Origin of the sequence: Brachybacterium phenoliresistens, from assembly GCF_039530785.1 — a bacterium.
Lineage (GTDB): Bacteria > Actinomycetota > Actinomycetes > Actinomycetales > Dermabacteraceae > Brachybacterium > Brachybacterium phenoliresistens.
Genome location: NZ_BAAAOW010000015.1, coordinates 1 through 57161, shown reverse-complemented (window position 1 = coordinate 57161; position 57161 = coordinate 1). Strand labels below are relative to the sequence as shown.

General features: G+C 73.2%; 49 protein-coding genes and 1 tRNA gene. 23 read left to right on the top strand and 27 right to left on the bottom strand.

The features are described 5' to 3' along the window. The first annotated feature begins 929 nt into the window (after positions 1–929). The gene (locus ABD234_RS18865) at positions 930–1394 is read left to right on the top strand and encodes a DUF4188 domain-containing protein (protein WP_425546815.1); all 465 of its coding nucleotides are present in this window, start codon (positions 930–932) and stop codon (positions 1392–1394) included. Here the strand turns inward: ABD234_RS18865 and ABD234_RS18860 are convergent. The 6 genes from ABD234_RS18860 to ABD234_RS18835 form a co-directional block, all read right to left on the bottom strand. Further along, positions 1381–2526, bottom strand: a complete 1146-nt coding sequence (locus ABD234_RS18860) for an FAD-dependent oxidoreductase (RefSeq protein ID WP_344359564.1) — start codon at positions 2524–2526, stop codon at positions 1381–1383. The genes ABD234_RS18865 and ABD234_RS18860 overlap by 14 nt on opposite strands. 10 nt (positions 2527–2536) lie before the next feature. Further along, positions 2537–3175: a response regulator transcription factor gene (locus ABD234_RS18855; protein WP_344359562.1), complete on the bottom strand. Its 639-nt coding sequence runs from the start codon at positions 3173–3175 to the stop codon at positions 2537–2539. Beyond that, a complete protein-coding gene (locus tag ABD234_RS18850; RefSeq protein WP_344359560.1) occupies positions 3172–4398 on the bottom strand; it encodes a sensor histidine kinase in 1227 nt (408 codons plus the stop codon). Before ABD234_RS18850 ends, ABD234_RS18855 begins: the two co-directional genes overlap by 4 nt. Continuing rightward, positions 4395–5525: a hypothetical protein gene (locus ABD234_RS18845; protein ID WP_344359557.1), complete on the bottom strand. Its 1131-nt coding sequence runs from the start codon at positions 5523–5525 to the stop codon at positions 4395–4397. Before ABD234_RS18845 ends, ABD234_RS18850 begins: the two co-directional genes overlap by 4 nt. 79 nt (positions 5526–5604) lie before the next feature. After that, entirely contained in the window at positions 5605–7185 is a 1581-nt protein-coding gene (locus ABD234_RS18840; RefSeq protein ID WP_038373970.1) for an AbgT family transporter, read from the bottom strand. 41 nt (positions 7186–7226) lie between these two features. Next, complete coding sequence (locus ABD234_RS18835) at positions 7227–8606, bottom strand: M20 family metallopeptidase (protein WP_344359552.1); 1380 nt, start codon at positions 8604–8606, stop codon at positions 7227–7229. A 149-nt stretch (positions 8607–8755) separates the two neighbouring features. Here ABD234_RS18835 and ABD234_RS18830 point away from each other — a divergent pair, with 149 nt between their 5' ends. Beyond that, positions 8756–10405, top strand: coding sequence for a sodium-dependent transporter (locus ABD234_RS18830; RefSeq protein ID WP_344359550.1), 1650 nt, complete (start codon positions 8756–8758; stop codon positions 10403–10405). Positions 10406–10434: 29 nt separating this feature from the next. Beyond that, a complete protein-coding gene (locus tag ABD234_RS18825) occupies positions 10435–10542 on the top strand; it encodes a methionine/alanine import family NSS transporter small subunit (RefSeq protein ID WP_084148624.1) in 108 nt (35 codons plus the stop codon). Here the strand turns inward: ABD234_RS18825 and ABD234_RS18820 are convergent. The 4 genes from ABD234_RS18820 to ABD234_RS18805 are packed head-to-tail and all read right to left on the bottom strand — an operon-like array spanning position 10508 to position 15757. Next, entirely contained in the window at positions 10508–11356 is an 849-nt protein-coding gene (locus ABD234_RS18820; RefSeq protein WP_344359546.1) for an energy-coupling factor transporter transmembrane component T family protein, read from the bottom strand. The two genes, ABD234_RS18825 and ABD234_RS18820, sit on opposite strands and share 35 nt — an antisense overlap. Then, complete coding sequence (locus ABD234_RS18815) at positions 11353–13152, bottom strand: ABC transporter ATP-binding protein (RefSeq protein ID WP_344359543.1); 1800 nt, start codon at positions 13150–13152, stop codon at positions 11353–11355. The genes ABD234_RS18820 and ABD234_RS18815 overlap by 4 nt, the downstream gene beginning before the upstream one ends. After that, positions 13149–14120: a DUF8171 family membrane protein gene (locus ABD234_RS18810; RefSeq protein WP_344359540.1), complete on the bottom strand. Its 972-nt coding sequence runs from the start codon at positions 14118–14120 to the stop codon at positions 13149–13151. The genes ABD234_RS18815 and ABD234_RS18810 overlap by 4 nt, the downstream gene beginning before the upstream one ends. A gap of 26 nt (positions 14121–14146) precedes the next feature. Further along, entirely contained in the window at positions 14147–15757 is a 1611-nt protein-coding gene (locus ABD234_RS18805; RefSeq protein WP_344359538.1) for an HAD-IIIA family hydrolase, read from the bottom strand. 133 nt (positions 15758–15890) lie between these two features. On the opposite strand from ABD234_RS18805, the gene ABD234_RS18800 reads away from it, so the two are divergent. The 5 genes from ABD234_RS18800 to ABD234_RS18780 all read left to right on the top strand — a co-directional run bounded on the left by ABD234_RS18800 (position 15891) and on the right by ABD234_RS18780 (position 20359). Beyond that, positions 15891–16913: a substrate-binding domain-containing protein gene (locus ABD234_RS18800; protein ID WP_038373966.1), complete on the top strand. Its 1023-nt coding sequence runs from the start codon at positions 15891–15893 to the stop codon at positions 16911–16913. Positions 16914–16990: 77 nt separating this feature from the next. Further along, a tRNA-Ser gene (locus ABD234_RS18795) sits at positions 16991–17078 on the top strand. A 142-nt stretch (positions 17079–17220) separates the two neighbouring features. After that, positions 17221–18075, top strand: coding sequence for a phosphoribosyltransferase family protein (locus ABD234_RS18790; RefSeq protein ID WP_344359534.1), 855 nt, complete (start codon positions 17221–17223; stop codon positions 18073–18075). Next, a complete protein-coding gene (locus tag ABD234_RS18785; protein ID WP_344359531.1) occupies positions 18072–19646 on the top strand; it encodes a nicotinate phosphoribosyltransferase in 1575 nt (524 codons plus the stop codon). Before ABD234_RS18790 ends, ABD234_RS18785 begins: the two co-directional genes overlap by 4 nt. A 56-nt stretch (positions 19647–19702) precedes the next feature. After that, on the top strand, positions 19703–20359 hold the full coding sequence (locus ABD234_RS18780) for an NUDIX hydrolase (protein WP_344359529.1): 657 nt from the start codon (positions 19703–19705) through the stop codon (positions 20357–20359). A 37-nt stretch (positions 20360–20396) separates the two neighbouring features. Here ABD234_RS18780 and ABD234_RS18775 read toward each other — a convergent pair whose 3' ends face one another. Together ABD234_RS18775 and ABD234_RS18770 are read right to left on the bottom strand one after the other, a co-directional pair. Next, a complete protein-coding gene (locus ABD234_RS18775; RefSeq protein WP_344359527.1) occupies positions 20397–21530 on the bottom strand; it encodes an Rv2578c family radical SAM protein in 1134 nt (377 codons plus the stop codon). Positions 21531–21629: 99 nt separating this feature from the next. After that, entirely contained in the window at positions 21630–22271 is a 642-nt protein-coding gene (locus ABD234_RS18770; protein WP_344359524.1) for an NAD(P)-dependent oxidoreductase, read from the bottom strand. 132 nt (positions 22272–22403) lie between these two features. Here ABD234_RS18770 and ABD234_RS18765 point away from each other — a divergent pair, with 132 nt between their 5' ends. The 5 genes from ABD234_RS18765 to ABD234_RS18745 all read left to right on the top strand — a co-directional run bounded on the left by ABD234_RS18765 (position 22404) and on the right by ABD234_RS18745 (position 26998). Continuing rightward, the gene (locus ABD234_RS18765; RefSeq protein ID WP_156954173.1) at positions 22404–22763 is read left to right on the top strand and encodes a winged helix-turn-helix transcriptional regulator; all 360 of its coding nucleotides are present in this window, start codon (positions 22404–22406) and stop codon (positions 22761–22763) included. 104 nt (positions 22764–22867) lie between these two features. Next, positions 22868–23983, top strand: coding sequence for a hypothetical protein (locus ABD234_RS18760; RefSeq protein WP_344359519.1), 1116 nt, complete (start codon positions 22868–22870; stop codon positions 23981–23983). Beyond that, positions 23983–24957: a hypothetical protein gene (locus ABD234_RS18755; RefSeq protein ID WP_344359516.1), complete on the top strand. Its 975-nt coding sequence runs from the start codon at positions 23983–23985 to the stop codon at positions 24955–24957. Before ABD234_RS18760 ends, ABD234_RS18755 begins: the two co-directional genes overlap by 1 nt. 152 nt (positions 24958–25109) lie before the next feature. Continuing rightward, positions 25110–26264 carry an LLM class flavin-dependent oxidoreductase gene (locus ABD234_RS18750; RefSeq protein ID WP_344359513.1) on the top strand — a complete coding sequence of 385 codons (1155 nt, stop codon included), beginning with the start codon at positions 25110–25112 and terminating at the stop codon, positions 26262–26264. A 47-nt stretch (positions 26265–26311) separates the two neighbouring features. Further along, on the top strand, positions 26312–26998 hold the full coding sequence (locus tag ABD234_RS18745) for a CE1759 family FMN reductase (RefSeq protein ID WP_344359509.1): 687 nt from the start codon (positions 26312–26314) through the stop codon (positions 26996–26998). Positions 26999–27023: 25 nt separating this feature from the next. On the opposite strand, the gene ABD234_RS18740 is transcribed toward ABD234_RS18745, so the two are convergent. The 5 genes from ABD234_RS18740 to ABD234_RS18720 all read right to left on the bottom strand — a co-directional run bounded on the left by ABD234_RS18740 (position 27024) and on the right by ABD234_RS18720 (position 35071). Continuing rightward, entirely contained in the window at positions 27024–28511 is a 1488-nt protein-coding gene (locus tag ABD234_RS18740; protein WP_344359506.1) for a sulfatase family protein, read from the bottom strand. A 74-nt stretch (positions 28512–28585) separates the two neighbouring features. Further along, positions 28586–30913, bottom strand: a complete 2328-nt coding sequence (locus ABD234_RS18735) for an ABC transporter ATP-binding protein (protein ID WP_344359503.1) — start codon at positions 30911–30913, stop codon at positions 28586–28588. Continuing rightward, positions 30888–32066, bottom strand: coding sequence for an ABC transporter permease (locus tag ABD234_RS18730; RefSeq protein ID WP_051487085.1), 1179 nt, complete (start codon positions 32064–32066; stop codon positions 30888–30890). Before ABD234_RS18730 ends, ABD234_RS18735 begins: the two co-directional genes overlap by 26 nt. Positions 32067–32082: 16 nt before the next feature. Beyond that, positions 32083–33075, bottom strand: coding sequence for an ABC transporter permease (locus ABD234_RS18725; RefSeq protein ID WP_344359499.1), 993 nt, complete (start codon positions 33073–33075; stop codon positions 32083–32085). A 7-nt stretch (positions 33076–33082) separates the two neighbouring features. Next, on the bottom strand, positions 33083–35071 hold the full coding sequence (locus ABD234_RS18720; protein ID WP_051487073.1) for an ABC transporter substrate-binding protein: 1989 nt from the start codon (positions 35069–35071) through the stop codon (positions 33083–33085). Positions 35072–35311: 240 nt separating this feature from the next. Between ABD234_RS18720 and ABD234_RS18715 the strand changes: the two genes are divergently transcribed. The 7 genes from ABD234_RS18715 (at position 35312) to ABD234_RS18685 (ending at position 43068) form a co-directional block, all read left to right on the top strand. Continuing rightward, a complete protein-coding gene (locus tag ABD234_RS18715; RefSeq protein WP_038373958.1) occupies positions 35312–36436 on the top strand; it encodes a substrate-binding domain-containing protein in 1125 nt (374 codons plus the stop codon). Positions 36437–36502: 66 nt separating this feature from the next. Next, positions 36503–37249 carry a siderophore-interacting protein gene (locus tag ABD234_RS18710; protein WP_051487072.1) on the top strand — a complete coding sequence of 249 codons (747 nt, stop codon included), beginning with the start codon at positions 36503–36505 and terminating at the stop codon, positions 37247–37249. Positions 37250–37405: 156 nt separating this feature from the next. Continuing rightward, the gene (locus ABD234_RS18705; RefSeq protein WP_344359494.1) at positions 37406–39361 is read left to right on the top strand and encodes a glycoside hydrolase family 3 protein; all 1956 of its coding nucleotides are present in this window, start codon (positions 37406–37408) and stop codon (positions 39359–39361) included. A gap of 80 nt (positions 39362–39441) precedes the next feature. Continuing rightward, entirely contained in the window at positions 39442–40206 is a 765-nt protein-coding gene (locus ABD234_RS18700) for a sugar phosphate isomerase/epimerase family protein (protein WP_038373956.1), read from the top strand. Positions 40207–40326: 120 nt separating this feature from the next. Then, positions 40327–41454 carry a LacI family DNA-binding transcriptional regulator gene (locus tag ABD234_RS18695; protein ID WP_038373955.1) on the top strand — a complete coding sequence of 376 codons (1128 nt, stop codon included), beginning with the start codon at positions 40327–40329 and terminating at the stop codon, positions 41452–41454. A 214-nt stretch (positions 41455–41668) separates the two neighbouring features. Further along, positions 41669–42625: a hypothetical protein gene (locus tag ABD234_RS18690; protein ID WP_344359490.1), complete on the top strand. Its 957-nt coding sequence runs from the start codon at positions 41669–41671 to the stop codon at positions 42623–42625. Continuing rightward, positions 42622–43068 (top strand): GntR family transcriptional regulator, encoded by a 447-nt coding sequence (locus tag ABD234_RS18685; protein ID WP_344359487.1) that lies wholly within the window; start codon positions 42622–42624, stop codon positions 43066–43068. The genes ABD234_RS18690 and ABD234_RS18685 overlap by 4 nt, the downstream gene beginning before the upstream one ends. Positions 43069–43072: 4 nt before the next feature. Here the strand turns inward: ABD234_RS18685 and ABD234_RS18680 are convergent, their stop codons facing one another. From ABD234_RS18680 to ABD234_RS18670, 3 genes are read right to left on the bottom strand one after another with little or no spacing between them, the layout of a single operon-like run. Next, a complete protein-coding gene (locus ABD234_RS18680; RefSeq protein ID WP_344359484.1) occupies positions 43073–43909 on the bottom strand; it encodes a sugar phosphate isomerase/epimerase family protein in 837 nt (278 codons plus the stop codon). Further along, on the bottom strand, positions 43906–45132 hold the full coding sequence (locus tag ABD234_RS18675; RefSeq protein ID WP_344359481.1) for a DUF993 family protein: 1227 nt from the start codon (positions 45130–45132) through the stop codon (positions 43906–43908). The genes ABD234_RS18680 and ABD234_RS18675 overlap by 4 nt, the downstream gene beginning before the upstream one ends. 5 nt (positions 45133–45137) lie before the next feature. Then, positions 45138–46289, bottom strand: coding sequence for a Gfo/Idh/MocA family protein (locus tag ABD234_RS18670; protein WP_344359478.1), 1152 nt, complete (start codon positions 46287–46289; stop codon positions 45138–45140). 185 nt (positions 46290–46474) lie between these two features. Here ABD234_RS18670 and ABD234_RS18665 point away from each other — a divergent pair, with 185 nt between their 5' ends. Together ABD234_RS18665 and ABD234_RS18660 are read left to right on the top strand one after the other, a co-directional pair. Next, positions 46475–47179: a DUF998 domain-containing protein gene (locus ABD234_RS18665; protein ID WP_344359475.1), complete on the top strand. Its 705-nt coding sequence runs from the start codon at positions 46475–46477 to the stop codon at positions 47177–47179. 157 nt (positions 47180–47336) lie between these two features. Beyond that, entirely contained in the window at positions 47337–49328 is a 1992-nt protein-coding gene (locus ABD234_RS18660) for a glycoside hydrolase family 43 protein (protein ID WP_344359471.1), read from the top strand. Between the two features lie 77 nt (positions 49329–49405). On the opposite strand, the gene ABD234_RS18655 is transcribed toward ABD234_RS18660, so the two are convergent. From ABD234_RS18655 to ABD234_RS18625, 7 genes are all read right to left on the bottom strand, one after another. Beyond that, positions 49406–51223, bottom strand: coding sequence for an ABC transporter substrate-binding protein (locus tag ABD234_RS18655; RefSeq protein ID WP_038373949.1), 1818 nt, complete (start codon positions 51221–51223; stop codon positions 49406–49408). Continuing rightward, complete coding sequence (locus ABD234_RS18650) at positions 51220–51468, bottom strand: hypothetical protein (RefSeq protein WP_038373948.1); 249 nt, start codon at positions 51466–51468, stop codon at positions 51220–51222. Before ABD234_RS18650 ends, ABD234_RS18655 begins: the two co-directional genes overlap by 4 nt. Then, positions 51468–52628 (bottom strand): ABC transporter ATP-binding protein, encoded by a 1161-nt coding sequence (locus tag ABD234_RS18645; protein ID WP_084148619.1) that lies wholly within the window; start codon positions 52626–52628, stop codon positions 51468–51470. Before ABD234_RS18645 ends, ABD234_RS18650 begins: the two co-directional genes overlap by 1 nt. After that, positions 52621–53676: an ABC transporter ATP-binding protein gene (locus tag ABD234_RS18640; RefSeq protein WP_038373947.1), complete on the bottom strand. Its 1056-nt coding sequence runs from the start codon at positions 53674–53676 to the stop codon at positions 52621–52623. Before ABD234_RS18640 ends, ABD234_RS18645 begins: the two co-directional genes overlap by 8 nt. Further along, positions 53676–54593 (bottom strand): ABC transporter permease, encoded by a 918-nt coding sequence (locus tag ABD234_RS18635; protein WP_084148618.1) that lies wholly within the window; start codon positions 54591–54593, stop codon positions 53676–53678. The genes ABD234_RS18640 and ABD234_RS18635 overlap by 1 nt, the downstream gene beginning before the upstream one ends. Beyond that, positions 54590–55693 (bottom strand): ABC transporter permease, encoded by a 1104-nt coding sequence (locus ABD234_RS18630; RefSeq protein WP_038373946.1) that lies wholly within the window; start codon positions 55691–55693, stop codon positions 54590–54592. The genes ABD234_RS18635 and ABD234_RS18630 overlap by 4 nt, the downstream gene beginning before the upstream one ends. Before the next feature lie 408 nt (positions 55694–56101). Beyond that, positions 56102–56875: a sugar phosphate isomerase/epimerase family protein gene (locus ABD234_RS18625; RefSeq protein WP_038373945.1), complete on the bottom strand. Its 774-nt coding sequence runs from the start codon at positions 56873–56875 to the stop codon at positions 56102–56104. Positions 56876–56928: 53 nt separating this feature from the next. Between ABD234_RS18625 and ABD234_RS18620 the strand changes: the two genes are divergently transcribed. Then, positions 56929–57161, top strand: a 233-nt coding sequence (locus ABD234_RS18620; protein ID WP_344359458.1) for a hypothetical protein, incomplete at its 3' end; no start/stop codon positions are given.

Below are 57161 nucleotides of genomic sequence, written 5' to 3'. Positions count from 1 at the left end.
ACACCGCCACCGCCACCGCCGACAGCACCGGCTCCTGCCCCACCCCCGCACGCCCCGGCAGCGCCTCCCGCGACACCGCCCGGCGCACCGGGCCCCGCACCATCGCCGCCGGCACCCGCGCCACGAAATCCCCCACACTCGTCGGCGCCGCAGCAGCCCCACGCCGCTCACCCCGGGTCCTGCTCCCCGCATCCGCCCCCGAAGCCGCAGCGGACCGCGCACGACCCCGAGCATCAGCACCGGAACCCGAGCCCGGGCCCAAACCGGGACCGGGGCCGCGACGCGAGCCAGGGCCGGGACGCGAGCCGGGGCCCGGCCCGGATGCCCCAGAGACCTGATCCTGCGACACGCCGACCACCCCCTCCCCGGACTCGCCGACAGCCCCACCGCCGTCGCTTTCGATTGCCTGTTCGAAACCCAACCTACACCCCGAAGCCGCATTACTGAAGGGTCGCCACAACATCTGTGGAAAAAGATGCCCCGCTCCTCCTCCCCCACACCGCTCGACACTCGACCACTACTCCCACCTGGTCCACCACGAGTCCGTCACCTCCGCCACGAGATTCCGCGCGCCGCACATCATTCCTCCCCACGGCGCCGTTATCCACAATTTCATAAAAGGTCTTGACAGCACCGCCAGCAGCGGTCGAAAACCATTCTGACGCGGTCGCCGCAGACCTCTTGACGCCGGGAGCCCTCCCGCCGCACACTTAGAAAGTCGCACTTTCCAGTCGCCGGGCCCGAGGAGCCATGCCATGCCCAGTTCGACGTCCCGCATTCTGTCCCCCCGTCCCGGCCGCCGGCGGTCTCGCACATCGGCCGACCCGACGGCCCGCCGTCCGCAGCGCCTCCGGGAGCCCCAGCGCCCCCACCGGCCGCCGACGCTCACCCACGCCCCGGGCGGGGACCTCGTCGTCTTCCACATCGGCATGACCATCCGCGCGCGGCATCGGCCCGACCTCTGGGGGCCGGTGCTCCTGGCGATGCCGCCGATGATCGCCGAGCTCAGCCGCAACCGGGACGCCGCCGCCCGCGGCGAGGTCGAGGACCTCGGCTTCCTGCACGCCGAGACGCTGATCGGGAAGGACGGCCCGTGGGTCGTGCAGTACTGGCGCAGCGTGGAGCAGCTCTATGCCTATGCGACCGATCCGGACCACGCGCATCTGCCGGCGTGGAAGCGGTTCAACGCCGCCGCACGGAAGCATCCCGGGGCCGTCGGGGTATGGCACGAGACCTACGTCGTGCCCGCCTCCGGGATCGAGTCGGTCTACGTGGGCGGGGCCGCGGTGGGCCTGGCCCGCGCCGTGGGGACCGTTCCGGTGGCCGCCCGCGGGAAGGCAGCTCGGGAGCGGCTGGCCTCGGCCGGCGGTCCGGCCGGCGTCACGCCGCGATGAACCGCCTGGTCAGCAGGCGGGCGATGCCCGGGACGCCGAGAGCCCGGCGCCCGAGCTGCTGCATGCGCAGCTGAGCTGCGGTGGCGGGGATGAACGCGGAGGCGCTGCGCCGGCCCGAGCTCTGCGCCCGCTCGACGACCGGCCGGAACCGGCGCTCGTACTCCGCGAGAACCGCGCCGATGTGCGGTCCGCTCGCCCGCAGGGAGCGGCCCAGCGCCTCGGCGCCGGCGATCGCGAGCGAGGCGCCCTGTCCGGCGAGGAGGGAGACGGCATGGGCCGCGTCGCCGGCGAGGACGAGGCGGCCCGTGCTCCACCGCGGTGCGGCGCTCTGGGCGACCAGGTCGTCGTAGAAGGTCTCGGGGCACAGCGGCAGCACCGCGTCGATCAGCGGGTGCAGCCCCTGGTAGGTGCGCTGCAGACGGTCCCGGTCGGGCACCGGGCGCGAGACGTCGCGGCGATCGGTCCGCTCGGCGAGGAACAGCGCGATGCGCCGCGCATCACAGGCATACAGCCCGCCGATGCGGCCGACGGTGTCGGTCATCAGCGCCCAGTCGCCCAGCTCCGCGGCGAGCCGCGGCGCCTCCAGCAGGAAGCTCGCGGCGCGGAAGCCCATCGGGATCACCGCGGCGTGCTGCGGGGCCACGGCGGCGCGCACCGCCGAGCGGACGCCGTCGCAGCCGACGACGAGGTCGGCGCCGAGGACCCCGCCGTCCGCGAGGACGACCTCCGCGTGGTCTCCTCCGGCGTCCCGCACCGCGTCGACGCGCGCGCCGTACCGGATCCGGGCGCCGCCCGGGAGGCAGGACAGCAGGGCCTGCTCGATCTCCGGCCGGAGGATCGAGAAGCAGCGGCCGCCGGCGGCCTCCACCAGGGGCGCGGCGTCGAGGCGCCCGGTGGGGGTGCCATCGGCCGCCTCGTACCGCACGCCCCGCAGCAGGCGGCCGCGGGAGCGCAGCGCGGGCAGCACCCCGATCCTCTCCGCCGCGTCGAAGCCGGGCCCGAACAGGTCGATCATGGAGCCGCCGCCGCGCGGGCCCGGCGCGGCCTCCAGCACCGTGACGCGGTGATGCGCGGCGAGCTCGTGGGCGACGGCGAGGCCGCTCACGCCCGCTCCGACGACGAGGATCTCCATCGGCCCCTCCTCAGGGCTCCACGAGACCGGACCGATAGGCGATGACGGCGGCCTGCGTGCGGTCGCGGGCGCCGAGCTTGCGGAGGATCGCCGCCACGTGGGTGCGGATCGTCTCGACGCCCAGCTGCAGGCGGTCCGCGATCTCGGCATTGCTGAGCCCCTCGGCGAGCAGGGCGAGGACCTCCGACTCGCGGGCGGTGAGCTCCGGCCCGTCGGGGCGGGCACGCTGCGGTCGGGGGCGCAGCAGGGCGCGGACGTGCTCGGGCAGCAGCAGGCTGTCGCTGGAGGCGACGGTGCGCACGGCCTGCACGATCTCCTCCGCGCGGGCGCGCTTGAGCAGGAAGCCCGCGGCGCCGGCCGCGAGCGCCTCCTGCACGTACTGGTCGTGCTCGAAGGTGGTCACCACCAGCACCCGCGGCCGATGCGGCAGGCGCAGCGCGAGCTCCGTCGCGCGGATCCCGTCGACCCCCGGCATGCGCACGTCCATGCAGATGACATCGGGCTCCTCGCGGCGGGCCGCGGCGAGGGCCTCGGCGCCGTCGGCGGCCTCCCCGACGACCTCGATGCCGTCCTCGGAGTCGAGGATCATGCGCAGGCCCTGGCGCACCAGCGGCTCGTCATCGGCCAGCAGCACTCGGATCGAGGTCATGGCTCCTCCTGGAGGATCGGGAGACGGACGCGGGCCCTCCAGCGGCCGGCCTCGGCACCGGCCTCGAGCTCGCCGCCGAAGAGGGCGCAGCGCTCGGACAGGCCCGGCAGGCCGTGGCCGCCGCGGCGGGGCACCCGGTCCGCGGCGGCGGGGCCCGCATCGGCCGCATCGGCCGCATCGGCGAGAGGGTTGCTGACCTCGAGATGCAGCACGGATCCGACGGGGCCGAGGCGCAGCTCCACGGGGCCGGGGCCGCCGTGGCGGTGGGCGTTGGCCAGCAGCTCGGCGAGGATCCGCACCAGGTGCTCGCCCTGCACGGCCGGGAGGTCGGGCGGGACGTCGACCTGGGCGTGCAGGTCCATGCCGGCGCGGCGATGCTCGGCCAGGACCGCCTCGAGGCGGCGGCGGTGCTGGCCGGAGGGCTCTGCGCCGCCGGACGGGGCGTCCTCGCGGAGGGCGGCGAGCATGCCGTCCAGCTCCTCGAGGGCACGGCGGGCGGTGTCCTCGATGCGGGCCAGGGCCTCCTCCGCGGAGGCGGGGTCCCGCGTGATGACGTGCCGGCCCGCGGCGGCCTGCAGGGAGACGACGGTGAGCGCATGGCCGATGCCGTCGTGCAGGTCCCGGGCGATGCGGGTGCGGGCGGCCTCCTGCGCGCTGCGCGCCAGGGCCAGGGCCAGGCGGTCCTGCGCGGTGGGGCCCAGCAGCACCGGGGCCAGGCGGGCGGCGAGCGCGCCGAGCGGCCACCAGATGACCAGGACGAGCACCGCCAGGAGCCCCGCCCCGATCCCCGCCGCGGCCCGGCCCAGCGGATCGGCGGGCAGCGGGAGGAAGGAGCCGGCGCCTCCGCGCAGGACGTCCACGATCACGACGGTCGAGGCGGGCAGCGCCATCGTCAGGCCGGCGGCGAGGACCGCCCCGGACAGCAGGTGCACCTGCACGAAGGCGATGCCGCGCAGCCGGTGGGCGGGGCTCGGCCGGGCGGGCACGACGAGGTCCTCCTCGACGCCGAGCATGGTGCGGGCGGCGGCGACCTCGATCTCCCGCACGCCCGGGACCAGGCCCACCAGCCCGCCCAGCAGCGCGCTGCCCAGCACCATCGGGGCGAAGCCGCGCACCCGCAGCTCCGGAGGGACGAACAGCGCGACGAGCAGGGCGGCGGCGGTGCAGATGGCCGCTCCGGCCATCAGCCACGCCACGCGCCCTCCCGGCCGGCTGCCTCTCATCCCGCCATCCTCGCCGATGCGGCGGGCACGGGGCGAGAGCCGGCCGATGCGGCGCGGCGGTGGGCGACGTAGCCGGCGACCGCGAGGGCCAGGGACGGGCCCCAGATCCAGCAGGGGAAGACCAGGGCGAGGGCGAGGCCGCGCATCGGGCCGATCCCGGTGCCGACGCCGGACAGCACCACCGGCACGGCGGCGAAGCACAGCAGCGCGGCGACCGTGAATCCGGGGATCGCGGCGAGCGCCACGGGCACGGGGCGCCCGCCCACCGCGGGGAACCAGCGGGGGAAGACCTCGCCCCAGGGGCGGATCAGGCCGATGGTCAGCAGCGTTCCCAGCCAGCATCCGCCGGACAGGGCGAGGCCCCACACCCGGGTGGCGGGATCGGCGGTGGCCATCTCCCCGCCGAACAGCGGCCACGGGGTCAGCCAGGTGAGCCGCGCGAGGGCGTAGGGCAGGGGGCCGCAGGCGGCGACGATCGTCCAGAGGCGACGGTGACGCCGCAGGGCCTCGCCGATCCGGCCGGCCGCCGCGGTGCCCGCGAGGGCCAGCAGGCCGATCCCGGTCCAGATCGCGCCGGTGCCCACGAACAGCGCCGTCGAGGCCAGCGGCACCAGCTCCCGGGCGAGGGCCGGGAGCAGGACGGCGGCCAGGTGGCCGAGCACCGCGCGGCCGGCGACGAGCCCGACGACGATCGCGGCGAGCACGGGGACCCCGACCGCCCAGCGGGCCGTGCCGCCGCGGCGGATCAGCGCCGCGGCCGATGCCACGACCAGCACGGGCACGGTGAAGGCGACCATGTAGCCGGTGTGCGAGAGGGTCGCCATGGAGCCGAAGGCGAGGCCGGGCACCACGATGGCGAGGGCGGCGCCGCCCAGCAGGAGCCCGCGCGGGGCGGTGCCGCGGGCCCGGGCGGCGGCGGCCGCGGCGAGGCAGAGCAGGGCGGCGAGCAGCTGCGCGCCGTGCATCGGCCCCGCCCCCAGCAGGGCGACCAGCGGGGGCGGGGTGGCCATGGTGGCCAGGGGCGAGGTGCCCGGGGCGAGCAGCCAGATCAGGGCGGTGAGGGCGCCGAGGGTCCCGGCGAGGATCGCGGCGAGCAGGAGGCGGTTCAGGGGCGGTGAGATGTCCATGCCTCGAGCCTGCGGCGCGGCGCGGCCGGTGCCCTCCCCCGCGCGGGGGAACCGCCTCCCCCGCGGGACGCGGCGCGGATCAGCCCAGGCGGATGTCGTTGCCGGGGCCCAGCGGCAGGTCGACGAAGAAGAACACCGCGAGGATCACCGTCCACACCAGCCAGAAGGGCACCACGAAGGGCAGCATGCGGGCGAACAGGGTGCCCAGGCCGGCCGCGGGCTCGTACCGGCGCAGCATGCCCAGCAGCACCACCATGTACGGGTTCATCGGCGTGATGATCTGGGTCGCGGAGTCCCCGACGCGGAAGGCCGCCTGGGTGAAGGCCGGCTCGTAGCCCAGCAGCGCGAACAGGGGCACGAACACCGCGGCCATGATCGTCCACATGCCCGAGCCGGAGATGATGAACAGGTTCAGGCCGCTGGCCAGCAGGATGAACCCGAGGATCGCCCCGAATCCGGTCAGGCCGATGGCCTCGAGGCCCGCCGCGCCGGTCACCGCGATCCACGAGCCGATGCCGGACCAGTTGAACAGGGCGATGAAGTTGCCCAGGACGAAGGCCAGCACGAGGAACGGGAGCATCTCGCGGATCGCCGCCGTCATCATCTCCACCGCGTCGCGGGTCGAGCGCAGGGTGCCGACCACGGCCCCGTACACCGCCCCGAGCACGACGAAGTAGGAGAACACCAGGAACACGATCGAGCTCAGCAGCGGGGACCGGGGCAGGAAGCCGCCCTCCTCGTTGCGCCACGGCGACTCCGGCAGCAGCGCGGCGACGAGGACCAGCGCGGTGAGCGCGACCCCGGCGAGGACGGCGGCGAGCAGTCCCTTCCGCTCGGCGGGGTCGAGGGCGGCGCGCATCTGCCGGGCCGATCCGGAGCTCGCGGCGGGGTCGCCCTCGTCCGCGGTCTCCTCCCGGGGCACGCCCTGGCGGATCAGCCGCGGCTCGATCACCCGGTCGATGATGACGCCGGCGAGGACACCCAGCACGAGCGAGGAGGCGATGTTGAAGAACCAGTTCGAGACGGGGTTCACGGCCGTCGCCCCGAGCCCGGAGAAGGTCTCGATGGCCGAGGTGGTGATCCCCGCGAAGAGCGCGTCGAGGCTGGTGGGGAAGATGTTCGTGGAGTACCCGGCGCCGGCGGCCGCGAAGCCGCCCAGCAGTCCGGCCACCGGGTGGCGGCCGGCGGCCTGGAACACCAGCGCCGCCAGCGGGGGCACCACCACGAAGGCGGAGTCCGCCATGATCGAGGAGATCACGCCGACGCAGCCCACCACGTAGGGCAGCAGCCAGCCCGGGGATCTGCCGAACAGGAAGCGGATCCCCGCGGCGAGCAGTCCCGAGTGCTGGGCGATCCCGATGCCCAGCAGGATCGGCATCACGGTGATCAGCGGCGGGAACCCCATGTAGTTCTCGCCGAGGCTCGTGGTGAGCCAGGCCATCCCCTCCCCGGTGAACAGCCCCTTGATGACGGTGGGCTCCTCGGAGCCCGGCACCTCGACGGACACGCCCGCGACGGCCATGGCGGTCGAGACGATGCCGGTGATCAGGAACAGGATGAGGAACAGCATGAACGGCTCGGGCAGCTTGTTGCCCGCCCGTTCGATGCCGCTGAGGAGGCGGTCGGTCAGGCCGTGCGGGGCGGCGGGTGCAGTGCTCACGGGGACTCCCGGGGGACGGTGGGGCGGGCGGGGCGAGGAGGTCAGTCGAAGTAGGAGGGCACGTCGATGGCGCCGCCGGCCTCGGCGAACTCGGCGGCGACGGCCTCGAGGAGGGCGGGGTCGTGCAGGGCGTCCAGGACGGTCGCGGCCAGGCCGTAGGCGCCGTCGGCCGCGGCCTCGCGGGCGGCGTCGGAGACGGCGGCGGCCGCGAACTCCCGGGTGTGCAGGGCCATGTCCCCGGGGGCGATCCGGATGACGGGGTGGATGCCGGGGATCCGGAAGGACACGTTGCCGAAGTCGGTGGAGGCGGCGAGGGTCTCGGAGACCACGCCGCGGGGCAGCGGGTCGCGGCCGCGGCGGCGCTGGGCCAGCACCCAGCGCCCGGTGAGGGCCTCGTTGGTGCGCACCGGCAGGGACGGCGGCTGCTCGTCCCAGGCGATGGTGACGCCGCAGCCGGCCATCAGGGCCGCGCCGCGCGCGACGTCCTCGACCCGCCGGGAGAGGTCCCGCAGGGTCGAGGGGGCCAGGGAGCGGACGTACAGGTCCAGCCGGGCCTCGTCGGGGATCACGCTCGCGCGGTCCCCGCCCTCGCGGATCACGGCGTGCACGCGGTCCGACGGCGGGGTCTGCTGCCGCATGAGGCCGATGCCCTGGTACATGAGGCTCGCCGCGTCCAGCGCGTTGCGGCCCATGAAGGGCTGGGCGGAGGCGTGGGCGGTGTGGCCGTGGAAGGTGACGGTGAGGGTGCGACGGCCCAGCCAGGCCTGGTCGGCGAGGTCGTGGCCGTAGGGGTGGGCCATCACGGCGGCGTCCAGGCCGTCGAAGGCGCCCTGGCGCGCCATGTGCTCCTTGCCGGTGTGGCCCTCCTCCGCCGGGGTCCCGAGGAAGACGACGGTGCCGGGCACCGCCGAGGGGTCCTCGCGGGCGAGCTCGGCCAGGGCCAGGAAGGCTCCCAGGCCCATCACGGCGATGACGTTGTGGCCGCAGCCGTGGCCGACCACCGGCAGGGCGTCGTACTCGGAGAGGATCGCGAGGGTGGGGCCGTCGCCCGCACCGCGGATCTCGGCGCGGACGGCCGTCTCCAGGCCGTGGACGCCGAGCCGGGCGGGGATGCCGTGGGCCTCGAGGACGTCGGCGATCGCGCGGGCCGAGCGGTGCTCCTGGAAGGCCGTCTCCGGGTGGGCGGCGAGGTCGAGCATGAGGGCGACCATCTCGGCGTGGTCGGCCTCGACCCGGGCCTCGAGGCGCTCGTGCAGCGCCTCTGCGGCCCCGGCGAAGTCCGAGCCGGGGTGGACGGCGGTGCGCCGGGCGAGGGCGGTCGCGGCGGCCAGCTCGTCGAGATAGGCGGTGGAGATGGGCGCGTGCTCGGAGGCGGGACGCGCGGCGGCGGGCGGGGCGGGGGACGCGGTGGCATCGGGCATGGATCGAGGCTAGCGCGGCACCGTCCCCCGCCCCGTGAACCCCGCGAGGTCCGTCCTGCGGACCAGAATGTGTCCGAGGGATGAACCGGCCGCCATCTGGGGACATAATCCTGGGACCCCGCATGTCCACGTCCCGGAAGGTCTCCCCCATGAGCGAGAGCTCCCCCGCAGCCCCCGGCGGGAGGAAGAGCGCGAACCGCGGCGCCTTCTCCGGCCGCTCCGCCTTCATCTTCGCCGCCATCGGCTCCGCCGTGGGCCTCGGCAACATCTGGCGCTTCCCCGCGGTCGCCTACGACAACGGCGGCGGCGCGTTCATCCTGCCCTACCTCGTCGCGCTGCTCACCGCCGGCGTCCCGCTCCTCTTCCTCGACTACGCGATCGGCCACCGCTGGCGCGGCTCGGCCCCGCTGGCCTGGCGCCGCTTCCGCCGCTGGGCCGAGTTCATCGGCTGGTGGCAGGTGCTGATCTGCGTGATCATCGCGGTCTACTACGCGCTGATCATCGCGTGGGCGATGAACTACACGGTCTTCTCCGTCGACACGCGCTGGGGCGACGACCCGGCCGCGTTCTTCGGCAGCTTCACCCAGGCCCTCGGCGGCGGGGACGTCACCATCGCCTTCGACTACGTGGGCCCGGTGCTGCTGACCGTGGCCCTGGTGTGGATCGCGACGCTCGTGGTGATGACCCTCGGCGTGCAGAACGGCGTGGCCCGCACGGCGATGATCTTCATCCCCCTGCTCGTGGTCATGTTCATCATCCTGGTGGTCCGGGCGATGCTGCTGCCCGGCGCCTTCACGGGCCTGGACGCCTTCTTCCGCCCCAACTGGGCCGCGCTGCTGAACCCCGGGGTGTGGGTCGCCGCCTACGGGCAGATCTTCTTCTCCCTCTCGGTGGCCTTCGGCATCATGCTCACCTACGCCTCCTACCTGAAGAAGAAGACGGACCTCACCGGCTCCGGCCTGGTCGTCGGCTTCTCCAACTCCGCCTTCGAGCTGCTCGCGGGCATCGGCGTGTTCTCGGCGCTGGGATTCATGGCCCAGGCCCAGGGCGTCGAGGTCAAGGACGTCGTCGACGCCGGCATCGGCCTGGCGTTCATCGCCTTCCCCGCGATCATCGGCGAGGCGCCCGGCGGCGCGCTGATCGGCGTGCTGTTCTTCGGCTCGCTGGTGCTGGCGGGCTTCACCTCGCTGATCTCGATCGTCGAGGTCGTGGTGGCCGCCTTCCAGGACAAGTTCGGGCTCTCCCGCGTGGCGGCGACCCTCGGCGTCGGCATCCCGCTCGCGCTCGTGTCCACCATCCTGTTCCCCACCACCATGGGCCTGGGGCTGCTGGACACCCTGGACAACTGGGTCAACCAGTACGGGATCGTCGGGGCGGCGCTGGTGTCCACTATCGCGGTCACCTACGTGGCCCGCGGCCTGCCCACCCTGCGCGACCATCTCAACGCCAAGGGCAGCTTCCCCATCGGCCGCTGGTGGTACCTGTGCGTGGGCCTGATCGCCCCGCTGGTGCTGGGGATCTCCCTCGCGCTGACCACGAAGGACCTGCTCACCGCCGAGACGACCTACTCGGACTACCCGGCGTGGTTCGTGTTCGTCTTCGGCTGGCTGATGGCGATGGGGCTGCTGGGCGTCGGCATCGTGCTCTCGCTGCTGCCCTGGCCCTCCCGCTCCCACCTGCAGCAGCTGGACTCCGACGGCGACGAGGTCGCCCCGGAGGCCCAGCCGGGCCGCAGCCTGGACGCCGAGCCCGCGCAGCACGTCACCGCCGGCACCCCGCACGCCCTGCGCTCGTCCTGACCGGCCCGACCCACCCGAAGGAGGACACCATGTCCGCACCCGCCATCGTCATGATGCTCGTCGCCGTCGCCACCGTGTGGGGCGGCCTGGCCGCCGCGATCGTCAACCTGCTGCGCCACCCGGAGGAGCTGGACTGACGCCCAGCAGGCCCGGGATCGCGTAGCACGCCGCGATCGCCAGGGCCGATGCCGCGACCACGAGCACGTCGAGCGCCGTGATCCGCAGGTGCGCCAGGCGCAGCCGGCGCCCCTGCGGATTCGCGGCCGCATAGGTGAAGCCGCGGGTCTCGAGCGCCTCCACCGTGGTGCGCACCGTCCCGGCGACGTTGAGCATGATCGGCGAGAAGGCCGTCACCGCGAGCGTGCACCACTGCAGGATCACCCGCCAGCCCAGGATCCCGGGCCGCGGCGGCGGGGCGTGGCGCAGGCGCTGGCCCTCGAACACGGTCACGTACTCGTCCACGAGGATCGGCAGCATCCGGTAGCCGTAGCTGACGCCGAAGGCCAGCAGCTCCGGGGCGCGCAGCGACAGCAGCGCATCGGACAGCTTCTCCGGGTCCAGGGACACGAAGGCCGCCATCGAGGCCATCGACACGGCGCCGAGCTTGAGGTTCAGCTCCGCGAGGGCGGCCAGCGTGCCCAGGTCGCCGCCGAAGAACAGCGAGGCGACCAGCAGGCCGAGCACGTTGCCGAGCAGGCCGACCAGGAACAGCCCCAGCACCAGCGGACCGACCCGGGCCAGCACCACGGCGATCGCCCCCAGCACGAACAGGCCGATCAGGACGGCGGTGTCGTGCGTGAACCAGGGCGCCAGCGCCAGCAGCACGTACCAGGCCAGCACGGCCCGCGGGTCCATCCGCGAGAACAGCCCGCCGCGGGTGGAGTAGGCGGTGCGCAGCAGCTCCAGGCGCACCCACTCCACGCTCAGCACATCATGGGTCCGGCGGGTCATCGGGCCTCCTCGGGCACGCGGTCCTGCAGGGGGTCGAGGGCGGCGCGCACCTCCGCCGCGGTCAGCGGCAGCGGGTCCAGGCCCAGCGCGAGGCCGATGCGGGCGGCCTGCGGCGGGGTCAGCCGGGCGCGCCGCGTCAGCTCGGGGCGCGAGAACAGCTCCCGCGGGGTGAGATCCGCGATCACCGCGCCGCGGTCCAGGACGATCACCCGGCTCGCCCAGGAGGCGACGAGGTCCATGTCGTGGGTGGCCACGACCGCGCAGCGCACCGTGCCGGCCAGGGATGCGAGCATGCCGGTGACGTCGTCGCGGGAGCGGATGTCCAGGCTCGACGTCGGCTCGTCCAGCAGCAGCAGGCGGGGCCGCATCGCCAGGCCGATCCCGATCGTCGCCCGCCGCTGCTGTCCGCCGGAGAGGGAGCGCCCGTCGCGCTCGGCGAGCTGCTGCAGGCCCACCCGTTCCAGCACCTCCTCGACGAGCTCCGCGGCATCGGGCAGGCGCCGGCCCGTGGGGAACAGGGCCACGTCCGCGCGCACGCTCTCGCGCAGGAACATGCGGCCGGGATGCTGGTACAGGTAGGAGACGTGGTCGGCCAGGCGCGCGGCGGAGCGGCTGCGGGTGTCGATCCCGTCGACCGTGACCGTGCCGCGGCGCGGGACCATCAGCCCCGTCAGCAGCTTCATGAGCGTCGACTTGCCGGCGCCGTTGGTGCCGACCAGGGCGATCCGCTCCCCCGCATGCAGGTCCAGGTCCAGGTCCTCGAGCACGACCTGGAGCCCGCCGGAGACCGAGCGGTAGCCGTGGTGGATGCCGCGTAGGGAGGCGACGACCTCCGCGGGGCGCGGCCGATGGGCCGCTGGGGCGGCATCGGCCGCCTCCGCCTCGCGCGGGGGCGAGGGCGGAGGGGACGGCGGCTCGGGTCGCCGGCGGGGTCGCAGGACGCGGGCGGCGGAGTCGGCGTCCAGGGCCAGCTGCTCCTGTCCGAGGTGCGCGGTCAGGGCCACGGCGTCCGGGGCGGGCACGCCGTGCGCCTCGAGGTCGGCGTGGCGGGCCATGGCCTCGCGCACCGGCAGGTGCCAGACGGGGGCGCCCTCGGCCATCAGCACGACGGAGCGGGCGAACTCGGCGACGAACTCCGCATGGTGCTCGATGGTGATCACCGTGATGCCCCGCTCGCGGTTCAGCTGCGCGAGCCGGCGGTAGATCTCGCGGGCCCGGGCCGGGTCGAGCTCGGCGACCGGCTCGTCGACGACGATCACGGAGGGCCGCATGGCCAGCACGGAGGCGAGGGCCACCAGGTGCGCCTGCCCGCCGGAGAGCTGCCAGACGAAGGACTGCGCCAGATGGGCGATGCCCAGCTGCTCGAGGGCCTCGTCGGTGCGCTCGCGGTGGTCCGCGTGCCCGAAGTTCAGCGGCCCGAAGGAGACCTCGTCGCGGACGGTGGGCCGCACCAGCTGGTCGGTGAAGTCCTGGTAGACGTAGCCGACGCGGCTCGAGAGCTCCGCGACGTCCGATTCCCAGGTGTCCAGGCCGTCCACGTGGACGGCGCCGGCGAAGTCGCCGTTCCAGTAGTGCGGGATCAGCCCGTTGAAGGTCTTGCACAGGGTCGTCTTGGCGGAGCCGTTCCCGCCGACCACCGCCACGAAGTCGCCGCGCTCGATGGTGAGGTCGACGTTGCGCAGGGTGTCGCGCCGGGCTCCGGGGTACCGGAAGGACAGGTCCCGGACGACGATCACGGGATCGACGGGTCCGTCCTCCGCGGCGGTCGCGGCGGGCAGGGAGGCGGGGGCGCTCATCGGTCGTCCGTGGTCGCGGCGGAGCGCGAGAGGCGGAACAGGAGGATCGCCACGACCAGCACGAGGGCGATCGCCGCGACGGAGACCAGCACGAACCAGTTCCCGAAGCGGTCCAGGAAGTCCGGCTCCCAGGAGCCCGCGGAGAGGTCGAAGGCCTCCAGGAAGGCGAAGCCGAAGGAGACGACCGACAGCACCAGCGCCGCGGCGAGGAACAGCGGGGTGCGCGGGGCGGAGCCCGGGATCGGCTCCCCCGGCACGCGCGGGCGCATGCCCATCAGCGGCTCGATCCTGCCGTGCAGCGAGGGGATCAGCCACATCGCCGGGATCGCCCCCAGCAGCACGCCGCTCATGAGCACGTCCACGCCCAGGCCGATCGCCTCGAGCGCGAGCATCGACTGGGGAAGGCCCTGGACCAGCTCGGCGTCCTCGACGCCGATCCAGACCTTCGACAGGTCCACCACCGCGGAGAGGATCTTGTCGATGAGCACGACGACGATCGCGCCGACGGCGATCTGCACCCGGCTGCGCGGGTTGCGGATCAGCGAGCCGGCGATGTACACCGCCAGGAACATCTGCAGGTAGCCCTCGACCTCGGCGAGGCCCGAGAAGTCGCCCATCAGCAGGTCGGTGAACACGATCTCGCCGAGCGGGGCGCCGAGCGCCGCCCAGAACGGGGAGAACAGGGCCGCGATCGTCAGCGGGACGAACACCATGTAGGAGACGGAGACGTCCACGGGGCCGATGGAGGGGTCCGGGATGATCTCCAGGATGATGTTGGAGAGCCCGAACAGGGACATCGACAGCACGAAGACCATGAGCTTCTGGGAGGTGGTCAGCTCCGCGGTGCGGATGCCGTCCACGGCGCCGCGCAGGCGGCCGCGGCGGACGTCCGGATCGGCGGGGGCCGTGGTGGACGGGGTGGTGGTGGACGGGGTGGTGGGAGGCGTGGCAGGGGGCGTGGTGGTCATGTCGGCTCCTGGGTCGAGGGGTGGGGTCAGAGGGTCGCGGGCACGAGGGAGAGGCGGTCGGCGAGCAGGCCGATGACATCGGCCGGGGAGTCCAGGACGTGGTCGGCGATGCCGTCGGCGAGGGCGCGGGCCAGCACCGGCTCGGGATCCTTGCCGCCGCGCAGCAGGCAGACGGTGCCGATCCCGGCGCCGCGCGCGCCGGCGCCGTCGTTGAGGGCCTTGTCCCCCACGTGCAGGACATCGGCCGGATCGACGTCCAGGCCCGCGAGGGCCGCGGCGAAGATGCCGCGGCCGGGCTTGCGCACCCCGACCTCGTCGGAGTACGCCGCCGGGCCGATGAGGCCGCCGATGCCGTAGCCGTCCAGCGTCTCGCGCACGCTGCGGCCCGAGATCGTGTTCGAGACGATCCCGAGGGGGACGCGGTGCGCGGCGGCGAAGCGGATCAGCTGGAGCGCTCCCGCGCGGGGACGCATGGTCCCCTTGGCGCGGTGCAGCAGCGCGGACAGCTCGCGGGCCTCGAGCCGCAGCGCCGGGCGCAGCGGCCCGGGCAGGCCGCGCCCGATGAGGTCGCCCCACAGCTCCTCGGGGGCGATCTCCGCCTCGGGGGCGGCGCGCTTGCGCGCGCGCAGACGCCCCCAGCCGGCGGCGACGGCGGCGGCCGCGACCTCGGCGTCCAGCGCGTGGCCGCAGCGGGCGGCGAGGTCGGCGAGCGCCGCCCCGACCTCCGCGTCGCGCGAGGGATCGGGGGTCGAGGTGGTGATGACGCCGCCGTGGTCCAGCAGGAGCGCCGGGCGGCGCGGCCGGTCGCGGGCCTCCGGGGCCGGGTCGCGGGGCGGGATCGGCGCGGCGGCGGGGGCGGCGGCGCGGGGGCGATCGGGCAGGCGGCGCAGCTCGGCGAGGAGGCCCTCGGGGGTCTCGAGCACGAGGTCGGGGGCGGCGTCCACGGCGAAGGGGGTGCGGTCGGTGCGGCGGTCGCGGGTGATGATCACGCGGCCCGCGCCGGCGCGGCGCCCGGCGACCACGTCGCGGTCCAGGGTGTCCCCCACGTACCAGGACTCCTCCGGCGCGATGCCCAGGGCCTCGAGCGCGCGGTGGATCATGCCCGGGTGCGGCTTGCGGATGCCGATCTCGTCGGAGTAGACCTGCACGCCGATGTGCGCGTCCAGTCCCGTGTCCCGCAGCACCTCGCGGTGCGCGAGGCCGGAGTGGGCGTTGGAGACGACGCCCAGGGCGATGCCGCGGGAGCGGGCGTGCTCGAGCAGCTCCGGCACCCCGGGGCGGACGTGGTGCTCGGCGACGACGAGGGTCTTGGCCCGCAGGAGGCGCTGAGCATCCAGCCCGGCGGCGGCCCGGATCGGATCGGGAAGATCCGCGAGCAGGAAGTCCTCGACGATCTCGCGGGGGTCGAGCTCCCGCGGCGCGCGGCGACGGGAGGCGGCGTCCTTCCACAGCGACAGCGCCGCGCGGCCCGCCCGCAGGGACGCCTCGGCGCGGCGGGGGTCGAGCTCCTGCCCGGCGGTGCCCGCGATCTCGACGACGCGCCGGGCGAGCACGGGCGCCCAGTCGGCGCGCGCGGCGGTGGAGACGAGCACCCCGCCGAAGTCGAGGAGCAGGGCACGGGGCGCGGTGGAGGTCATGCCCGGGACGCTACGCAGGCCGTCCCGTGGCCGGATGAACAGCGCGTGAACCGATGCGCACGATGGGGCCACAACCTCTGCAGATCTGCACATGCGCAGGTCGGCGCGCATTCCCGGGTGCTAGGAACGAGGCATGGGACATCCATCGGGCCGGCCCACCCTCGCCGATGTCGCGCGGGCGGCCGGGGTCTCGGCCTCCGCCGCCTCGCTGGTGCTGCGCGGCCGGCCGGGGGCGGGCGAGCGGACGCGGCGACGCGTGCTGGCGGCCGCGCGGGCGGTCGGCTATCGCGCGCCGCGGCCGGCGCTGCCCGCCGGCGGCCTGCTCGGGGTGATCGCCACCGATCTCGCCAACGCGTACCACACGGACGTCATCGCGGGCATCGAGCGGTACGCCGAGGCCGAGGGCACCGGGGTGGTGATCGCGCAGGGGCGGCGCGACCCCGACCAGCTGGAGCGGCAGCTCGCGCGGATGCTGGGCCTCGGGGTCGACGGGGTCGTCGTCGCCTCGACCTGGCTGGGCCCGGCGGCGCTGTCCGCGGCCGCGGCCGTGGTGCCGGTGGCGGTGATCGGCCGGCTGCAGGAGCCCGTCCCGGGCGTCGACACCGTGCACTGCGACGACGAGACGGGCGCGGCCCTCGCCGTGCGGCACCTGGTCGAGCACGGCCACCGGCAGCTGGTGCATGTCACCGCGTCCTCCCGACCCGGCCCCGCGGCGCGGCGGGCCGGCTTCGCGGCGGAGGCCGCCCGGTGGGGGCTAGCCGATCGGATCGAGGTGATCGGTCCGGCCGACGGTCCGCGGCTGGACGAGCAGCTGCGCGACCTGCTGCGGAGGGTCGCGGCCGGTCGCTCGCCGGCCCCGACCGCCGTGTTCGCCGCCAACGACGTCGCCGCCGTGCGGGTGCTGCACCGTGCGGCCGAGGCCGGCGTCCCCGTGCCCGGGCGGCTCAGCGTGGTCGGCTACGACAGCTCCCACCTGGCGCTGACCGTGCGGCCGCATCTGACCAGCGTGCACCAGCCGCGCGAGGAGATGGGCCGCCTGGCCGCGCAGATGATCCGGGAGCGCCTCGGCGGCCGCGTCCGCGACGCGGCGCTGCGGGTCGCCCCCGTCCTGCGCGAGCGCGACTCGACGGCTGCGGCGCCACGACCTGCAGTGTGACGTACACCCGCCTGCCGCCCCGCCAGCTCGCGGCGGCCCCGGTTCTCGGGTACTCTCGTGAGCGCTCCATGAGCATTGGAGGATTCGCCTAGCGGCCTATGGCGCACGCCTGGAACGCGTGTTGGGTTCACGCCCTCGGGGGTTCAAATCCCCCATCCTCCGCCAGAGAACGGCCCCTGAACTGCAGGTTCACCTGCAGATCAGGGGCCGTTCCGCATGCCCGGGCCGATGCTGCGCCGCGCCGCCCCTCCGCCGCCCCAGCCCCTGACGTGCCCTCCGCCGCCTCATCGGGCCTATAGTGTCCACCATGAACACTATTAAGAGGGTCGAGACCTTCTCCCGGCGGGACGGGCTCCTCGTCCCCGAGGACGGCGGGGCGATGCGCTTCCCCGCCGGGGAGGCGCACGCGGCGCCGCAGGATCCGGGCACGGGCGCCTGCGTGATCGTCCGCGGCACGCACGCGGAGGACTACCTCGAGGCGGCCATGTGGGTCGACGCGCAGCGCCGCGCCGGGGCGGGGCCCATCACCCTGGCCGTCCCCTACCTCCCCGGAGCCCGCGCGGACCGGGGCACCCCGCTGGGCGCGGAGGTCTACGCCCGCCTGGTGCGCCTGGTGGCGGCCGACAGGGTGGTGGCCGTCGACCCGCACTCCCCGGTCATGCCCTCGCTGCTCGAGGACCTGGTGGTCTGCCCGGCGTGGCGGATCATCCGCCGCGCCCTCGCCCGCCGGGTCGCCGACGGCTGGGTGAGCGAGTACGTCGGCGTCATCGCCCCGGACGAGGGGGCGCGCCGGCGCGCCGGGAGCACCGCCCGCGCCCTCGGCATCCCGCTGCTCCAGGCCCGCAAGCACCGCGACTTCGCCACCGGCAAGCTCTCCGGCTTCAGCGTGGAGCCGCTGCCGGAGGCGGGGAAGCTGCTGGTCGTCGACGACATCTGCGACGGCGGCGGCACCTTCCTGGGCCTGGCCGGGGCGGCGGGCATCGGCCCCGAGCGCCTGGACCTGTGGGTGACCCACGGGGTGTTCTCCGGCCGCGCCGAGCGGCTGCGCGAGCACTACGGGCGCATCCACACCACCGACTCGCTGCCGAGCGCCGCCCGCGCCGACGTCGGCGCGTGCATCCATCCCCTCACCGCCACGATCCTCCAGGAGGCCGCACGATGACCCTCGACACCACTCCCGCCATCGGCCGCAGCGACGCCCCGGCGCCCGCCCGCCCGCAGCCGGGCCGCCGCAGCCGCAGCGCCGCGATCGCGCCCCTGCTGGCGACGGACGGCTACAAGGTCGGCCACATCCGCCAGTACCCGCCCGGCACCACGCGGGTGTACTCGAACTTCACCAACCGCGGAAGCCGCATCCCCGGGATCGACGCGGTCGTCCACTTCGGGCTGCAGGCCTACCTCCAGGAGTCGCTGATGGACGCCTTCGCGCCGTTCTTCGCGGCGGAGGAGGACGAGGTCGCCGGCGCGTACCAGCGGATCATGGACGCCTACCTGGGTCCGGGCGCCGTCGGCACCGACCACATCCGCGCCCTGCACCGCCTGGGGTACCTGCCGCTGCGGTTCTGCGCCGTCCCCGAGGGGACCCGGGTGCCGCTGCGGGTGCCGAGCTTCACGATCGAGAACACGCTGCCGGAGTTCTTCTGGCTGGTGAACTACATCGAGTCGGCGCTCTCGGCGGCGGTGTGGCACCCCTCGACCACGGCGACCATCGCCCTCGAGTACCGGCGCCTGTTCGATGCGGCGGCGCTGCGGACCACCGGCACGACCGCCGGGGTCGCGTTCCAGGGCCACGACTTCTCCTTCCGCGGCCAGACCTCGCTGGCCTCGGCGGCGATGTCGGGCGCGGCGCACCTGCTGAGCTTCGTCGGCACCGATTCGATCCCGGCGATCGACGCGGTCGAGACGTACTACGACGGGGACAACGGCCTGATCGCGGCCTCGGTCCCGGCCACCGAGCACTCGGTGATGATGGCCGGCGGCCAGGACGGCGAGGTCAGCACCTTCCGGCGCCTGCTCACCGAGGTCTACCCCGCCGGGATCGTCTCGGTCGTCTCGGACACCTGGGACCTGTGGAACGTCCTCACCGCGACGCTGCCGATGCTGCGCGCGGAGATCCTGGGCCGCGAGGGGAAGCTCGTGATCCGACCCGACAGCGGCGACCCCGTGGACATCCTGTGCGGCACCCTCTCGGCCGAGGAGATCGCGGCCCGTCGCGCCGCCGGCGAGGAGGTCGCCCCCGAGGAGATGGGCGTCGTCCCGCTGCTGTGGGAGGAGTTCGGCGGCACCGTCACCGCCCAGGGGTACCGGGTCCTGAATCCGCACGTCGGCGCCATCTACGGCGACTCGATCACCCTCCAGCGGGCCGAGGCGATCATCGACCGCCTGGCCGCGAAGGGCTTCGCCTCGACGAACGTCGTGTTCGGGATCGGCTCGTTCACCTACCAGTACGTCACCCGGGACACCTTCTCCTCGGCGATCAAGGCGACCTGGGCGGAGGTCGACGGCGCGGGCCGCGACATGCTGAAGGACCCGGTCACCGACTCGGGCACCAAGACCTCGGCCACCGGCCGCCTCGCGGTGCTGCCGGGAGAGGACGGCGGGATGGTCCTCGTCGAACGGGCCACGCCCGAGCAGGAGGCGCGCAGCCTCCTCCAGCCGATCTGGGAAGACGGCCGGTTCCTGCGCCGGCAGTCGTTCGCGGAGGTCCGCGCGGTCCTCGCCGCCCAGGCGTGAGGCCGACGGGCCCCGGCGACCGGGCGCGCCGGCGCAGGATGCCAGACTGGGGGCCGATGGACGCCGAGACGAAGGGATCCGGGGTGAGCGAGTTCGAGCAGGCGCTCGTGTCGGTCGATGTGGTCGCGATGGTCTACTCCACCGGGACGCTGCAGGTCTGCCTGCCGCCGCGGCAGTTCGCGCCGTTCCTCGGCGAGGCAGCGCTGCCCGGGGTCCTGATCGGCCGGGAGACCTCCGTGCAGGCGGCCGAGCGGGCCCTGGCCACCAAGGCGGGAGCCCGCGCGGAGCGGCTGGAGGACGTGGGCGTGTTCGACACGGACGGCCGCGATCCGCGCGGGCCGACGATGGCGATCGCGAAGCTGGCACTGGGCGTCCAGCCCCTGGCGGGAACGCCGTCCCTGCACCTGCTGGAGCTCGGGGCCGTGCGCGGACTGCCCTTCGACCACGAGGCGATCATCCTGCGGGCCGCGGCCTCCCTCGGACGCCTGCTGCTCACCGAAGCCGAGGCCCTGCGGTTCCTGTTCGGCCCCGTCCTCAGCGTGCGCGACGTGCTCACCGTGGCCCGAGCGCTCGAGCAGGCCACGGGCCGGGCGATCCTCCCCACGGACAACAACGGGATCCGTCGGCTGCTCGGCACGCACGGGGCCACCAAGACCGGCGAGTACGCGGCGGGCGCGAGCAAGGGGCATCCGAGCGCGCTGTACCGGCTGTGATCGCGCCGGCCGCTGAGCGGAGGAGCGCCGCCCGCGGTCAGAACAGCGCCGGCTGCCCGGACAGCTCGAGCGCGGACGGCAGCGGCGGCGGGGCATCGCCGGCCGCGCGGCCGGAGCGCCCCGTGCGGCCCGCGCGCGCCGCGGCCTCGCGGCGATGCTCGGGCTGGTCGACGTCCTCATGGGAGGCGAGGCCGTGCCGGGCCAGCAGCGGCCGCACGCGCCGCCCCAGGTCGCGACGGTAGCCGGCCGGAGCGTAAGAGGCCTGGCCGTAGAAGCGGCGGTACCCGCGGGAGAGCTCGGGGTGCTCGCGCTCGATCCATTCCAGGAACCACTCCTTGGCTCCCGGCCGCAGGTGCAGGGCGCCGAAGACGACGTGCGCGGCGCCCGCCTCGGCGATGCGGGCGAGGGCCTCGTCCAGCTGCCGGTCCCCATCTGTCAGCCAGGGCATGATCGGCATCAGGAAGACGGTGACGCGGAAGCCGGCATCGGCCGCGGCGCGCACGGTGGCCAGGCGCGCGGCGGTCGAGGGCGTGCCGGGCTCGACCGCCTTCTGCAGGGCGTCGTCGAAGATCGCGATGGACATCGACAGGTCCACCGGGACGCGCCGCGCGGCCTCCCCGAGCTGCGGCAGGTCCCGCCGCAGCAGCGTGCCCTTGGTGAGGATCGACAGCGGGGTGCCCGAGTCCGCGAGGGCGGAGATGATCCCCGGCATGAGGCGGTAGCGGCCCTCCGCCCGCTGGTACGGGTCGGTGTTGGTGCCGAGCGCGACCTCCTCGCGTCCCCAGGAGCGCCGGGCGAGCTCCGCGCGGAGGACCTCGGCGACGTTGACCTTGACCACCACCTGCTGGTCGAAGTCCGCCCCGGCGTCGAGGTCGAGGTAGCGGTGGGTGCTGCGGGCGAAGCAGTACACGCAGGCGTGCGAGCAGCCGCGGTAGGGGTTCACCGTCCACGAGAACGGCATCGAGCTGGCGGCGGGCACGCGGTTCAGCGCGGACTTCGCGGCCACCTCGTGGAAGGTGACCCCGTGGAACTCCGGGGTGCGCACGCTGCGCACCAGTCCGGTCAGGCCCACGAGGGCGCGGGTGCGGGGGTCCTGCGCGGGATCCGTCGCGAGCGGGCCCGCGCCCGCCGCCTCGGGCGTGCCGCCGATCCTCTGTCCGCTCCACCGCATGCCCGAAGTCGAACACATGTTCGACGCCCCGTCAAGGACCCCGGCGGCGCGGCGGGGCGGCCGCCCCGCGGGACGTCGGTCCCGCGGGGGATCGGCCGGTCAGTAGGCGACGGTGAACCGGGCCCGACGGTGCGCCGGCGCCTCGATCTCGTCGAGGATCGCGCTGGCGAGATCCGGGGCGGACAGCTCGGAGGCGCCGTTCTCATCGGCCAGCAGCACATCGGAGCCGATGCGGAACTGGCCGCGCGCCGCGCCGGGAGCGTGGGCGCCGAACCCGGCGGCGGGGCTGACGAAGAACCAGTCGAGCTGATCGTCCCGCCCGCGCAGGTCGTCCAGGACGGCGGTCATCTCGCGGGCCTCGGCCCGGAAGGCCTCGGGGAAGTCCGGGGTGTCCACGAGCAGCGGGCCGCCCTCGGCGACCTGCAGGGAGCCGGCCCCGCCGATCACGCCGAGGCGCACGCCGGAGGCGGCGACCGTGTCGGCGACGCCGGCGAGCAGCTCGCGCGTGCGGCCCGCGAGCGGTCCGCGCGGGGCGAGGGCGGAGACGACGACCTCGGCGCCCTCGAGCGCGGGGGCGAGCTCCGCCTCCTCGAGCGCGGAGCCGTGGACGTACCGGACCCCGTCGACGGGCGTCTCGGCGGCCGAGCGGCTGAAGGAGGTGACCTCGTGGCCGCGCGCGGCGGCCTCGCGGACGAGCTCGGCGCCGGCGTAGCCGGTGCCTCCGAGGGTGGTGATGCGCATGATAAAGGTCCTTCCGGAAGTGCTGATGATGTTCATGAGTTACCGTAGGTGACCAAGGACCTGCCGGGAAGTAGGCACTTTCCGGTAACCGGCCCGCCCCGCCCCGCCCCGCCGACCCCTCCGGAGGCTCTCATGCCGCTCCTGCCGCCCGACCCGTACCAGCGCGACTGCCCCTCGCGGAAGCTGCTGGACCGCATCGGCGACCGCTGGACCGTCCTGGTGATCGCGACGCTCGAGGACGGGCCGCGCCGGTTCTCCGAGATCCGCCGGCGGGTCGACGGGGTCTCGCAGAAGATGCTCACGCAGACCCTGCGCGCCCTCGAGCGGGACGGCCTGGTCACCCGGACCGTCCACGCCGAGGTGCCGCCCCGCGTGGAGTACGCCCTCACGCCGCTGGGGCGCAGCCTGCTCGATCCGCTCGGCGCCCTGATGCGCTGGGCGACGGAGCATCTCGGCGAGGTCGAGCAGGCACAGCAGGCGTACGCCGCCTGAGCCGGATCGATACCGGGCTGTTGCCGGAACGGCCCCGATCCCCCGCCCGGGCCCCGATATCCTGCCGGTGCCCCCGCACCGGGGCGGAACGTGAGGGGAACTCGATGTCGCAAGGACCGGGGCCGGCCGGCCCGCCGCAGAACCACGGGGACGATCACTGGCAGCAGGGTCCCCAGGCCCCGTACACGAACCCCGGTCAGGGCCCGGGATGGGGACAGACCCCTCCCCCGTCCGGTCCGCCGGCGCCGAAGAAGCGGCCCTGGCTGCTGATCGCGGGCGCGCTCGGCTGCGTGGCCCTGCTCGTGCTCGTCGTGGCCGGAGGCATCGGCTTCCTGGCCTGGCGGTCCTGGAGCCCGAGCCCGACCGCCGGACCCGAGACCACCGCCTCCGCCCCCACCGAGCCGAGCGAGAGCGTCTCCGCCCCGAGCCCCGCCGAGCCGACGACCTTCCAGCCGATCTCCCCGATCGACGAGAACACCCGCAGCGCCGAGGAGAACCGGGAGGTCCTCGCCACCAGCCCGATGACCGCCGGCGGCATCCCCGCCATCGGCAGCTGCGAGCTGCCGGCCATCACCGCGGGCCCGACGCAGGAGGCCCTGCAGGCCTTCCTCGAGGTCGGCACGGGCTGCATCAGCGGCGCCTGGGGAAGCCTGCTGGGCCAGAAGAACCTCTCCTGGTCCACGCCCGATGTCGTGGTGTACACCTGGCCGGACGTCCCCGACTCCTCGTGCGCGCCGAACACGTTCCAGCAGTACGAGCCGCGCATGTGCAACCTGGACAACACCCTGTACTGGCCGCTCGAGGCCGGGAACCTCGCCACGCACGCGGCACCGGAGGACGTGCCCTCCGCCTACCTCGTGGACCTCGCGCACTCCCTCATGAACCCGCTGACCTGGCAGACCTCGATCGCCGTCTACTACCAGAACTACCTCGACGACTTCGAGGAGTCCGACCCGCAGTGGCGCGACGGCTACCGCCGGTTCAACCTGCAGATGCGCTGCCTCTCCTCGGCGACGTCCATGCAGCTGCCCGCGGAGCTGCGTCCCTCCGAGGCGCTGCAGGCGATCATGCTGGACGAGCGGACGTGGACCGTGGGCGATGAGCCGCGCTCCATCCCGACCTCGTCCATGGTCACCTGGGTCCGCACCGGGCTGGACAGCGGCGGCGACGTCTCCGCATGCAACACCTGGAACGCTCCGTCGTACGACATCGACGGCTGATGACGGGGACGGGCGCGGGCCGGCGCCGCAGCCTGCCGGTGGTCATCGGCGCGTGCGGCTGCGCGGCCCTGCTCGTCCTGGTCGTCGGGCTGGGCATCGGCTACCTGGCCTGGGAGGACCGCAGCGCCGACCAGCCCGCCGCGTCCGGCAGCCCGAGCTCGGGCGCCGCCCCCGCCCCGGAGACGGAGAGCGCCCGACCCTTCGTGGTCCTCACCGCCCGGGACGGCGACGAGCTCACCCCCGAGGAGAACCTCGAGGTCCTGAGGACGAGCCCGCTCACCGGCGGGCACCTTCCCGAGGTCGCCGAGTGCCCGCTGCCGACCATCACGGCCGCGCCGACCGCGGCCGAGCTGCAGGCCTTCCTCGATGCCGGCACCGCCTGCTACGCAGGGCTGTGGGCGCAGGCCATGAGCGACCGGAACCTCCCCTGGTCCACGCCGCGGGTGGAGGTGTTCGCCTGGCCGCAGATCCCGACGGGGTCGGCATGCGAGGCCCCTCTGTTCGAGCAGACCTCCCCGCTGATGTGCCATCTGGACGGAGTGCTCTACTGGCCCCTCGGCGCCGGGCACCTCTCCGCCCTGGCCGCCGAGGCGGATCTCCCCGCCGCCTACCTGGCCGACCTCTCCCGGGCGCTGATGGACGCGGTGGGCTGGCAGAGCTCGATCTCCTTCTACGCCCTCCACTACCTCGAGGCCTCCGCGGAGGACGATCCCGCCCGGCTGGACGCCGCGCGCCGCTACGGGCTGCAGCGGCAGTGCCTCGCCACCACCGCGATGCTGCAGCTGCCCGAGGAGCTGCATCCCTCCGACGACCTCTGGGCGATCTTCCTGGACGAGGGGACCTGGCCGCCGGAGCCGCCCGCCTCGATCCCCGCCGCCGCCGTCGTGCACTGGGTGCTGGTGGCCCGCAGCACCGACGGCGCGCTGTCGCCGTGCAACAGCTGGACCGCGTACAGCACCGACATCAACTCCTGACCGCGGTCCGGCCCGCGCTCCCGACGCATCCGCCCGAAGCCTCACCGCCCCCCGGGCTTGCGCACGCCCGCCATGTAGTTTAATCTTGAACTATCACGGCGGTCCGCTGCGGCGCCCCGTCGTCGCCACGACCACGCCAGGAGGCGCTGACCATGCAGTTCGGAATCTTCACCATCGCCGACATCACCCCCGACCCGACCACCGGGAAGGTCCCCACCGAGCACGAGCGCCTCGACCTCATGGTCGAGGAGGCCCTGCTGGCCGAGCAGGTGGGACTGGACGTCTTCGCCCTCGGCGAGCACCACAACCCGCCCTTCGTCACCTCTTCCCCGACGACCACCCTCGCCTACATCGGCGCGAAGACGCAGGAGATCATCCTGTCGACCGCGACCACGCTGATCACCACGAACGACCCGGTGAAGATCGCCGAGGACTACGCGATGCTGCAGCACCTCACGAACGGCCGCGTGGATCTGGTGATGGGCCGCGGCAACACCGGGCCGGTGTACCCGTGGTTCGGCAAGGACATCCGCACCGGCATCGAGCTCGCGGTGGAGAACTACGAGCTGCTGCACCGGCTGTGGCGCGAGGACGTCGTCACCTGGGAGGGGAAGTTCCGCACCCCGCTGCAGCAGTTCACCGCGACCCCGCGCCCGCTGGACGGCGTGCCGCCGTTCGTCTGGCACGGCTCGATCCGCTCCCCGCAGATCGCCGAGCAGGCCGCCTACTACGGCGACGGCTTCTTCCACAACAACATCTTCTGGCCGATCTCCCACACGAAGCAGATGGTCGAGCTGTACCGCCGCCGCTACGAGCACTACGGCCACGGCCGGGCCGACCAGGCGATCGTGGGCCTGGGCGGCCAGGCGTTCATGCGGAGGAACTCCCAGGACGCGGTGCGCGAGTTCCGCCCCTACTTCGACAACGCCCCCGTCTACGGCGGCGGCCCCTCGATGGAGGACTTCACCCGGCAGACCCCGCTGGTGGTCGGCTCCCCCGAGCAGGTCGTCGAGCGCTACCTGACGATGGCCGATCACGTGGGCGACTACCAGCGCCAGCTGTTCCTGCTCGACCACGCGGGCCTGCCCCGGAAGACGGTCCTCGAGCAGATCGAGATGCTGGGCACCGAGGTGGTGCCGGTGCTGCGGCGGGAGCTGGACGCGCGCCGCCCGGCCGATGTCCCCGACGCGCCGACCCACGCGGGCCGGGTGGCCGCCGCGGAGGCCGAGCGCGGCGCCTTCGACCCGGAGTACCGCTTCGAGACCGGGGACAACTGGACCGGCCTGCGCGCCGAGGACCGTCGCTGACCCGCACCGCCCCTGCCGTCCCGCCCCTGGAGGAAGGACCCCCTGACATGACCCAGCCCCTGCGCCTGGTGGTGCTCACCGCCGGGCTGTCCACCCCGAGCTCCACCCGCATGCTCGCCGACCAGCTGGCCGATGCCGCCGTGCGCCGCGCCGAGGCCGCCGGCCGCTGCGTGACCACGACCGTGGTGGAGCTGCGCGAGCTCGCCCGGGAGATCACGGACGCGCTGCTGACCCGGTTCCCCAGCGAGCGCCTCGCCCGGGTCCTCGAGGACCTGCGCGCCGCCGATGCCGTGATCGCCGTGACGCCCGTGTTCAACGTCGGCCCCTCGGGGCTGTTCAAGATGTTCGTCGACGTCGCGGACCGCGAGATCTGGGAGGGCAAGCCCCTGCTGCTGGGCGCCACCGCCGGCACGGCGCGCCACTCCCTCGCTGTGGACTACGCGCTGCGGCCGATGTTCTCCTACCTGAAGGCGGAGGTCGTGCCCACGGCCGTGTTCGCGGCCTCCGCGGACTTCGGTGCGGCCGATGCCCCGGAGGCCGATGCGCAGCCGCTCGCGGCCCGCGCACGCCGGGCCGCCGGCGAGCTGCTGACCCTGCTCGGCGCCGCCGGGTCCGCGGTCGCCGGCGCCTCGGGGGCCGAGGACGACCAGGCCGAGGAGACGACCTCCGCCGATCCGATCGCCACCGGCGAGTTCGCGGACTTCGTGCCGATGGGGACGCTGCTGGGGCGCTGAGGTCGCCGCCGAGGGCGCGCGCCGGTCAGCCTGCGGCCATCTCCGCCCGCCAGGCCTCGTGGAGGGCGTGGAGCTCCGCGAGCACCTCGGGGTGCCGTGCGGAGGCATCGGCCGCGGCCGATTCGTCGCAGCTCTCGCCGATCGGCACGAGGGTGGTCCCGGCGCCGATGTCGGTGTGCTCGACCTCGAGCAGGTGCGCGCGCTGCGGGGCGTCGGGATCGACCCGGCGCAGCTTCCACCGCGGCGTGCGCACGGCGCTCTGGAAGCCCGTGTCGAAGAACAGCGCCGGATGCCCGGCCTCCGGCCCCGGATCCTCCCAGGCGGGCCGCAGGTCCCGGCCGTCCAGCACCAGCCCCTCCGGCAGCGGGGCGCTGGCGGCCGCGGCGAAGGTCGGCAGCAGATCCAGGGAGGAGACCAGGCCCTGCGCGGTGCGGCCCGCCGGGACCGTGCCGGGCCAGGAGACGATGTACGGCACGCGGATGCCGCCCTCGAAGAGGCTGTACTTGGTGCCCTCCAGCGGGAGGTTGCTGCCGTAGTTGCAGGTGGAGCCGCCGTTGTCGGTCAGGTAGACCACCAGGGTGCTCTCGCGGCGGCCGGTCGCCTCGAGGTGGTCGAGCATCCGCCCGATCTCCCGGTCCATGATCTCCAGCTGGGCCAGGTAGTACGCCCGCCCGTGCACGAGGTGCGGGGAGATCGCCCCGTCGTACCAGTCCAGGTAGCGGGCGGTCTCGGGATCGAAGTCGTCGTGCGCCGGGAGGGAGCGGGCCTCCAGCTCGTCCTGCGGCAGCTGCCAGGCGAAGTTGTGCACGGCGTTGAAGGCGACCATGCAGAAGAACGGCTGCCGCGGCCCGGCTGCGCCCTCGCCCGCGCCGGCGTCGCCCGCGTCGGCATCGTCCGCGTCCGCGCCCTCGCCCATGAAGTCGATCGCGCGCTGGGCGAGCTCCGTCGTGAGGTGCCGCGCGCAGGAGGTCTCGCGGCCGTCCTCGTACAGCGGCTGGACGCCGTGGACCGCCGCCGCCTCCCCGTACTCCGCGACGGCCTCCGACGAATGGTGCAGGTAGTGCAGGCGGCCGAAGGACTGCCCGGCGAGCCCGTACAGGGACCGGTCGAAGCCGTGCCGGTCGGGGCAGGCCCGATCCCCCGGGCCCTCGGGGCCGTAGTGGACCTTCCCGAAGTACCCGGTGCGGTATCCCGCCGCGCCGAGGATCTCCGGGAGCACCGGCCGGGAGGCGGGCGGGAACGCCGAGGTGTCGAACCAGTGCGCGCCCCATCGCTGCTGGTGCGCGCCCGCGATGAGGCCGGCCCGCGAGGGCGAGCAGATCGGGGCGCTGACGTAGCCGTTCTCGAAGATGGTCCCTGAGGCGGCGAGCCGGTCCAGGTGCGGGGTGCGGGCATCGGGGCTGCCCCGCAGGGACAGGTCGGCGTAGCCGTGATCATCGGAGACGATCAGCAGGATGTCCGGCCACTCCGGGGTCGCGGGTCCAGGGGCAGGGGCAGGGGCAGCTGGGGCCATCGGGCTCTCCTTCCTCGGGGCGCGGGGCTGCGCGGGCGCGGGGATCCGCGTCCGCGCAGCCCCGCGCCCGCAGGTCAGCGCTTCTCGCCGACGCCCACCAGATCCATCTCGTGGGCGAAGTGGCAGGCCACGCTGTGCCCCGGCGCCTCGGCCCGGCGCAGGGACGGCACGTCGGTGCGGCAGCGGTCCTCCCGCACGTACGGGCAGCGCGTGCTGAACGGGCAGCCCGAGGGCGGGTTCGACGGGTCCGGCAGGTCATCGGCGATGGCGAAGCCCTGATGGACGCCGCGCAGCGCCGGGTCCGGCAGCGGCACCGCATGCAGCAGCGCCTCGGTGTACGGGTGCTGCGGGGTGTCGTAGAGGTCCGCGGTCGCGGCCTGCTCGGCGATCCGGCCGAGGTACATCACGGCCACCCGGTCGGAGATGTGCTCGACCACGGACAGGTCGTGGCTGATGAACAGGTACGTCAGATCGAACTGCTCCTGCAGGTCGTCCAGGAGGTTGAGGATCTGCGCCCGCACGGAGACGTCCAGGGCGGAGACCGCCTCGTCGGCGATCACCAGGCGCGGCTGGGTGATCAGGGCCCGCGCGATGTTGATGCGCTGGCGCTCGCCGCCCGAGAACGCGTGCGGGTACCGCTTGAGGTAGTCGGGGCGCAGGCCCACCGTGCGCAGCATCTCCGCGACCCGGTCCCGCAGCTCGGAGCCCTTGGCCATCCCGTGGTTGCGCAGCGGCTCGCCGACGAGCTGCTCGAGGTTCATCCGCGGGTTGAGCGAGGAGAACGGGTCCTGGAAGATCACGCGCACGTCCCGCCGGTACTGCAGGAGCTCCGGGCCGGTGATCCCGGCGACGTCGACCGTCTTCCCGTCGCGGCGCCGGTACTCCAGCGAGCCGGACGTCGGATCGAGGATGCGGGCGATGGTGCGGCCCAGCGTCGACTTCCCGCAGCCGGACTCCCCGACCAGGCCCAGCGTCTCCCCGGAGCGGATGTCCAGGGAGATGCCGTCGACCGCGTGCACGGCGCCGGACTCGCGGCGGAACGGCCCCGAGCGGATGGGGAAGTGCTTGGTGAGACCGCGGATCCGCATCAGCGGCTCGGCGTCGGTGCCGGTCTCGGGGGCGGCCGTCGCGTAGTCCGCGACCGAGGCATCGGGGGCCGCCGCCGCGTCGGTCGACCCGCTCGCGGCGACGGATCCCGCCGCGACGCTCGAGGTGGGCTGCTCGCGGCGACGCACACGCCACTTCGGCAGGCGCTCGGGGTCGTCCTGCGAGGCGTCCTCCTCCCGCCGCGGGACGTCGGGCATGCCCAGCGGGACCGGTTCGGCGGCGCCGGGATGGATGCCCCTGCCCTGCGCGTCGTACAGGTGGCAGTGCGCGAAGTGGTCCTCGTCGAACGCGGAGCGCTGCGGCTGCTCCTGGTCGCAGAGGCCCGGCATCGCGAACTCGCAGCGGTTGTGGAAGGGGCAGCCCGCGGGCCGGTTCTGCGGGTGGGGGATCATGCCGCGGATCGCCCGCAGGCGCCCGCGCTCCCCCTCCCCGCGACCGGTGGGGATCGACTCGAGCAGCGCCCGCGTGTACGGGTGCTTGGGGGCGGTGAAGATCTGCTCGACGGTGCCGTGCTCGGCGACGCGGCCCAGGTACATGACCGTGACCTCGTCGGCGATCTCGGCGACCACGCCCATGTCGTGGGTGATGAACAGCATCGACATCCCGCTGGCGTCCTGGAGGTCGCTCAGCAGGTCCAGGATGCGCGCCTGGGTGGTGACGTCGAGCGCGGTCGTGGGCTCGTCGGCGATGAGGAGCTTCGGCTCGCAGGACAGCGCGATCGCGATCATCACGCGCTGGCACATGCCGCCGGAGAGCTGGAAGGGGTAGGCGTCCACCCGCTGCTCCGGCTTGGGCAGACCCACGGTGCGCAGCATCTCGATGGCCCGCTCGCGGGCCTGCGCCTTCGTCAGCCCCCGGTGGATGCGCAGCGCCTCCCCCAGCTGGTCGCCGACGGTGTACATCGGGGACAGCGAGGCCAGCGGCTCCTGGAAGATCATGCCGATCTCCCCGCCGCGCAGACGGGTCAGGCGCGGGTCCTTGGGACGCAGGGAGGTCACCTCGATGACCTCGTCCGATCCTGCCTCGGGCCGCCATTCGATGCTGCCCCCGACGATCCGCCCGGGGCGCTCGATGAGCTGGAGGATGGAGCGGGAGGTCATGGACTTCCCGCAGCCGGACTCGCCGACCACGCACACCGTCTTCCCGCGGGGGATCTCGAGGTCGACGCCGTCGACGGCCTTGACCAGCCCCTCCTTGGTGTCGAAGTGGGTCCTGAGGCCGCTGATGCGCAGCAGCGGCTGCGCCGTGCCGGCCGGCCGGGAGTCGGGTTCAGTTCTTGTAAGGGTCGGCGGCATCGCGCAGTCCATCTCCGAAGAAGTTGAGGGCGAGGACCGCGACCACCACGGCCAGGCCGGGGATCATGATCCAGGGGGCGGTCGTGATGACGCGGATGTTCTGGGCCTCCTGCAGCAGCACGCCCCAGCTGACGACGGGGGCCTGCAGGCCGAGGCCGAGCCAGGACAGCGACGTCTCGGCGAGGATCATCGAGGGGATCGACAGCGACAGTCCCGCGATGATGTGGCTGGTGAACTGCGGGAGCATGTGACGGAAGATCAGCCGGCCGCGGCCGGCGCCGTCCACCGTCGCGGCGGTGATGTACTCCTCCTCGCGCACGGACATGAACTTGCCGCGCACCTCGCGGGCCAGCCCCGTCCACCCGATGAGGGACAGGATGAGGATGATCGCGAAGTACCGCTCGAGCGGGTTCCAGGTCGGCGGCACCGCCGCGGCGAGCGCCATCCACAGCGGGATCGCCGGCAGCGACATGAGGAACTCGATGACGCGCTGGATCACCGTGTCGGTGAGGCCTCCGAGCAGCCCGGAGAGCCCGCCGAGCACGATCGCGATCACGAGGCTGATGGCCACGCCCACCAGGCCGATGGTCATCGAGACCACCGAGCCGTGGATGATCCGCGAGAGGATGTCGTGGCCGTTCTTGTCCGCCCCGAGCAGGAAGACGGGCTCGCCGTCGGGATCCACGGGGCCGATGAGATGGCGGTCCAGGGTCAGGAAGCCCAGCATCCGGTACTCGTCGCCCTTGACGAACAGGCCCACGTCGGTGCGGGCGGACTCGTCGACCGTCCAGGTCAGCTGCAGGGTCGAGGGGTCCTGCTCGGCGCTCTGGGGGTGGACGTACAGCCCGAAGCGGCCGTCGTCCAGCACGTGCAGCTGCTGCGGCGGCGCGTAGGTGTACTCGGGGCTGTAGAAGTTCTTGGCGTACGGAGCGAGGAAGCCCGCGAAGATCACCATGAGGTACAGCCCGAGCGTCACGATCGCACCGATCATGGCGAGCTTGTGCTTGCGGAAGGACCACCAGGTCAGCTGCCACTGCGAGGCGACGGCGACGGCGTCGTCGGAATGGTGGCCGTGCTCGGGCGCGGTCGGGGCATCGGGCGGCGGCGGGGCGTCGGGCTCCCCTGCGCCGTGCGGCTCGGCGATGGTCGTCATCATCGAGCTCCTCTCGTCATCGGGCGCCCAGCCGGACCCGCGGGTCCAGCCAGCCGAGCAGCAGGTCGGAGATCAGGGTGCCGATCACCGTGAGCGTGGCGCTGATCAGGACGATCGACCCCGCGAGGTACATGTCCTGGGAGCGCAGCGCGTCCAGCAGCAGCGGCCCCATGGTCGGCAGGTTCAGCACCTTGGAGACGATCGCGTCGGCGCTGATGAGGCTCGCCAGCACCCATCCGATCGTGGAGAAGAACGGGTTCAGCGCGACGCGCAGCGGGTACTTGACCGTCAGCTTGGTCTCGGAGACGCCGCGGGCGCGGGCCGCCGTCACATAGGGCTTGCGGATCTCGTCGAGCAGGTTCGCCCGCAGGATGCGGATCATGCCGGCGGTCCCCGCGGTGCCCCACACCACCAGCGGGACCCAGATGTGCCCGAGCAGGTCCAGCAGCTTGCCGATGTTCCAGGACGCGTCCTTCCACTCCGGGGAGAACAGACCGCCCGCCCCGGTGCCGAAGTACTGCATGCCCAGATACATGAGCACCAGGGCGATGAGGAAGTTCGGGGTCGCCAGGCCGATGAAGCCGATCATGGTGAACACGTAGTCGCCGGCGCTGTACTGGCGCAGGGCCGAGTAGATCCCGATCGGGAAAGACACCGCCCAGATGAACAGCAGCGTGATGATCGACAGCGCGATCGTCAGCGGCAGCCGGTCCGCCAGCAGCGAGGACACCGGCTTCTGCCAGGCGAAGGACTCCCCGAAGTCGAGGTGGAACAGGATCGCGGAGATCCACTTCCAGTACTGGACGATCATCGGGTCGCCCACGCCGTAGCGGTTCTTGAGCGCTTCGATCTGAGGTCCGTCCAGCTGATCGCCCTGCGCCGAGTACTGCGCGATGAGCGTGGTGACGTAGTCGCCGGGCGGCAGCTGGATGATGATGAAGGTCGCGATGGAGATCGCGAACAGCGTCGGGACCATGATGAGGACCCGCCGCAGGAGATAGCGGCCCATCAGCGGATCACTCGCTCTCGCTGATGAACCAGGACTCGGGGTTCGTGTGCGCCGGGGTGCGGTACACCCAGGTGTCGGGGACGCCGGCGGTGAGGTTCTTCAGCCGGTTCTTGGCGACGACGTACGGCGCCGGCTCGGAGACGATGCCGATGCCCCAGAACTCCTGCTTGGCGATCGCGAGGACCTGGCGGAAGATCTCGTCGCGGGCGTCCGCATCGGGCTCCGCGGCGAACTGCCACATGAGCTCGATCTGCTCCTTCGCGGGGGCGACCGGCTCGCTGCCCTCGGCGCCGCGCGTGCTGTAGTACCGCGCCCACGCCGTCGCCCACACGGACTCGTCGCTGTAGGGCATGTACCAGCGCGGGTCGATGGACTCCACGGCCAGGCCGCCGTCCCCGCCCCAGACGCCCGCGTCGTGCTCGTTGGCGGTGGAGATCTTGCGGTCGTAGAACAGGGTGCGGTCGATGGTGTTCACGCTCATGCGGATGCCCACGGCCTTCCACATGTCCGAGATCATCGAGGCCGCGGTCGGCCACTCCGGCTTCATCGCCGCCGGGACGTCGAGGGTGATGGTGAGGGTGCCGCCGTCGGGCATCGTCCGCATGCCGTCGCCGTCCTTCGCGGTGAGCCCGGCCTTGTCCAGATGCTGGTTGGCGAGGTCGACGTCGAACTCGGTGAACTGCTTGGCGAACTCCTCGTCGTAGAACGGGGAGTCGGCGCTGGGCGCCCACTGCCACGGCTCGCCCTGGCGCTGCCAGACCGAGGTGATCAGCTCCTCGCGGTTGATCGCATGGGAGAGGCCGATCCGGAAGTCCTTGTTCTGGTACAGCGCCGCCTTGGCGGGATCCTTGTGGGCGAGGTTCAGGGCGACGCACATGGCGTTCATGGAGGTCGCGGTGTTGTCGAGGATCTGCGTGCCGGCCGACTCGAGGCTGTCGGCGTACACCGGCTTGTTGGCGGAGCTGTTGGCGTGGCGGTACATCATGTCCACCTCGCCGTCGGTCACCTTCAGCACCATCACCTCGGGGTCGGTGACGACCTCGAAGCTGAGGGAGTCGATGTAGGGCAGCTGGCGGCCGTCCGGATCGGTCTTCCAGTAGTAGGGGTTGCGCTCGAACACGACGGAGCCGCCCTCGCCCAGCGGCGTGGTGACGACCCAGGCGTCGATCGTCGGCAGCTCGGGGTTCTTCCAGAAGCCCTCGCCGGAGATCTGGTCGTTCCAGAGGTCCGTCCAGACCCCCATGCCGGCCTCCTCGACCTTCGCGTCGAGATCGGCGTTGTGGTCGGGGTGGAAGTCCTTCGCGTAGTGCATCGGGTAGTTGATGAGCTCCATGTTGCGGTTGAGCTCGTCCTCGAAGCGTCCGGTGGGGGCGGCGAAGGTGACCGTCAGCGTGGTCTCGTCGACCTTCTCGGCGGTGGCCTTGGTGCCGTCCGAGGAGAGCCAGGACGGCGGCGTGGCGAACAGCTCGGTGTTGCCGAAGACGTCCTCGATCGCGAAGACGATGTCGTCCGCGGTGAAGGGCTCGCCGTCGGACCACTTCATCCCCGGGCGCAGGGAGATCGTGTACTGGGTCCCCTCGGCGTTCGCCTCGACTGCCGTGAACACGCCGGGGCCGATCTCGTCCAGGTTCGGGGACTTCCGCAGGCCCGGCTCGTAGCCGACGATGCGGTCCGGCGAGGCGGAGTCGCCGGGGCCGAGGGTGAGGGACCGCCAGGTGCCGCCGTAGATCCCCGGCTCGGCGACCTCGACCACGAGCGGCTCCGCCGGGAGGCGCTCCTCGAGCGGGGGCAGCTCGCCGGCCTCGACCTTCTCGGCGAGCATCGGCGACTCCATGGCGTCCGTGCCGCCGCCCTCGCCCCCGCCGCCGCCGCCGGAGTCGGGGTCGGTGGAGAAGAACGAGCATCCGCTGGCGGTGGCCGTGACGAGGCCGGCGGCCGCGCCCATGGTGAGGACGCTGCGGCGGCGGATCGTGGGATCGGGGATCGACGGGGTCATGGGGTTCCTCGCTCTTCTCTCGCATCGTTGCGACGGGGGGCGATCGCGTGGCGAGCGCTTGCCGACGCCTGCGTCGAGCCGGGTTCACCACCGAACGAGACGATCACACTCGATCATCGACGACCTGTCAAGCAGAGTTATTGTTCCGAGATGATCACTTTTGATCGCATCGCTGCGCTACGATGACGACCGCGACGCGTCGGAGCAGACCGCGTCGTGCACGAGGGGAGACCACGTCCGATGAGCAGCACTCTGCCGTCCAGCCGGCGCCAGCACATCCTCGAACGGGTGCAGCAGGCCGGCGAGGCCCATATCGGCGCCCTCGCCCAGGAGCTCAGCGTCTCCTCCATCACCGTGCGCCGGGACATCGCCAGCCTCGCCGAGGAGGGCCTGGTCGAGCAGGTGCGCGGCGGAGCCCGTCGGACGGGACCACCCCTCGCCCCCGACAGCACGACGGCCCACCGCCACGCCGCCGAGCACCCGCGGATCGCGATGGTGACCCCTGGCCTGCGCTACTACTGGTCCACGATCATCCGCGGCGCGACCGAGGCCGCGGAGAGGCTCGGCGCAGATCTCACCGTCCACGCCTACACGGCCAGCAACGAGGCGAACACCGAGTCGAACATCCGGGTGGTCGAGCAGATCGCCCAGGCCGGGGACATCGACGCCGTGCTCATCGCCCCGGAGATGCGCGGGGGCGCGGCCACCGAGCGGCTCGTCGCCCGGATCGCCGAGCTGCCGATGCCGGTCGTCCTCACCGAGCGCGGCATCGAGGGCCACGGGGTGCTGGGACGCATGTTCGACACCGTCCGCTCGGACCACTCGATGGGAGCGGCCCAGGCAGTGCGGCATCTGGCGGGCCTCGGGCACCGGCGGATCGGCTTCGCCGGCGATCTCTCCACCCCCTCGAACTCCTCCATCGACGCAGGCTACCGTCGCGCCGTCGAGCTGATGGGCCTGGAGGAGGTCTGCGATCCGGGGACGGTGCTGGCGCCGTCGGGCGCCCACCTCTTCGAGGAGATCGACGCGCTGCTCGCGCAGTTCCGCGAACGGGGGGTGACCGCGGCCCTCGTCCACTCCGACACGGCGGCGACGCTGCTGCTCCAGCATGCGATCCGCAGCGGCTGGTCGATCCCGGGGGATCTCTCGCTGGTCGCCTACGACGACGAGCTCTCGGCCACGTCGCGACCCGCCCTCACAGCGGTCGCACCGGCCAAGCACACCCTGGGCGTCCGTGCCGTGGAGCTCGCGCTGCGCCGCATCGCCCATCCCGAGGCCGCGATCGAGCACCTCACCCTGGTCCCCTCGCTGATCGTGCGCGAGACGTCCCGGCCTCCGCAGGAGGCGCCCGCCCTGACGCAGTGATCCGGGCGCGCGGCGCACGTCGTGCCAGAGTAAGGTGAGGCTGACCTCACCGACCCTGGAGGACCCGTGACCGCAGACTCCCCCACCGCCGCCCGCATCAGCGCGCCCCGCCGCGGGCTCGACGGAGCCCTCCTCCGGGCCTGGCGCGCCCAGGACCTGCGGCTGCGGGTGATCGACCGGCAGGAGGTCGCCGCCTCGTTCCTGCGCCTGCAGGTGGACGTCGGCGACCTGCTGCATCGCGAGGACGTGTACCCGACGTACTGGCTGCGGCTGTGGTTCACGCGCCCCGACGGGAAGGGCCACCAGCGGGCCTACACCCTTGTGGACCCCGATCCGGGATCCGGCACGGCCTGGATCGAGTTCTACCTCCACCCCGGCATCGCCTCGGACTGGGCCCGCGCGGCCCGACCGGGCGACGAGATCGATGCCAGCATCCTCAACGGGCGCAGCCCCGTCGCCTCCGACCCGCCGCACCTGCTCCTGATCGGCGACGGCGCCTCCGTGCCCGCCATCGCGGACACCCTGCGCCGGGCCCCGGGCATCCCGGCCACGGTCCTGCTGGAGCGGGGCCGCCCCGACGACGAGGAGGTCCTGCCGCTGCCGCGGCGCGAGGGGGCGAGCATCGCCTGGTTCGACCGCGACGGGAGCATCGAGGCAGCGGCGCTCGCGGCGGCGGCATCGGCCCCGGCGGGCACCGTCTGCGTGGTGGCGCTCGAGGCCGCCGGGACCCGCGCCGTCGGCCGGGCCCTGCGCACCCGGGCCCGGATCCCGAAGGAGCACCTGCACGCCCTGGCGTACTGGCGCCACAGCTGAGACGCCCCGCCGGTGGCCGGCGGGCCGCCCTCGAACGAAAACCGTACTACGGTGGGTTTTATCGGCGAAAGCACCTCCGCACCGTCCCGGGCGGAGCTACCCTGGCCGAGCCCGGCCGCATCGGCGGCCGATCCGTCCCGTCCCGGAGGAGTCCGCATGAGCCCCAGCCCCGTCCCCGCCCTGCTCATCGCCGAGGACGGCACCGCCTTCCGCGACCTGGACCACGACGGGGTGATGGCGCCGTTCGAGGACCCGCGACGCAGCGCCGACGAGCGCGCCGAGGACCTCACCGCCCGCCTCACGCTGGAGGAGAAGGCCGGGCTGCTCTTCCACACCATCATCGAGACCTCCCCCGACGGCGAGGTCGTCGAGGGCACCGGCCGCGCCCGCTCCATGAGCACCCGGGGCATGGTCCTGGACCAGGGCATCACGCACGTGAACGTCCACGCCCTCCCGCCCGGCGCCCGGCTCGCGGCCCGCTGGGCCAACCGCGTGCAGGAGCTCGCGGCCGAGGGACCGCACTCGATCCCCGTCACCATCAGCACCGACCCGCGCCACTCCTCGATCGAGAACGAGGGGGCGGCCTTCGCGGCGGGCGCCATGTCCGCCTGGCCGGAGCCGCTGGGCCTGGGCGCGCTCGGCGATCCCGAGATCGTGCGGGAGTTCGCCGATGCCGCGCGCCGCGAGTACCGGGCCGTGGGGATCCGTGCGGCGCTGCACCCGCAGATCGACCTGGCCACCGAGCCGCGCTGGGGTCGCCAGTTCCACACCTTCGGGCCCGATGCGCAGCGCGTCAGCCGCATGGCCGAGGCCTACCTCGACGGCTTCCAGATCACCGGCGACCTGGGCCCGGACTCGGTGGCCTGCATGGCCAAGCACTTCCCCGGCGGCGGCCCGCAGAAGGACGGCGAGGACCCCCACTTCCCCTACGGCCGCGAGCAGGTCTACCCCGGGGGCCGCTTCGAGGAGCACCTCGAGCCCTTCCGCGCCGCGATCGCCCGCGGGGTCAGCGCGCTCATGCCCTACTACGGCATGCCGGTGGGCCTCGAGCGCGGCGGCGAGTCCATCGAGGAGGTGGGCTTCGGCTTCAACCGCCAGGTCCTCACCGGCATCCTGCGCGAGGAGCTCGGCTACGACGGCGTCATCTGCACCGACTGGGGCCTGCTCACCGACACCGTGGTGATGGGCCTGCCGCTGCCGGCCCGCGCCTGGGGCGTCGAGCACCTGGATCTGGCCGGCCGGATGATCAGAGCCCTCGAGGCGGGCGTGGACCAGTTCGGCGGGGAGCAGTGCCCGGAAGTCCTGGTCGCGCTGGTGCGCGAGGGCCGGCTGGAGGAGGCGCGGATCGACGCCTCCGTGCGCCGCCTGCTGCGGGTCAAGTTCCAGCTGGGACTGTTCGAGAACCCCTTCGTGGACGAGGACGCCGCCGAGGAGATCGTCGGCGCCGCCGAGCTCGTCGCCGCGGGCCGCCGCGCCCAGGCCGCCTCGACGACGATCCTCGTGGACGGCCGCCGCGGCGCGTCCGGCCCGGCCGGGGCGGAGCCCGGTCCGGACCCGGATCCCGGTCCGGACGCGGAGCCCGGTCCGGACGCGGAGCCCGTGCCGGCGCACCCGTCCCTGCACCTGCCCCTGACCGGCACCGACCGGAAGGTCTTCGCCTGGGGGCTCGGCGAGGCGGCCGCCGCGCGGCTGGGCACCGTGGTGGCGACGCCGGAGGAGGCCGATGTCGCGATCGTGCGGCTCGAGGAGCCCTTCGAGCCGCGCGCGGACCTCTTCCTCGAGCCGTTCTTCCACCAGGGCAGCCTCGAGTACCGGCCGGGGCTGCTCGCCCGGCTGCGCCTGATCGCCGAGCAGGCGCCCCTGCTCGTCGACGCGACCCTGCTGCGCCCGGCGATCCTCGCCCCGCTCACCGAGATCGCGACGGTGCTCGTGGCCAGCTACGGCAGCAGCGACGAGGCGCTGGTGGACGCGCTCACCGGGGCGGTCCCGCCGCGCGGCCGGCTGCCCTTCGAGATCCCGTCCTCGATGGAGGCCGTGCGCGCCTCCCTCACCGACGTGCCCGGCGGCACGGCGGCCCCGACCTTCCCGGCCGGGCACTCCGCCGCGTCCTGACCGGCGCGTCGCGCCCCTGCTCGAACGGGGCCCCTCCCGCGTACGATGAGAAAACGCATTCCATCGCAGGAGGAGCCCCCATGATCCGCCCAGGCCTGTGCTCGGTCACCTTCCGGGACCTCGATCCCGCGACCGTGGTGCGCCGCGCCGCCGCGGCCGGCCTCGCATGCATCGAATGGGGTGGGGACGTGCATGTCCCCGCCGGCGACGTCCTCGCCGCGCGCCGGGCGCTGCAGCTCACGCGCGAGGCAGGGCTCGAGGTCGCCTCGTACGGCTCCTACCTGCGGTTCGTCGGCTCGGACGCCGAGGTCGCCGCGCAGGCGGAGGCCGTGCTGCGCTCGGCCGAGGCGCTCGGCGCCCCCCGGGTGCGGGTCTGGGCCGGCGACGCCGGCTCCGCGGAGACATCGGCCGCGGATCGCGCCCGGATCGTCGAGCGCATCCGCACCACCGCCGACGCCGCCGCCTCCCGGGGCATCGACCTGGGCCTCGAGTTCCACGGCGGCACGCTCACCGACGAGATCGGCTCCACGCTGAGCCTCCTCACGGAGATCGGCCACGAGGCCGTGTGGACCTACTGGCAGCCGCATCAGGACATGCCCGACGAGGCGGCCCTGGAGACCCTGCTGCGCGTGCGCGACCAGGTCAGCACGATCCACGTCTTCTCCTGGTGGCCCGGCTCGGAGCGCCTCCCCCTCGAGGCGCGGGCCGGGCTGTGGACGCAGGCGCTGGCGATGGTCGAGGCCAGCGGGCGCGACCACGACGCCCTGCTCGAGTTCGTCCCGGGCGACGATCCCGCCCTGCTGGCGCAGGAGGCCGAGACCCTGCGCACCTGGCTGGGGCGCTGAGCCGCACTCCGGGCCTCGGGACCCCGGTCGTCCGACATCACCGGATGCCGCTCGCCCACCGGCGGGCGGACGTATGCTGATCCCTCTGGACACCGCTTGCCGACAGACCGGGAGAACACCATGCCGGCCGTACGCCTCTCCGACGTCGCCCAGCACGCGGGCGTGTCCCTCGCGACCGCCTCCCGCGTGCTCAACGGCTCCGCGCGCACGCCGGGCAAGGAGGTCGCCGAGAAGGTCCGCGCCTCCGCCGACGAGCTGGGCTACGTCACCAACGCCCAGGCGCAGGCGCTCGCCCGCTCGCGGTCGGGGCTGATCGGCCTGGTGGTCCACGACATCGCCGACCCGTACTTCGCCGCCCTCGCGCGCGCCATCCAGCAGCGGGTCTTCGCCTCCGACAGCCAGGTGCTGCTCACCCAGACCGACCGCGACCCGGACACCGAGATTCGCGCCATCCGCTCGCTCATCGCCCAGCGCGTGGACGCCCTGGTCCTCATCGGCTCCCACCGCTACGGCGCGGCCTCGGACTCCTCGATCCTCCAGCTGCTGCAGGGCTTCGACTCCCACGGCGGGCTCGTGGTGTGCGTCGGGCAGGCGCCCGGCGTGGGGCGCACCATCGTCACCGAGGACGCGGCGACGGCCCACGAGCTGGCCACCGCCCTGGTCGTCGCCGGGCACCGCCGCTTCGCCGTGCCGCAGGGCATCACCGGCATCCCCACCGCCGCGCACCGCACCGGCGGCTTCCTCGCCGGCCTCGCCGAGGCCGGCATCGAGGTCGAGCTGTACGGCACGGCGGGCCTGGACCGCGCGGGCGGGCACGCCTTCGCCGCCCAGGTCGCCGACCACCTCGACTCCCTGGGGCCCGATGCCGGCGACGGCCTGCCCCTGTGCGTGTTCGCCCCGGCCGACGTCATGGCCCTGGGCGTGCTCGGCGAGCTGCGTCGCCGCGGCGTGGACATCCCCGGCCAGGTCGCCGTCGCCGGCTTCGGCGGCGTGCCCGCGGCCAACGACTCCTACCCGGTGCTCACCACCGTCGCCCTCCCCCTCGAGGAGATGGCCGAGCAGGTCAGCGCCTGGATCCTCCCGCACCGCCCCGCCCCCGCCGGCGCGGCGGACGCCGGGCCGGACGACGCGGGCGAGGACGCGGAGGCGGGCGCGGCCGATGCCGCCGGCGGGCCGGCCGGGAACGCCGAGGTCATGGACCTGCGCATGCGCGGCGACGTCCTGCTGCGCGACTCGACCGCGCTCTGACCCGCGCCTCCCCGGGGCTCGGGGCGCACGGACGTCTGCGCGCACCCGCCCGCCCCCGGTGATATCCGGCTGCTGAGCGCTTCCCGGCCGATCCGGCCCACAGACGCCGGATCCGAGAGCCGAGCAGCGAGCGGCGGGTCGCGGATGACCTCGACAGGTGTATCACCATCGTGATACACAGTGTGTCACCGTCGCGACACACTCGGAGGTCGTCGTGTCCACCTTGCTCCTCGTCTCCGTGACCGCCGCTGCCAGACCGGCCCTGGTGGGACTGGCCCTCGCCGTCGTCCTCGTGCTCGTCCCGAGGACCCGATGGCCGGTGATGGCGATCCGCCCCCGGATCCGGCGATGGATCGTTGCCGGAGCGGGTCTCGCCCTCCTCGTCACCCTGGCCGGGGCATCGCTCCCGCTGCTCCCGCTGCTCGGCATCGACCTGCCGGAGCCCCTGGGGTTCTCGGATGCGGCGGCCGCCCAGCGGGTGGGAATCCTCGTCCCCCTGGTCGCCGGAGTCCTCGCCGTCGCCGTGATCGCTCTGCCCGCCGGCGGCAGCGGATCGACCAGCGGCGGGAGCGCGGCGCTCTCACGTCGCACGCCGACCGCGTTCGTCGCCCACCCCTGGCCGGCGGTCGTGCTCGTGCTCGTCGCGGCCGCCGCCGGACTCGCCGTCGCGGCCGGGCTCGCATCGTCCCAGGACGAGCAGGGACGCTGGGCGATGTATGTGGTCGACATGGGATCGGCCGCGATCGGCACCACCATCTACGGCTGGTATGCCTCGGTGCCGGCGCTCATCCTCATCGCCGTGCTGATCGCTCTCGCCGCGGCGGCGATCTGGCGGATCTCCCGACCGCCCTGGGGATCGGATCCGGTCCGCGATGCGTCCGCACGACGCCAGCGCAGCCACACCGTCCTCGCCGTCGCCGCCGGCGCCCTGCTCCTCCATCTCTCGAAGGTCCTGGCCTCGCTCTCCGGGACCGCGGCGATCCGCGGCACCGCCCACAGCGGCGATCAGTTCTTCCGGGGCGGAGCGTCCTTCAGCGCGTTCGAGGAGCCGCTGGGGGTGCTGAGCACGGGTGCCGCCGTCTCCGGATGGGCACTCTGGGGGATCGTCCTGCTGGCCTGCCTGGTGTCTCCGCGGCTCGAGGCACGGGGGCGCGCCACGGGTGCCGCATGACCCCGCGCATCACGCTGGGCGGAGGCTCCTCCCCGGTCTCCCAGATCCACGACCAGATCAGCGGTCTGATCGGGAGCGGCCAGCTGGCGCCGGGCGAGCCGCTCCCGTCGGTGCGCCAGCTCGCCAAGGACCTCGCGGTCGCGCCGGGCACGGTCGCCAAGGCCTACCGTTCCCTCGAGCAGGAAGGCCTGCTGACCACGAGGATCGGCGGCGGGACCCGGGTGAGCGAGGATGCCGGCAGCACATCGGCCGCCGTGCTGCAGAGCGCGCAGGCCCTGGCCCGGACCGCCACCGACGAGGGGCTCAGCATCGAGGAGGCGACGCGCATCCTGCGTGCGGTCTGGCCGGACCGGGATCCTCGCAGCGGCCCGGACCGCAGCCGCTACGAGCCGCCCGAGATCCGGCCGCCCTCGCGTGCTCGCAACCCCGGGTCCGGGCCGTGACGGATCACAGGTGCGGGGCGACGAGCTCCTCGTAGCGGGTGCGGATGGTGCGCACCGCGACGTGGACCGGATCGGCCCAGACGTCCTCGTTGAAGATCTCGACCTCGACGTCCCCGGTGTACCCGGTGGCGGCGACCATGCGGGTGATGGCCGGGAAGTCGATGTAGCCGTCACCCATGTATCCGCGGGAGAACAGCGGCTCCGCCGCGAGAGGCAGGTTCCAGTCGCAGACCTGGTAGGCGAACAGCCGCCCCGTGCTCGCGGCCCGCTCGATGGCGCGGGGCAGGTACGGGTCCCACCACACGTGGTAGGTGTCCACGACGACCCCGGCGGCCGGGCTGCCGGAGGCCTCGGCGATGTCCAGCGCCTGGTCGATGGTGGAGACCACCGCGCGGTCGGCGGCGAACATCGGGTGCAGGGGCTCGAGGGACAGGGTCACCCCGGCCTGCTCGGCGTGCGGGGCGATCGCGGCGACGCCCTCGGCGACCCGCTCGCGGGCGCCGGCGATGTCCTTGTCGGCGCGGTCGACGCCTCCGGCCACCAGCACGAGGGTCGGGGCGCCGAGCGCCGCGGCCTCGTCGATGGCCCGGCGGTTGTCGTCCAGGGCGGCGGTGCGGTCCGCATCGGCCGAGGCCGTGAGGAAGCCGCCGCGGCACAGGGAGCTGACCCGCAGGCCCAGCTCGTCGGTGCGGCGCCGCAGCGCCTGCGTGCCGAGCTTCTCGACGTCCTCGCGCCACAGGCCCACGGACTCGACGCCGCCGGCGACGGCGCTGCGCAGGAACTCCTCGACGGGCGTGGTGCGGCAGGTCCAGCGGTTGATCGAGAGGCGCGAGCCGGTCATCGGACGCTCCCCTCGGCCGGGACGTCGTAGCCGTTCCCGCGCAGCAGGGAGTGCCAGCGCTCGGCGGCCAGCGCCGGATCCTCGAGGTTGCCGGTCTGCGCGGCGAGCTCGACGATGCGGGACAGGTGCGGCAGGCTGCGGGCGGCGTGCAGGCCGCCCACCATCTGGTAGGCCTGCTGGTGGCCGTTCAGCCAGGCCAGGAAGGCGACGCCGGCCTTGTAGTGGTAGGTCGGGGCGGAGAACACGTGCACGGCGAGCTTCTCGGCATCGTCCAGGATGCGCCGGCATCCGGCCTCGTCGCCCGCGTCCAGCGCCTGGATGGCGGCCGAGGCCGCCGGCGTGGTCGCCGCGAAGGCGCCCAGCAGCGCGTGGGAGTACCCGCCGTGGGAGCCGGTGATGAGGTGGGAGAAGTGGAAGTCGTCACCGGTGAGCATGAGCACGCCCTCGGGTAGCTGCTCGCGCACGGCGATCTCCGCGGCGTCGTCCAGCAGGCTCATCTTCACGCCGCGGACCTTCGCGGGGTCCCGGCCGATGATCCGCAGCAGGGTCCCGCTGGCCTCGGCGGTGTTGGTCGAGCCGAAGTAGCCCTCGAGGTTCGGGTCGAAGGCGGTGCCCAGCCAGTGCAGCACCACCGGGGCGGTGGCGCTCTCGAGCACCTGGCGGTAGACGTCCTCGTAGTCCTGCGCCGAGCCCGCGGCGCGGGCCAGATGGCGGCTCGCCATGAGCACGGCCGTCGCCCCGGTGGCCTCGGTGGCCGCGAGCTGCTCGCGGTAGGCGGCGACGATCTCGTCCAGGGTCAGCTCGGCCTCGGGCCGATGGTCGGTGGACACCCCGGCGGCGAACAGGTCGCCGACCTGCGCGCCCTCGGGGAACACCGCGGCGATCGCCGGATCGGCGAGGGCCTCGCGGGCGGCCTCGGCGCTGCGGGAGATGAGCTCGCGGGTGGCCGCGGCATCCAGCCCCATGTTGCGCTGGGCGGTGTCCATGGCATCGGCCACGCCGAGCCCCCAGGACCAGACGGTGCGGCGGAAGGCGAGGGTCGCGTCCCAGTCGATGTCCGCGGGGGCGCCGGGCGTGTTGTCGGCGTGGACCTTCGGGGCCACGTGCGCGGCGGCGTAGACCACCCGGGAGCGCAGCGGGGCGGTGGGCTTGGAGAAGGCGGCGGCCTCCCCCATCGGCACCCGGCGGAGGGTCCCGTCCTCGTCGAGAAGCGTCAGCTCCATGGCGCTCAGCCCTCCAGCACGTCGAGCTCGATGCGGCGGCCCTCGGCGGCGCTCTTCAGGCCGATCTCGGCCAGGCGCACGCCGCGGGCTCCCGCGAGCAGGTCGAAGGGGTAGGGGCGGCCCTCGACGTAGTGGCGCAGGAAGTCCTCCCACTGGACCTTGAAGCCGTTGTCGAAGACCTCGTTGTCGGGGACCTCGATCCAGTCGCCGCGGTAGTCGTGGCCGTCGCGGACGTCGGGGTTCCACACCGGCTTGGGGGTGGCCTCGCGCGGCTGGATGCGGGCGCCGTGCAGGCCCACGACCGCGGAGCCCTTGGTGCCGTCGACCTGGAACTCGACGAGCTCGTCGCGGTGCACGCGCACGTCCCAGCTCGAGTTCATCTGCACGACGGTGCCGTTCTCGAGGCGGAAGATGCCGTAGGCGGCGTCGTCCGCGGTGGCGGCGTACTCCCGGCCCTGCTCGTCCCAGCGGGTGCCGATGTGGGTCGCGGTCTGCGCGTAGACGTCCACGATGCGCCCGAAGAGGTCCTCGATGACGTAGTTCCAGTGCGGGAACATGTCCGCGACGATGCCGCCGCCGTCCTCGGAGCGGTAGTTCCAGGAGGGGCGCTGGGCGGCCTGCCAGTCCCCCTCGTACACCCAGTACCCGAACTCGCCGCGCACCGAGAGGATCTCGCCGAAGAAGCCGGAATCGATCAGGCGGCGCAGCTTGAGCAGGCCCGGGAGGTAGAGCTTGTCGTGGACGACGCCGCTGACGGTTCCGGCGTCCTTGGCCAGCCGCGCCAGCTCGAGGGCGTCCTCGAAGGTCTCGGCGGTGGGCTTCTCGGTGTAGATCGCCTTACCCGCGGCGATGGCCTTCTTGAGGTTGTCCAGGCGCAGGTTCGTCACCAGCGCGTCGAAGTAGACCTCGTAGTCGTCCTGCTCGAGGGCCGCGTCGACGTCGGTGGTCCAGTTCTCCAGGCCGTGGCGCTCGGCGATGGTGCGCAGCTTCTCCTCGTTGCGCCCCACCAGCAGCAGGTCCGGCATGAGGGTGTCGCCGTCGGCGAGCTGCACGCCGCCCTGGTCGCGGATCGCCAGCAGGGAGCGCACCAGGTGCTGGCGGTAGCCCATCCGCCCCGATGCTCCGTTGACGATGATGCCGATGCGACGCTGTGCCATTGATTCTCTCCTCGCTGCGGTCCCCGGGGGATCCCTGTGCTGTTCGTGGGCGGTCCTTCGCGGCCTCCGTTGGCCGCGGCGGTAACCGCTTTCCGTCGATAGTACAGCACACGCAGGACCCGGGAGGCAAGGTCGACGTCCCGCGAGGCCGAGATCTCGTCGCACGGTGGGCGAGGATGGACGGCATGGGATCGCGCAGCCAGGACGCATCGACGAGCCGCGCCCGGCCGAGCCTGGTGCCGGCGGCGATCTGCTGGATCGCGGCGGCCACCGTCTACCTGGTCGCGGAGGCCGTCACGGCGGCCGGCTTCGCCGGCTACTCGTACGCGGCGAACTTCATCAGCGACCTCGGCGTCCCGGACGTCGGCGTCATGCAGGGCCGCCCCATCGACTCCCCGCGCTCGGCGGTGATGAACGCCGGGTTCATCGCCCACGGGATCCTTGCCGCAGCGGGAGCGGCGGCGGCCGTCCGCGCACGCCCCGGCATGCTCGGCCGCGGCTTCCTGGTCCTGGCCGTCCTCCACCTGCTCGGCATCACGGCCGTCGCCCTCGTCCCGGGCGGCCCGCACACCATGGAGCACGGACTCGGGGCGGTCCACACCGTCGGCGCCGGTGCCGCGATCTGCGGCGGCAACCTGGCGACCGTGCTCGCCGCGCTCCGCCTGCGCCGGAGCGCGGCCCCCCGAGCGCCGGTCCTCGTCGGCGCCGGGCTCGGGGTGCTCGGACTGCTGAGCGCAGCCGCCCTCGTCCTCCACATGACCACGGACCTGATCCCCGCGGCGCCGGCCGGCGCCTGGGAGAGGGCGGCGGTCTACCCGATCCAGGCGGCAGAGCTCCTGGCCGCGGCCGTGATCCTGTCGCGATCCCGCCGCGCGGGACATCTCGGCTGATCGCCGCCACCGCCTTCCCCCGCGACGCCGGATCGGCTACCGTGAAGCCACCCCACTTCTTTCAAGGGGTGCAATAAGGGTGGCGAGAAGCAGGGTGCGGCATCCGCCGGCCCGTTCCGCCCTTCCGGTCCCAGCTCGACTCGACGAGGAGTCCCCTGTGCACGACGCGAACCCCCGCACGTCCCCTCTCCCCCGGCGCCGATCCGTCCTGACCGGCGCGATCGCCGCCGCGCCGATGCTCGCCCTCGGCACGGCGAGCGCCCGCGCCGCCGGTCCGGCCCCCGCCGCACCGGTCCCCGCCGCGCCGGTCCCCGCCGAGGGCGCCGCGCCCGGCGCCTTCACCCCGGGACAGCCCTGGCTCGACACCTCCGGCGCCGTCATCCAGGCCCACGGGGGCCAGGTCCTCGTGCACGAGGACGAGCAGGGCCCCGTGTACTACTGGTACGGCGAGGACCGCAGCAACGGTTACCACGCCAGCCCGGGAGTGCACGTGTACTCCTCCCGCGACCTGTACTCCTGGACGGACGAGGGGCTGGCGCTGCGCTCCCTGGTCGACGCCGAGCAGCTGGAGACGGACCCCTACTTCACGGCGCTGTACGGCGACTACTCCGACGAGCAGAAGGCCGCGGTGATCCGCGACCTCGTGACCGTCAAGGCCGAGGGCAGCGACGTGAACCCCGCGATCCTCGAGCGCCCCAAGGTGATCCCGAACGCCGCCGAGGGCACCTGGGTGATGTGGGTGCACGCCGACGGCCCCTCGGAGACCTCCAACGCCCAGTACGCGAAGGCCAATGCCGGGGTGGCCGTCTCCGACTCGCCCTTCGGCCCCTTCCGGTGGATCGACAGCTACCGCCTGCACGTGGCGCCCGAGGGCGAGCCCAACCATCAGCCGAACAGCCCCGGGATGGCCCGGGACATGAACCTGTTCCTCGACGACGACGGCACCGCGTACATCATCTACTCGAGCGAGGAGAACTACTCCCTGTTCATCTCGAAGCTCGACCCCTCGTTCACGGCTCTCGCGACCCCTCCGGAGAGCGCCGTCAAGGGCGTCGACTTCACCCGCCCGTACATCGGCGCGCACCGCGAGGCGCCGGCCCTGTTCAAGAGGGCCGGGACGTACTACCTGATCACCTCCGGGGCGACCGGCTGGAGCCCGAACCCGGCGCAGTACGCGACGGCCACGGACATCCTCGGCGAATGGACCGACCACGGGAACCCGGTGGTCGGCGACGGCGCGAGCACCACCCACGGCTCGCAGTCCACCTGCGTGATCCCGGTGGACCCCGAGCACGGCACCTACATCTACATGGGCGACCGCTGGACCCCCTCGGACCTCGCGAACGCGCCGTACGTGTGGCTGCCGCTGCGCTTCGGCGAGGGCACCTCCATGACGCTGCCGTGGGAGGACTCCTGGCGCTGGGAGGACCAGCCCTACCAGCCGCACTTCGAGGTGGACGCGACCCTGCCGGCGTCGGTGCGCCCGGGCGAGCTGAACAAGCTGCCGCGCTCGGTCACCCTCCGTCTCGAGGGGTCCACCTCCACCCGGCGCGTGACCTGGGAGGGCGCGCTGGACCGCCCGGGCATCACCGAGGTGGTCGGGACGCTCTCCGGCGCCGAGGGCCTGACCTTCCGCCGGGACGTGCTCGTCGCGCCCAAGAACCTGGTCTACATCGTCAACGCCGGCGGGGCGGAGACCAGCGACTACCTGGCCCTGCGCGAGGCGGCGAAGGCCGGACGGCTGCAGAACTCCGTGGCCGACCAGCCCTACGGGGCCGACCCGCTGACCGGGAACGTCTGGGGCTACCAGGGGCGGTCGAAGCCCGCCGGGTCCTCGTACGACTCCCTGGACCTCACGCTGCGGTACGCGACCGACCACGATGACCTGACCTACCGCTTCGCCAACCTCGCCGCGGGCCGGTACACGGTGCACGTCGGCTACTACGACCCGTGGCCGTGGGCGAACCGCGCGGCCGAGGTGCGCGTGAACGGGGACGTGGTCTCGGCGCAGCAGCTGTTCACCGGGGTCCCCGAGGCGGCGGCCTACCGAGGCGTCGCCGTCGGCGCGGCCGGGGAGATCGCCCTGACCCTGCATCCGACCCGCTCCCCCGACATCCAGGTCAGCTGGGTGGCGATCGAGGCGGAGTGAGCGACGGCCCCGGCGGTCGGGCCCTCCGGGGAGGGGCCGACCGCTGGGGCCGACCGCCGGGGCCGATGCCGCGCAGGTCAGACCGGCGTGATGTCGCCGCGGTACATGCCGAGGATGACGAAGTTGTCCGCGTACGGCGCGTTCGCCAGCAGCGGGTCGCCCTCCTTCGGGAAGCCCGTCACCCGCTCCCCCTCGAGCGCGGGGTTGTTCCCGTAGCGCTCGAAGATCGGGATGATCGGCAGCAGCTCGTTGAAGGCGAGCGCCGCGACGCTCACGTTCTTCTTCTGCTCCTCGACGTCCAGGCCCTGGCCCGCGACGGCGACGATCTGCTCGAGGTCGACGGTCCCGGCGGAGGTCTTCACGTTCTGCAGCGGGAAGCCGTAGCCCTTGCCGCCCTGGTTCTTCGCGATCGGGATGTTGTGGGTGAACAGGTCCGTCACGAAGGAGAAGTGCGGGTGCGGGTGCGCGGAGGAGCCCCACGCCTGGATCGCCATCTGGAAGTCGCCCTTGTCGATGTCGATGGGCGCCTGCTTGTCGTCCAGGCCGCGGGCGGTGACCTGGATGCCGAAGGCCGTGAGCTGCTCGGCGACGTTCTTGCCGGAGGCCGACCAGTCCGCATAGGTCTGCGGGAACTGGATCTCGTAGCTGGCGGCGGAGCCGTCGGGCTTCTTCCAGCTGCTGCCGTCGGTGGTCCAGCCGGCCTCCTCCAGCAGGGACTTCGCCTTCTCGAGGTCCAGCGGGTAGGTGTTCAGCTTGCCCTTGACGTCATCGGTGAGCCACTCGTCGACCTGGTTGTCGGAGAAGCCGACCATGTTCTCCACGGCCTTGCCGGACTGCCCCAGGGAGATCTGGCCGTTGGTGGCGCGGTCGATGACATGGGCGAGGGCCTGGCGCACGCGGACGTCCGCGAACTCGGGCAGGGAGTCCTGGTTCAGGTACAGCGCCGGGCCCGAGTAGACCGGAGGGCGCAGGATCGTGTACCCGGCCTGCTCGAAGGGGGCCTCCGAGGCGGGGGCGAAGCCGTGGCTGGCGTAGTCGATGTCCGTGGACTGCACCAGCGGCGTGATCTCCGTGGTCTCGCCGTTGTAGACGACGACCTGGTCGAAGGTCACCGTGTCGGCGCCGTAGCCGCTCTCGTTGCGCACCAGGGTCAGCTGCGTGTTGGAGATGGAGTCGTAGTCGAAGTCGTAGGGCCCGGAGACGATGAGGTTCTCCGGCTTGAAGGTCTGGAACTCGGTGCTGAGCGCCGGGCCGTCGCCGTCGTCCATGGTCCCGCCCGCGTCCACGATGGCCTTGGCGCGGTCGGCCCACTCCCCGTACTGGGCAGTGGAGAGGATGTTGCTCTTGAGGATGTAGCGCTCCAGCACGGCCGGCGGGTTCTCGAAGCTGATCACGACGGTCTGCTCGTCGGGGGCCTCGACGCCGGTGATGAAGTTCCAGCTGGTGGCGCGCTGAACGAACTGCATGTACAGCGTGGTCAGCACGTCGCCGCTGGTCAGCGGGCTCCCGTCGCTCCACGTGAGGCCCTCCTTGAGGGTCACGGTGAAGGTGCCCGCCGCCTCGTCCAGGCTGTGGGACTCGGCGAGCAGGTACTCCCAGCTCTTCTCCTCCCACAGCCACATGGCCAGCGGCGGGACCAGCAGGTCCCGGTAGAAGCCGTCGCCCATGATGACGGTGGGGACGCCCGCGTAGGGCAGCCCGGCGAAGTTGAAGTGGCCCTCGGGGGCGGGCTTGAAGGGCCATGCCCCGTGGAAGGCGCTCGCGCCGCCCTCTCCGCCGCCGCCCCCGCCGCCGCCGGAGGTGTCGGCCGGGCTGCACGCCACGAGGGCGGTGCCCGCCCCCGCCGTCAGCCCGACGGCCTTGAGAAGGTCTCTCCTGGTCCAGCTCGTGATCATCGTTCCTCCTTGGTGGGGATGACGTCCTGGTCATCCGGGTCTCCGGTCTCCGCCTCCCGCAGGCGACGGACGATTCCGCGGCGCAGCACCGCCGCCGAGGCGACGACGGCGAGGATGCCGAGCGCGAGCGCGATCCAGCTCACGAGACGCTCGGCGGTGCCCCCGTCGGTGAACGGGATCATGAGGGCCGCGCCGACCCCCACGAAGCAGCCCAGCGCGAGCATCGCCCGCGCCGCCATGTCCATCACGGCGAGCCTCCCGCCGTGGCCGGCGCCGCCGGGCCTGCGGCCGATGCGCCCGGACCTGCGGGCGATGCGCCCGGGCCCTCGTCCGATGCTTCGGGAGCGGGGGCCGAGGACCCGGACCCGCCCGCCGCCACCTGGGCGGCGGTCCGGTCGGCCACGACCAGGCAGGAGACGTCGTGGCCCGCCACCCCGGGCGAGGGGGCGAGCGTGGGCGTCTGCGTGCGGCAGCGGTCCTGGGCCAGCGGGCAGCGCGGCTCGAAGGAGCAGCCGGGCGGCAGCGCGGACAGGTCCGGGACCTCGGCGCTGCGCAGTCCGGCGCCGGAGCGCTTGGTCCGGGCGAGGTCCGGGTCGGGCTCCGGCACGGCCTCCAGCAGCGCCTTGGTGTAGGGGTGCTGGGGGTTGTTGATGACCTGCGGGGTGGGCCCCTGCTCGACGATCTTGCCCAGGTACATCACGGCCGTGCGCCCCTGCCAGCCGAAGTACTTCGCCAGCGCCAGGTCGTGGGTGATGTAGATGAACCCGACGTTCTGCTCCAGGCGCAGGCGCGTGAGCATGTTCAGCAGGCCCACCCGGATCGACACGTCCAGCATCGAGGTGGACTCGTCGGCGATGAGCAGCTTGGGCGCCAGCGTGAGGCCGCGGGCGACCGCCACGCGCTGGCGCTGCCCGCCCGAGAGCTGATGGGGGAACTTCGCCGAGTAGCTCTCCGGCGGGGTGAGGTCCACGCGGGTGAGCAGCTCGTCGACGGTGGCGTCGACCTCCGCCCGCCCGGAGGCCATCCCGTGGCGCCGCAGCGGGATCGCGAGGGTGCTGCGGATCGAGCGGATCGGGTTCAGCGAGGCGTACGGGTCCTGGTGGATGTACTGCACGTCGCGGCGGTACTCCTGGCGCTGCTGGCGGGTCATGGCCGCCAGGTCCATCCCGCGGTAGCGGACGGCGCCGTCGGTCGGGGAGGCCAGCCCCGCCGCCAGGCGGGCGGCGGTCGTCTTGCCGCTGCCGGACTCGCCGACCAGGCACAGCACCTCGCCGGCGTTCACGCTGAGGGACACGTCGGAGACGGCGGGGATGTCCTTGCCCTTGACGTGGAACACCTGCGAGGCATGGTCGAGCTCGATGAGGGGCGGCGCCGCCGCATCGGCCCCGGGGGTCGTCTCAGGCACGGGCGATCACCTTCCGTTCGTGGTGGACCTGGTCGTGGTGCAGGCAGGCGGCGGCATGGCCGCGATCCTCGGGACGCGGGACGAGCTCGATCAGCTCGGGCTCGGCGGCGCGGCAGGCATCGGTGGCGAGCTCGCAGCGCGGGGCGAAGGTGCAGCCCTGCGGGAGCGTGGCCAGCGAGGGCGGGGCTCCCGGGATCGAGGCGAGCTCGGGGAGGTCCCCGACCACCGGCGGCACCGCGTTGATGAGCTTCGAGGTGTAGGGGTGCTTGGGGCCGTAGAAGATGTCCGCGGTGGTGCCGGTCTCGATCACCTTCCCGGCGTACATCGTGATCACCCGGTCGGCGAGCTCGGCGGCGAGGGCGAGATCGTGGGAGATGAAGATCATCGCGAAGCGGTGCTCGACGCGCAGCTCCGCGAGCAGGTCGATCACGGTGCGCTGGGTGAGGATGTCCAGCGCGGTGGTGGGCTCGTCCAGCACCAGCAGGCGCGGCCGCAGCAGCAGCGCCATCGCGATCAGGGTGCGCTGCTTCATGCCGCCGGAGAGCTCGTGCGGGTAGCTGCGCAGCACCCGGCGGGGCTCGAGCCGCACCGAGCGCAGCGCCTCCGAGGACCGCTCGAGGATCTCCTTCTTCGAGGGGCGGCGCTCGGAGTGGTCGATGAGGGTGTCGGCCATCTGCGCGCCGATGGTCAGCACGGGGTTGAAGGCGTTCTGCGCGCCCTGGAACACCATGGCGGCCTCGGACCAGCGCCAGCGGCGCAGCTCGCCGGCGCGCATCCGGGTGACGTCGAGCTCCCGGCCGTCCGCGCGGCGGTAGGTGATGGTCCCGCCGGTGATCTCGCCGAGGGTGGGCAGCAGGCGCAGCAGCGCCGAGCCGAGGGTGGTCTTGCCGCAGCCGGACTCCCCCACCAGGGCGAGGGCGGACTCCGGGTACAGGTCGAAGGTGACGCCGCGCAGGGCGCGCACGTTCGTCCCCTTGCCGGTGCGGTAGGCGACCTCGAGGTCCTTCACGGACATGATCGGGGCGTCGGGGGTCGTGGACGGGGTCATCAGCGCTCCCTCAGTCGCGGGTTGAGGATCTCCTCGAGGGTGCGGGTCAGCAGGATCAGACCCAGCTGGAGGAGCACGATCATCACCACGGGGGCGACGATGTACGGCATCGCGTCGGGATTGAACATGGCGCCCTTGGTCCACGCGTCGTTGATCATGATCCCCCAGTTGGTGCCGCGCTGCGGGGCCAGCCCGAGCAGGTACAGGCCCACCATCGCGTAGATGGCGTTGGTGACGGCGATGATGAAGTTGATGAGGATGTAGCTGGCCATGTTGGGGACGATCTCGCCGAAGACGATGCGGAACCAGCCCACGTCCAGCAGCTGCGCCGCCTCGACGAACTCGCGCTCCTTGAGGGAGAGCACCTGGGCGCGGATCGAGCGCATGAGCACCGGCCAGGTGAGCACGCCGATGATCACGGCCAGCAGCGCCGGCGAGTCCAGCTTGTAGAAGGCGCCGACCACGGCGAGCAGGACGATCTGCGGGATCGTCATGACGATGTCGGTCAGCTGCAGCAGGGCGGCGTCCAGGCGCCCGCCCACGTAGCCGGCGAGCGCGCCGATCGCCACGGCGATCACGGTGGTGATCGCGGCCGCCAGGAAGCCGACCATGAGCACCGTCCCGCCGCCGATGACCAGCAGGTGGAAGGTGTCCTTGCCGCTGCCCTCCAGGCCCAGCCAGTGCTGGGCGCTGGGGCCCTCCCAGGCCCGGGACGCGTCCCCGGAGACGTCGGTGCCCATGATCAGCGGCCCGATGAGGGAGAAGGCGAGCACGGCCAGCACCAGCAGCAGGCCGATGAAGCCCTCCACGCTCCGGGTCATCTCGCTGACCAGGCGCGCCAGGGGGTTCCGGCCGGTTCGGCGGGCCTTCTTCGAGGGCACGGCGAGCGCGGCGGTGGTGGATCCTTCGAGGCTCATGCGGCACCTCCTGCGCCCAGTCGGATCCGCGGGTCGAGCGCGGCGTTGACGAGATCGGCGGCCAGGTTCGCGAGGACCACGGTGATCGTCACGACCAGCAGCACGCCCTGGATGGTCGGGTAGTCGCGGGTGTTGATCGATTCGAACAGCAGCAGGCCGACGCCCTCGTAGGAGAAGGTCTGCTCCACGAAGATCGCCCCGCCGACGACGAAGCCGGCCTGGGTGGCGATCTGCGCGATGAGCGGCAGCAGGGCGTTGCGTCCCACGTAGTCGGACTGGATGCGCACGTCCTTCAGGCCGCGGGCCTTGGCGACGGTCACGTAGTCCTCACCGAGGACCTGCGTGGTCGAGGACTTCATGATCAGCGCCCAGGTCCCGGCGGTGGTGAGGATGTAGGTGAGCATCGGCAGCGTCGCGTGGTAGCCGATGTCGGACAGGAACCGCAGGCTCAGCTCCGGCTCCAGGCCCGGGGAGATGTTCCCGCGCATCCGGGCGTAGTCGATGACGCCCAGCTGCACCGCGCCGACGACGACGATGAGGATCGCCAGCAGGTAGTTGGGGATCGCGTGGAAGGTCGAGCCGATCACGGTCACGAGGTTGTCGATGATCCCGCCGCGGCGGTAGGCCATGATCATGCCCAGCAGCAGACCGATGCTGATGGAGATGATCAGCGCCAGGCCGACGCTGTACAGCGTCCACGGCAGGTACTGGGCGATCTTCTCGGTGACCGTCACCCCGGGGGTGGTGATCGAGGTGCCGAGGTCCCCGCGCAGCAGACCCAGGAGGTAGCCGCCGTACTGCTCGAAGATCGAGGCGGAGGGATCGAAGCGGAAGTAGACCTGCGCCTCCGCGGCGGCCTGGTCGTACGTCTTCCCGTACAGGGAGATCTGCTGGTTGATGTACACGTCCACGGGGTTGCCCGGCAGCAGGCGCACCAGGAGGAACACTCCGGTGGCCACGACCCAGATGACGAACGCCGACCGCACCAGACGGCGCAGGACGAACGAGTTCGCGATCCGGTGCAGGAGCGAGCCGCGACGCGCGGGGGCGGCGCTGGTCGCCGGGGGCGACGCGTGGGGCGACGAGACGTCGGTCGACATGACCCTCCTTCGTGAGCAACACTGCTCGGAACGTACTCTAAACCGATACACCCGCTCATGTCTGCTCGGTTTGATATCGATTCGAGCACGTTCATGCCGGGTCGTGGACGGCGAGGGCGCCCGGAACACTTCTGTGCGGGGCGCAGGTGTCGGGATCTCGGGGAGATCGCGGGGAACAGGGACGCCGTCGGTCCGGATCAGGCCGATGCGCCTCGCGCCGGTGCGGCGCCCGACGGACCCCGGCGGGGGCCTGTCGAGCCCGACGGGCCCCGGCGGGGGCCTGTCGAGCCCGGCGCGTCGCGGGCGGGAGGTCAGCCGAGCCCGGCGCCCGCCCGACGCCCGCCTGGCGCCCTTCTCCCAGGCCCCGCCGGGGCCCAGGACCGCGGCGGAGCCTTCGGGGCCGGGTGCTCAGGCGGCGGCGGGGTCCGCGGCGCGCACCGCCGCGAGGGCGTCGGGGAGCTCGGCCGCGAGGTCCTGCCAGCGGCACTCGATGGTGACCGGGCCCGTGTAGCCGCCGCGGCGCAGCGCGGCCAGGAACTCCGTCAGCGGCCAGTCGCCCTGCCCGGGCGGCACGCGCCCGGAGTCGGCCACGTGGACATGGCCCACCCGGCCCGCGAGATGCTCGACGTCCGCGAAGGGCTCCGCCTCGAGCTGCACGTGGTAGAGGTCGGCGACGATCTTCACGCCCTCGATCCCGTGCTCGTCGAGGAACGCCGCGGCCTCCGCGATGGTGTGGATCAGGTCCGTCTCCCCCGCGTGCAGCGGCTCGAGGACGATCTCCAGGCCGCGCTCCCGGGCGGCGTCGCGGGCGGCGACGACGACCTCCGCGAAGCGGCGGCGGCCCTCCTCCACCGGCACGTCGGGGCCGATGGTCCGGGCCGCGCCGCTGCCCAGGACGATCCGCGCCCCGGGCTCGGCGACGCCGGCGATCGCGTCCAGGGCGGTGGCGAGGTAGCTGCGGATCCGCGCGATCGGCACCGCGGGATCGGACAGGCGCAGCGATCCGGGCACGAAGACCGCGAAGGACGGCACGCGGTGCGCGGGGTCGACCTGTGCGGCGCGCCAGCCGCCCTCGCCGTCCTCCTCGACGAGCACGCCGACGACGGTCGACTCCAGGTAGTCGGCGCCGGCGGCGAGGGCGACGTCCTGCTGGTCGATGGATGCGATGACTCCGTAGGGCACGGGTGTTCTCCTCCTCGGGATGCGCCGCCCGCGTCCTCGCGCACGGCGGGGACATGCTGGCACGCGCGTGCGCACAGCACCAGGAGTTCCCGCACATTGCCGCTGCGACGCCGCTGCTCGGCACGCCGACCCCGCCCGTCGCCCCACCGGCTCCGCTCCTCGGCATGCCGGCGCCGCCCTACCCGCCCGACGACGCTGCTCAGCCCACCGGCGCGCTGATCGGCGCCCGGTCCGGACACGAACGGCGGCCTGAGGTCCTCGAGCCAGGCGATTGCCTGGCTCGAGG

Coding starts and splice junctions, on each gene's coding strand:
- ABD234_RS18655 (WP_038373949.1), bottom strand. CDS start 51,223: ATGATCACGAGCTGGACCAGGAGAGACCTTCTCAAGGCCGTCGGGCTG.
- ABD234_RS18680 (WP_344359484.1), bottom strand. CDS start 43,909: ATGACCGGCTCGCGCCTCTCGATCAACCGCTGGACCTGCCGCACCACG.
- ABD234_RS18845 (WP_344359557.1), bottom strand. CDS start 5,525: ATGGACATCTCACCGCCCCTGAACCGCCTCCTGCTCGCCGCGATCCTC.
- ABD234_RS18825 (WP_084148624.1), top strand. CDS start 10,435: ATGTCCGCACCCGCCATCGTCATGATGCTCGTCGCCGTCGCCACCGTG.
- ABD234_RS18700 (WP_038373956.1), top strand. CDS start 39,442: ATGATCCGCCCAGGCCTGTGCTCGGTCACCTTCCGGGACCTCGATCCC.
- ABD234_RS18780 (WP_344359529.1), top strand. CDS start 19,703: ATGGACGCCGAGACGAAGGGATCCGGGGTGAGCGAGTTCGAGCAGGCG.
- ABD234_RS18705 (WP_344359494.1), top strand. CDS start 37,406: ATGAGCCCCAGCCCCGTCCCCGCCCTGCTCATCGCCGAGGACGGCACC.
- ABD234_RS18725 (WP_344359499.1), bottom strand. CDS start 33,075: ATGGGCCGCTATCTCCTGCGGCGGGTCCTCATCATGGTCCCGACGCTG.
- ABD234_RS18800 (WP_038373966.1), top strand. CDS start 15,891: ATGGGACATCCATCGGGCCGGCCCACCCTCGCCGATGTCGCGCGGGCG.
- ABD234_RS18790 (WP_344359534.1), top strand. CDS start 17,221: ATGAACACTATTAAGAGGGTCGAGACCTTCTCCCGGCGGGACGGGCTC.
- ABD234_RS18640 (WP_038373947.1), bottom strand. CDS start 53,676: ATGACCCCGTCCACGACCCCCGACGCCCCGATCATGTCCGTGAAGGAC.
- ABD234_RS18720 (WP_051487073.1), bottom strand. CDS start 35,071: ATGACCCCGTCGATCCCCGATCCCACGATCCGCCGCCGCAGCGTCCTC.
- ABD234_RS18745 (WP_344359509.1), top strand. CDS start 26,312: ATGACCCAGCCCCTGCGCCTGGTGGTGCTCACCGCCGGGCTGTCCACC.
- ABD234_RS18785 (WP_344359531.1), top strand. CDS start 18,072: ATGACCCTCGACACCACTCCCGCCATCGGCCGCAGCGACGCCCCGGCG.
- ABD234_RS18650 (WP_038373948.1), bottom strand. CDS start 51,468: ATGGACATGGCGGCGCGGGCGATGCTCGCGCTGGGCTGCTTCGTGGGG.
- ABD234_RS18635 (WP_084148618.1), bottom strand. CDS start 54,593: ATGAGCCTCGAAGGATCCACCACCGCCGCGCTCGCCGTGCCCTCGAAG.
- ABD234_RS18695 (WP_038373955.1), top strand. CDS start 40,327: ATGCCGGCCGTACGCCTCTCCGACGTCGCCCAGCACGCGGGCGTGTCC.
- ABD234_RS18740 (WP_344359506.1), bottom strand. CDS start 28,511: ATGGCCCCAGCTGCCCCTGCCCCTGCCCCTGGACCCGCGACCCCGGAG.
- ABD234_RS18665 (WP_344359475.1), top strand. CDS start 46,475: ATGGGATCGCGCAGCCAGGACGCATCGACGAGCCGCGCCCGGCCGAGC.
- ABD234_RS18670 (WP_344359478.1), bottom strand. CDS start 46,289: ATGGCACAGCGTCGCATCGGCATCATCGTCAACGGAGCATCGGGGCGG.
- ABD234_RS18850 (WP_344359560.1), bottom strand. CDS start 4,398: ATGAGAGGCAGCCGGCCGGGAGGGCGCGTGGCGTGGCTGATGGCCGGA.
- ABD234_RS18760 (WP_344359519.1), top strand. CDS start 22,868: ATGTCGCAAGGACCGGGGCCGGCCGGCCCGCCGCAGAACCACGGGGAC.
- ABD234_RS18775 (WP_344359527.1), bottom strand. CDS start 21,530: ATGCGGTGGAGCGGACAGAGGATCGGCGGCACGCCCGAGGCGGCGGGC.
- ABD234_RS18630 (WP_038373946.1), bottom strand. CDS start 55,693: ATGTCGACCGACGTCTCGTCGCCCCACGCGTCGCCCCCGGCGACCAGC.
- ABD234_RS18730 (WP_051487085.1), bottom strand. CDS start 32,066: ATGACGACCATCGCCGAGCCGCACGGCGCAGGGGAGCCCGACGCCCCG.
- ABD234_RS18750 (WP_344359513.1), top strand. CDS start 25,110: ATGCAGTTCGGAATCTTCACCATCGCCGACATCACCCCCGACCCGACC.
- ABD234_RS18735 (WP_344359503.1), bottom strand. CDS start 30,913: ATGCCGCCGACCCTTACAAGAACTGAACCCGACTCCCGGCCGGCCGGC.
- ABD234_RS18810 (WP_344359540.1), bottom strand. CDS start 14,120: ATGACCACCACGCCCCCTGCCACGCCTCCCACCACCCCGTCCACCACC.
- ABD234_RS18860 (WP_344359564.1), bottom strand. CDS start 2,526: ATGGAGATCCTCGTCGTCGGAGCGGGCGTGAGCGGCCTCGCCGTCGCC.
- ABD234_RS18830 (WP_344359550.1), top strand. CDS start 8,756: ATGAGCGAGAGCTCCCCCGCAGCCCCCGGCGGGAGGAAGAGCGCGAAC.
- ABD234_RS18855 (WP_344359562.1), bottom strand. CDS start 3,175: ATGACCTCGATCCGAGTGCTGCTGGCCGATGACGAGCCGCTGGTGCGC.
- ABD234_RS18865 (WP_425546815.1), top strand. CDS start 930: ATGACCATCCGCGCGCGGCATCGGCCCGACCTCTGGGGGCCGGTGCTC.
- ABD234_RS18675 (WP_344359481.1), bottom strand. CDS start 45,132: ATGGAGCTGACGCTTCTCGACGAGGACGGGACCCTCCGCCGGGTGCCG.
- ABD234_RS18805 (WP_344359538.1), bottom strand. CDS start 15,757: ATGACCTCCACCGCGCCCCGTGCCCTGCTCCTCGACTTCGGCGGGGTG.
- ABD234_RS18715 (WP_038373958.1), top strand. CDS start 35,312: ATGAGCAGCACTCTGCCGTCCAGCCGGCGCCAGCACATCCTCGAACGG.
- ABD234_RS18815 (WP_344359543.1), bottom strand. CDS start 13,152: ATGAGCGCCCCCGCCTCCCTGCCCGCCGCGACCGCCGCGGAGGACGGA.
- ABD234_RS18770 (WP_344359524.1), bottom strand. CDS start 22,271: ATGCGCATCACCACCCTCGGAGGCACCGGCTACGCCGGCGCCGAGCTC.
- ABD234_RS18820 (WP_344359546.1), bottom strand. CDS start 11,356: ATGACCCGCCGGACCCATGATGTGCTGAGCGTGGAGTGGGTGCGCCTG.
- ABD234_RS18835 (WP_344359552.1), bottom strand. CDS start 8,606: ATGCCCGATGCCACCGCGTCCCCCGCCCCGCCCGCCGCCGCGCGTCCC.
- ABD234_RS18685 (WP_344359487.1), top strand. CDS start 42,622: ATGACCCCGCGCATCACGCTGGGCGGAGGCTCCTCCCCGGTCTCCCAG.
- ABD234_RS18765 (WP_156954173.1), top strand. CDS start 22,404: ATGCCGCTCCTGCCGCCCGACCCGTACCAGCGCGACTGCCCCTCGCGG.
- ABD234_RS18755 (WP_344359516.1), top strand. CDS start 23,983: ATGACGGGGACGGGCGCGGGCCGGCGCCGCAGCCTGCCGGTGGTCATC.